Annotated in this window: 51 protein-coding genes, 1 pseudogene and 1 riboswitch (1 of these 53 running past the window's edge); of the genes and pseudogenes, 26 read left to right on the plus strand and 26 right to left on the minus strand. The window is 44.5% G+C overall.

Going from position 1 to position 57,671, the window contains the following annotated elements; all coding sequences use genetic code 11:
- Nucleotides 1-46 precede the first annotated feature (46 nt).
- The 4 genes from FPL27_RS19320 (at nucleotide 47) to FPL27_RS19335 (ending at nucleotide 3,386) form a co-directional block, all read left to right on the plus strand.
- Nucleotides 47-445: a transposase gene (locus FPL27_RS19320; protein WP_143962030.1), complete on the plus strand. Its 399-nt coding sequence runs from the start codon at nucleotides 47-49 to the stop codon at nucleotides 443-445.
- Complete coding sequence (locus tag FPL27_RS19325) at nucleotides 442-1,305, plus strand: IS3 family transposase (RefSeq protein ID WP_143962029.1); 864 nt, start codon at nucleotides 442-444, stop codon at nucleotides 1,303-1,305. Before FPL27_RS19320 ends, FPL27_RS19325 begins: the two co-directional genes overlap by 4 nt.
- A 59-nt stretch (nucleotides 1,306-1,364) precedes the next feature.
- Nucleotides 1,365-1,991 carry a DUF2459 domain-containing protein gene (locus FPL27_RS19330; RefSeq protein WP_143962882.1) on the plus strand — a complete coding sequence of 209 codons (627 nt, stop codon included), beginning with the start codon at nucleotides 1,365-1,367 and terminating at the stop codon, nucleotides 1,989-1,991.
- 189 nt (nucleotides 1,992-2,180) lie between these two features.
- Complete coding sequence (locus tag FPL27_RS19335) at nucleotides 2,181-3,386, plus strand: peroxiredoxin family protein (RefSeq protein ID WP_143962883.1); 1,206 nt, start codon at nucleotides 2,181-2,183, stop codon at nucleotides 3,384-3,386.
- 50 nt (nucleotides 3,387-3,436) lie between these two features.
- Here the strand turns inward: FPL27_RS19335 and FPL27_RS19340 are convergent, their stop codons facing one another.
- The 5 genes from FPL27_RS19340 to FPL27_RS19360 form a co-directional block, all read right to left on the minus strand.
- Complete coding sequence (locus tag FPL27_RS19340; protein ID WP_143962884.1) at nucleotides 3,437-3,766, minus strand: four-helix bundle copper-binding protein; 330 nt, start codon at nucleotides 3,764-3,766, stop codon at nucleotides 3,437-3,439.
- Between the two features lie 79 nt (nucleotides 3,767-3,845).
- Entirely contained in the window at nucleotides 3,846-4,430 is a 585-nt protein-coding gene (locus tag FPL27_RS19345; RefSeq protein ID WP_221936631.1) for an AraC family transcriptional regulator, read from the minus strand.
- On the minus strand, nucleotides 4,420-4,995 hold the full coding sequence (locus FPL27_RS19350; RefSeq protein ID WP_143962885.1) for a hypothetical protein: 576 nt from the start codon (nucleotides 4,993-4,995) through the stop codon (nucleotides 4,420-4,422). The genes FPL27_RS19345 and FPL27_RS19350 overlap by 11 nt, the downstream gene beginning before the upstream one ends.
- Nucleotides 4,996-5,638: 643 nt before the next feature.
- Complete coding sequence (gene nhaA / locus FPL27_RS19355) at nucleotides 5,639-6,940, minus strand: Na+/H+ antiporter NhaA (RefSeq protein WP_143962886.1); 1,302 nt, start codon at nucleotides 6,938-6,940, stop codon at nucleotides 5,639-5,641.
- A 102-nt stretch (nucleotides 6,941-7,042) separates the two neighbouring features.
- Nucleotides 7,043-7,501: an ankyrin repeat domain-containing protein gene (locus FPL27_RS19360; RefSeq protein ID WP_143962887.1), complete on the minus strand. Its 459-nt coding sequence runs from the start codon at nucleotides 7,499-7,501 to the stop codon at nucleotides 7,043-7,045.
- Nucleotides 7,502-7,738: 237 nt separating this feature from the next.
- Here FPL27_RS19360 and FPL27_RS19365 point away from each other — a divergent pair, with 237 nt between their 5' ends.
- The 5 genes and pseudogenes from FPL27_RS19365 to FPL27_RS19385 all read left to right on the plus strand — a co-directional run bounded on the left by FPL27_RS19365 (nucleotide 7,739) and on the right by FPL27_RS19385 (nucleotide 16,470).
- Nucleotides 7,739-8,137, plus strand: coding sequence for a hypothetical protein (locus tag FPL27_RS19365; RefSeq protein WP_143962888.1), 399 nt, complete (start codon nucleotides 7,739-7,741; stop codon nucleotides 8,135-8,137).
- Between the two features lie 61 nt (nucleotides 8,138-8,198).
- A pseudogene (locus FPL27_RS19370) lies at nucleotides 8,199-12,530 on the plus strand (CusA/CzcA family heavy metal efflux RND transporter).
- Nucleotides 12,527-13,699, plus strand: coding sequence for an efflux RND transporter periplasmic adaptor subunit (locus FPL27_RS19375; RefSeq protein ID WP_143962889.1), 1,173 nt, complete (start codon nucleotides 12,527-12,529; stop codon nucleotides 13,697-13,699). Before FPL27_RS19370 ends, FPL27_RS19375 begins: the two are co-directional and overlap by 4 nt.
- A gap of 235 nt (nucleotides 13,700-13,934) precedes the next feature.
- Entirely contained in the window at nucleotides 13,935-14,942 is a 1,008-nt protein-coding gene (gap, locus tag FPL27_RS19380; protein ID WP_143962890.1) for a type I glyceraldehyde-3-phosphate dehydrogenase, read from the plus strand.
- Between the two features lie 131 nt (nucleotides 14,943-15,073).
- A riboswitch (Fluoride riboswitch) is annotated at nucleotides 15,074-15,143 on the plus strand.
- 25 nt (nucleotides 15,144-15,168) lie between these two features.
- The gene (locus tag FPL27_RS19385; RefSeq protein ID WP_143962891.1) at nucleotides 15,169-16,470 is read left to right on the plus strand and encodes a voltage-gated chloride channel family protein; all 1,302 of its coding nucleotides are present in this window, start codon (nucleotides 15,169-15,171) and stop codon (nucleotides 16,468-16,470) included.
- Between the two features lie 25 nt (nucleotides 16,471-16,495).
- Here FPL27_RS19385 and FPL27_RS19390 read toward each other — a convergent pair whose 3' ends face one another.
- Nucleotides 16,496-17,302 carry an ion transporter gene (locus tag FPL27_RS19390; protein WP_143962892.1) on the minus strand — a complete coding sequence of 269 codons (807 nt, stop codon included), beginning with the start codon at nucleotides 17,300-17,302 and terminating at the stop codon, nucleotides 16,496-16,498.
- Nucleotides 17,303-17,346: 44 nt separating this feature from the next.
- Nucleotides 17,347-18,078, minus strand: coding sequence for a class I SAM-dependent methyltransferase (locus tag FPL27_RS19395; protein WP_143962893.1), 732 nt, complete (start codon nucleotides 18,076-18,078; stop codon nucleotides 17,347-17,349).
- A gap of 293 nt (nucleotides 18,079-18,371) precedes the next feature.
- On the opposite strand from FPL27_RS19395, the gene FPL27_RS19400 reads away from it, so the two are divergent.
- Complete coding sequence (locus FPL27_RS19400; protein WP_143962894.1) at nucleotides 18,372-19,931, plus strand: SulP family inorganic anion transporter; 1,560 nt, start codon at nucleotides 18,372-18,374, stop codon at nucleotides 19,929-19,931.
- A 154-nt stretch (nucleotides 19,932-20,085) separates the two neighbouring features.
- On the opposite strand, the gene FPL27_RS19405 is transcribed toward FPL27_RS19400, so the two are convergent.
- From FPL27_RS19405 to FPL27_RS19425, 5 genes are all read right to left on the minus strand, one after another.
- Nucleotides 20,086-20,772 carry a LytR/AlgR family response regulator transcription factor gene (locus FPL27_RS19405; protein WP_143962895.1) on the minus strand — a complete coding sequence of 229 codons (687 nt, stop codon included), beginning with the start codon at nucleotides 20,770-20,772 and terminating at the stop codon, nucleotides 20,086-20,088.
- 6 nt (nucleotides 20,773-20,778) lie between these two features.
- Entirely contained in the window at nucleotides 20,779-21,822 is a 1,044-nt protein-coding gene (locus tag FPL27_RS19410) for a sensor histidine kinase (protein ID WP_143962896.1), read from the minus strand.
- Complete coding sequence (locus FPL27_RS19415) at nucleotides 21,819-22,223, minus strand: DUF2846 domain-containing protein (RefSeq protein WP_143962897.1); 405 nt, start codon at nucleotides 22,221-22,223, stop codon at nucleotides 21,819-21,821. The genes FPL27_RS19410 and FPL27_RS19415 overlap by 4 nt, the downstream gene beginning before the upstream one ends.
- 5 nt (nucleotides 22,224-22,228) lie before the next feature.
- The gene (locus FPL27_RS19420; protein WP_143962898.1) at nucleotides 22,229-22,987 is read right to left on the minus strand and encodes a hypothetical protein; all 759 of its coding nucleotides are present in this window, start codon (nucleotides 22,985-22,987) and stop codon (nucleotides 22,229-22,231) included.
- Nucleotides 22,988-23,106: 119 nt separating this feature from the next.
- Nucleotides 23,107-23,802, minus strand: a complete 696-nt coding sequence (locus tag FPL27_RS19425) for a hypothetical protein (RefSeq protein WP_143962899.1) — start codon at nucleotides 23,800-23,802, stop codon at nucleotides 23,107-23,109.
- A 226-nt stretch (nucleotides 23,803-24,028) separates the two neighbouring features.
- Here FPL27_RS19425 and FPL27_RS19430 point away from each other — a divergent pair, with 226 nt between their 5' ends.
- The 4 genes from FPL27_RS19430 to arsB all read left to right on the plus strand — a co-directional run bounded on the left by FPL27_RS19430 (nucleotide 24,029) and on the right by arsB (nucleotide 26,885).
- On the plus strand, nucleotides 24,029-24,361 hold the full coding sequence (locus FPL27_RS19430; RefSeq protein WP_143962900.1) for an ArsR/SmtB family transcription factor: 333 nt from the start codon (nucleotides 24,029-24,031) through the stop codon (nucleotides 24,359-24,361).
- A 27-nt stretch (nucleotides 24,362-24,388) separates the two neighbouring features.
- Complete coding sequence (locus tag FPL27_RS19435) at nucleotides 24,389-24,922, plus strand: DUF6428 family protein (protein ID WP_143962901.1); 534 nt, start codon at nucleotides 24,389-24,391, stop codon at nucleotides 24,920-24,922.
- A gap of 299 nt (nucleotides 24,923-25,221) precedes the next feature.
- Nucleotides 25,222-25,833, plus strand: coding sequence for a low molecular weight phosphatase family protein (locus FPL27_RS19440; RefSeq protein ID WP_143962902.1), 612 nt, complete (start codon nucleotides 25,222-25,224; stop codon nucleotides 25,831-25,833).
- On the plus strand, nucleotides 25,833-26,885 hold the full coding sequence (gene arsB / locus FPL27_RS19445) for an ACR3 family arsenite efflux transporter (protein ID WP_143962903.1): 1,053 nt from the start codon (nucleotides 25,833-25,835) through the stop codon (nucleotides 26,883-26,885). Before FPL27_RS19440 ends, arsB begins: the two co-directional genes overlap by 1 nt.
- A 418-nt stretch (nucleotides 26,886-27,303) precedes the next feature.
- On the opposite strand, the gene FPL27_RS19450 is transcribed toward arsB, so the two are convergent.
- From FPL27_RS19450 to FPL27_RS19890, 6 genes are all read right to left on the minus strand, one after another.
- The gene (locus tag FPL27_RS19450) at nucleotides 27,304-27,873 is read right to left on the minus strand and encodes a hypothetical protein (RefSeq protein WP_235893503.1); all 570 of its coding nucleotides are present in this window, start codon (nucleotides 27,871-27,873) and stop codon (nucleotides 27,304-27,306) included.
- 65 nt (nucleotides 27,874-27,938) lie between these two features.
- Nucleotides 27,939-29,351, minus strand: a complete 1,413-nt coding sequence (locus FPL27_RS19455) for a hypothetical protein (protein ID WP_143962905.1) — start codon at nucleotides 29,349-29,351, stop codon at nucleotides 27,939-27,941.
- A gap of 31 nt (nucleotides 29,352-29,382) precedes the next feature.
- A complete protein-coding gene (locus FPL27_RS19460) occupies nucleotides 29,383-32,199 on the minus strand; it encodes a TonB-dependent receptor (protein ID WP_143962906.1) in 2,817 nt (938 codons plus the stop codon).
- A 173-nt stretch (nucleotides 32,200-32,372) separates the two neighbouring features.
- A complete protein-coding gene (locus FPL27_RS19465; RefSeq protein WP_143962907.1) occupies nucleotides 32,373-33,344 on the minus strand; it encodes an AAA family ATPase in 972 nt (323 codons plus the stop codon).
- A 162-nt stretch (nucleotides 33,345-33,506) separates the two neighbouring features.
- Nucleotides 33,507-34,154 carry a pseudouridine synthase gene (locus FPL27_RS19470; RefSeq protein WP_143962908.1) on the minus strand — a complete coding sequence of 216 codons (648 nt, stop codon included), beginning with the start codon at nucleotides 34,152-34,154 and terminating at the stop codon, nucleotides 33,507-33,509.
- A 218-nt stretch (nucleotides 34,155-34,372) separates the two neighbouring features.
- Nucleotides 34,373-34,549: a hypothetical protein gene (locus tag FPL27_RS19890; protein ID WP_185974426.1), complete on the minus strand. Its 177-nt coding sequence runs from the start codon at nucleotides 34,547-34,549 to the stop codon at nucleotides 34,373-34,375.
- Between the two features lie 215 nt (nucleotides 34,550-34,764).
- On the opposite strand from FPL27_RS19890, the gene FPL27_RS19475 reads away from it, so the two are divergent.
- Both FPL27_RS19475 and FPL27_RS19480 read left to right on the plus strand, forming a co-directional pair.
- Nucleotides 34,765-35,166 carry a hypothetical protein gene (locus FPL27_RS19475; RefSeq protein WP_143962909.1) on the plus strand — a complete coding sequence of 134 codons (402 nt, stop codon included), beginning with the start codon at nucleotides 34,765-34,767 and terminating at the stop codon, nucleotides 35,164-35,166.
- Between the two features lie 52 nt (nucleotides 35,167-35,218).
- Nucleotides 35,219-35,599: a hypothetical protein gene (locus tag FPL27_RS19480; protein WP_143962910.1), complete on the plus strand. Its 381-nt coding sequence runs from the start codon at nucleotides 35,219-35,221 to the stop codon at nucleotides 35,597-35,599.
- Between the two features lie 115 nt (nucleotides 35,600-35,714).
- On the opposite strand, the gene FPL27_RS19485 is transcribed toward FPL27_RS19480, so the two are convergent.
- A complete protein-coding gene (locus FPL27_RS19485; protein ID WP_143962911.1) occupies nucleotides 35,715-37,169 on the minus strand; it encodes a M14 family metallopeptidase in 1,455 nt (484 codons plus the stop codon).
- Nucleotides 37,170-37,292: 123 nt separating this feature from the next.
- On the opposite strand from FPL27_RS19485, the gene FPL27_RS19490 reads away from it, so the two are divergent.
- The 3 genes from FPL27_RS19490 to FPL27_RS19500 all read left to right on the plus strand — a co-directional run bounded on the left by FPL27_RS19490 (nucleotide 37,293) and on the right by FPL27_RS19500 (nucleotide 40,466).
- Entirely contained in the window at nucleotides 37,293-38,303 is a 1,011-nt protein-coding gene (locus FPL27_RS19490; RefSeq protein ID WP_143962912.1) for a dipeptide epimerase, read from the plus strand.
- Nucleotides 38,304-38,374: 71 nt separating this feature from the next.
- Nucleotides 38,375-39,427: an aminotransferase class I/II-fold pyridoxal phosphate-dependent enzyme gene (locus FPL27_RS19495; protein WP_143962913.1), complete on the plus strand. Its 1,053-nt coding sequence runs from the start codon at nucleotides 38,375-38,377 to the stop codon at nucleotides 39,425-39,427.
- Nucleotides 39,428-39,611: 184 nt separating this feature from the next.
- On the plus strand, nucleotides 39,612-40,466 hold the full coding sequence (locus FPL27_RS19500; RefSeq protein ID WP_185974427.1) for a DUF4412 domain-containing protein: 855 nt from the start codon (nucleotides 39,612-39,614) through the stop codon (nucleotides 40,464-40,466).
- Between the two features lie 144 nt (nucleotides 40,467-40,610).
- Here the strand turns inward: FPL27_RS19500 and FPL27_RS19505 are convergent, their stop codons facing one another.
- On the minus strand, nucleotides 40,611-41,084 hold the full coding sequence (locus tag FPL27_RS19505) for a hypothetical protein (RefSeq protein WP_143962915.1): 474 nt from the start codon (nucleotides 41,082-41,084) through the stop codon (nucleotides 40,611-40,613).
- Between the two features lie 39 nt (nucleotides 41,085-41,123).
- Nucleotides 41,124-41,507 (minus strand): RidA family protein, encoded by a 384-nt coding sequence (locus FPL27_RS19510; RefSeq protein WP_143962916.1) that lies wholly within the window; start codon nucleotides 41,505-41,507, stop codon nucleotides 41,124-41,126.
- Between the two features lie 328 nt (nucleotides 41,508-41,835).
- Between FPL27_RS19510 and FPL27_RS19515 the strand changes: the two genes are divergently transcribed.
- Nucleotides 41,836-43,224, plus strand: coding sequence for a dipeptidase (locus FPL27_RS19515; protein ID WP_143962917.1), 1,389 nt, complete (start codon nucleotides 41,836-41,838; stop codon nucleotides 43,222-43,224).
- Nucleotides 43,225-43,496: 272 nt separating this feature from the next.
- Here the strand turns inward: FPL27_RS19515 and FPL27_RS19520 are convergent, their stop codons facing one another.
- Nucleotides 43,497-44,060 carry an ATP-binding protein gene (locus tag FPL27_RS19520; protein WP_143962918.1) on the minus strand — a complete coding sequence of 188 codons (564 nt, stop codon included), beginning with the start codon at nucleotides 44,058-44,060 and terminating at the stop codon, nucleotides 43,497-43,499.
- 809 nt (nucleotides 44,061-44,869) lie between these two features.
- On the opposite strand from FPL27_RS19520, the gene FPL27_RS19525 reads away from it, so the two are divergent.
- Nucleotides 44,870-46,900, plus strand: a complete 2,031-nt coding sequence (locus tag FPL27_RS19525; RefSeq protein ID WP_143962919.1) for a protein-disulfide reductase DsbD family protein — start codon at nucleotides 44,870-44,872, stop codon at nucleotides 46,898-46,900.
- Nucleotides 46,901-47,772: 872 nt separating this feature from the next.
- On the opposite strand, the gene FPL27_RS19530 is transcribed toward FPL27_RS19525, so the two are convergent.
- Both FPL27_RS19530 and mazG read right to left on the minus strand, forming a co-directional pair.
- A complete protein-coding gene (locus FPL27_RS19530) occupies nucleotides 47,773-49,530 on the minus strand; it encodes a chloride channel protein (protein ID WP_143962920.1) in 1,758 nt (585 codons plus the stop codon).
- A 159-nt stretch (nucleotides 49,531-49,689) separates the two neighbouring features.
- Nucleotides 49,690-50,493, minus strand: a complete 804-nt coding sequence (mazG, locus tag FPL27_RS19535) for a nucleoside triphosphate pyrophosphohydrolase (protein ID WP_143962921.1) — start codon at nucleotides 50,491-50,493, stop codon at nucleotides 49,690-49,692.
- 73 nt (nucleotides 50,494-50,566) lie between these two features.
- On the opposite strand from mazG, the gene FPL27_RS19540 reads away from it, so the two are divergent.
- The 3 genes from FPL27_RS19540 to FPL27_RS19550 all read left to right on the plus strand — a co-directional run bounded on the left by FPL27_RS19540 (nucleotide 50,567) and on the right by FPL27_RS19550 (nucleotide 53,490).
- Complete coding sequence (locus tag FPL27_RS19540) at nucleotides 50,567-50,797, plus strand: hypothetical protein (RefSeq protein WP_143962922.1); 231 nt, start codon at nucleotides 50,567-50,569, stop codon at nucleotides 50,795-50,797.
- A gap of 68 nt (nucleotides 50,798-50,865) precedes the next feature.
- Nucleotides 50,866-52,254, plus strand: a complete 1,389-nt coding sequence (gene glmM / locus FPL27_RS19545) for a phosphoglucosamine mutase (RefSeq protein ID WP_143962923.1) — start codon at nucleotides 50,866-50,868, stop codon at nucleotides 52,252-52,254.
- Nucleotides 52,255-52,347: 93 nt separating this feature from the next.
- The gene (locus FPL27_RS19550) at nucleotides 52,348-53,490 is read left to right on the plus strand and encodes a cysteine desulfurase family protein (RefSeq protein WP_143962924.1); all 1,143 of its coding nucleotides are present in this window, start codon (nucleotides 52,348-52,350) and stop codon (nucleotides 53,488-53,490) included.
- Between the two features lie 811 nt (nucleotides 53,491-54,301).
- Here FPL27_RS19550 and FPL27_RS19555 read toward each other — a convergent pair.
- Nucleotides 54,302-55,387: an IS110 family RNA-guided transposase gene (locus FPL27_RS19555; RefSeq protein ID WP_143959643.1), complete on the minus strand. Its 1,086-nt coding sequence runs from the start codon at nucleotides 55,385-55,387 to the stop codon at nucleotides 54,302-54,304.
- Between the two features lie 433 nt (nucleotides 55,388-55,820).
- Between FPL27_RS19555 and FPL27_RS19560 the strand changes: the two genes are divergently transcribed.
- Nucleotides 55,821-56,045, plus strand: coding sequence for a hypothetical protein (locus tag FPL27_RS19560; protein ID WP_143962925.1), 225 nt, complete (start codon nucleotides 55,821-55,823; stop codon nucleotides 56,043-56,045).
- Between the two features lie 279 nt (nucleotides 56,046-56,324).
- Here FPL27_RS19560 and FPL27_RS19565 read toward each other — a convergent pair whose 3' ends face one another.
- The gene (locus tag FPL27_RS19565) at nucleotides 56,325-56,702 is read right to left on the minus strand and encodes a UDP-glucuronosyltransferase (RefSeq protein WP_143962926.1); all 378 of its coding nucleotides are present in this window, start codon (nucleotides 56,700-56,702) and stop codon (nucleotides 56,325-56,327) included.
- Between the two features lie 115 nt (nucleotides 56,703-56,817).
- On the opposite strand from FPL27_RS19565, the gene FPL27_RS19570 reads away from it, so the two are divergent.
- A protein-coding gene (locus FPL27_RS19570) for a TonB-dependent receptor (protein ID WP_143962927.1) crosses the window boundary here: on the plus strand, nucleotides 56,818-57,671 show its 5' end (the start). The gene runs 1,417 nt beyond the window's last position; the window shows 854 of its 2,271 coding nt (coding positions 1-854); it begins with the start codon at nucleotides 56,818-56,820; its stop codon lies beyond the right edge, outside the window.

Below are 57,671 nucleotides of genomic sequence, written 5' to 3' on the forward strand. Positions count from 1 at the left end.
TGTATGTCCCTGATATAGGTTGACCACTTTTACTCAATTCTATATCATGAAAGCAAACTTAAAATCCATCAACAAGACAAGGCAATTCAGTGTGGAGTTCAAGAAATCAATTGTTGCCGAATTTGAAAAAGGTAACTTTAGCGTTCTGCAACTGAGTCGCCTCCATTCAGTACATTTTCAGACCATTTACAATTGGATCTATAAATTCTCTACCTTTAACGAAAAGGGGTATAGAATCATTGAAATGGAGGATAGCACAAGTAAAAAGCTAAAGGACCAAGAATCAAGAATAAAAGAACTGGAGCGGGCGGTAGGCCAAAAGCAGCTTAAGATTGAATATCTTGAAAAGCTTATAGAAGTGGCGGGTGAAGATCTAGGCATGGACTTAAAAAAAAATTCCGGCACAGAACGCTCGAATGGTACACCCAAAACAAGGCAAAAGTGAAGTATTCACTTAACAAATTCTACGCTGTGTCAGGGATTACCAAGCAGGGTTTTCGGCAATACAGAGAGAGACAAGAGGTTTTTGAAGCTAATATTCAAATACTTATATCAGAGGTTGAACTGCTCAGAGAGGAACATCCCGGATGTGGGGTAGAGAAAATGTATGACACCCTCAAACCAGGATTTCTGGGGCGGGATCGGTTTGTGGAACTGTTTATGGAGCTGGGATATCGAGTAAGGAGGTACAAGAACTACCACCGCACCACCTATTCGACCAGCAGATACTTTCCAAATTTGATAAAAGGCTTTGAGGTCAATAGTCCTTCCATCATCTGGCAGTCCGATATTACTTATATAAAGCTTGGGGATAGATTTTATTACGCTGTTTTTATCCTGGACGTTTATACAAGAAAGATCGTTGGATATCAGGTATCGGACCACATGCGAGCAACAGCCAACATGGCGGCTTTGAAAATGGCATTCAAGGAAAATAAGCCTCCTCAGATACACCACTCGGACAGAGGCAGCCAATATGTTTATGAGTTGTACATCAATATGTTGATGGAGAAAAGTTGTCAGATAAGTATGGGGCTTTCCGCCCAGGACAATGCCTATGCGGAAAGAATCAACCAGACCATAAAGGACGAATATCTAAGGCATTGGAACCCCACAACATCGAGTCAACTTATCAAAGATGTCAAAAGGGCCGTCAATCATTACAATACCAAAAGGATCCATAAAAACCTGAATAAGCAGACCCCATTACAGTTTGAACAAAAGTGGTCAACTTACAGCAGGGAAAACAGACCGGTATTGACTATATTTAACAACGAAATTCAATTACAAAACGGTCAACACTAATCAGGGATCGACATAATGTAAAGCCCCCAACCAAACCGCACTTTCCTGGTTAATTACCTATGCCCAAACGCTTAACTTTACTTTTTCTGTTTATCCTCTCATTTTCCAGCCTCCAGGCCGAGGCGGAAAAGCATATCATCTATGTCAGCAGCATCAGCTGGCATACTGGGTTGGTAATTCCCGGCGATGTCCTGCCTGACAGTATCTGGAGTGAGGGGCATGACTATGGAGATGCGCCATACCTGGAGATCGGCTGGGGGGATGCGGACTTTTATCCTCATGAGCGGTTCAACCTTTGGTATGCCTTTAAGGCGGTTTTTTGGCCGACTTCCTCAGTGTTGCATTTTAAGCCCATCCGAAGAAATGTCGAAGACCACTATTTTGACACCAATGTGGTGAAAATTGAACTCACCGATGAACAGTTGCACCAGCTTGTCCTTTACCTAATCGAGCAACTAGAACTAGATGATAATGGGAAGATCATCCCCGCCACAGAAGGACTTTATTCCAATAGCCATTTTTACGAAGGAAGCAGTTCCTATTACTTCCCCAACAATTCCAATGTCTGGGTGGCTCGGGCAATCAGAGAAGCCGGTTTCTCCCTTAGGCCTATTTGGCTGCAGACTACCGGAATGGTACTTAATAAAGTCGAAGACTTCGGCATTAGGGTGGTAGAAAAAAACTGATTAGAACCAGAAAAAAACCAACCGCAAAGAAACATCAGTTGCGCAAAGAAAATGGGAACATAAATTTCACGAATAAATAGGTGATTTATACAACTTTGCGATTCTTCGCGCCCTTTGCGGTTAATTTAGATTACATACCCCTTTCCTAAATTTTCTTACCTTTGCTACCGCAAATCACCCAATTAGATTATGATCAAAAAGTATATTCCCTTATTCATCCTTAGCATCTTATTTACCTCCTGCGGGCAAGAACAAGAACAGGAAAGTTCGGCAACTTCTCCACAAGGAACCTACCGTGCGGCCATCGAACTTCAAGGTCGGGAAGTACCCTTCTTCATTGAATTTGAAGGGGAAGGCCAAAACCTTCAGGCCTTCATCTTGAACAGCGATGAAAGACTAGAGGCCGACGCTTCTGTGAAGGGCGATTCTGTTATATTGGAAATGAATGTGTTTGACGCCAGCCTTAGAGGAAAGTTTGCGGACGGCCAACTCTCCGGCGAATGGGTGAAGCACTACGTGGATAATTACCGCGCCCCTTTCCAAGCCAGTCAAGCTGATGATAAAAACAGATTTGAAACAGATGCCGAGCCAGGACATGATTTTGGAGGCCGATGGGAAACCTACTTTGACTTGGGCAACGGCGATCCAAGACCGGCAGTGGGTAAGTTTACCCAAGACGGCAGCCGCATCAAAGGCAGCTTTGCCCTGCCATCGGGTGACTTCCGCTACCTGGAAGGCAATGTGAGTGGCAGCACTTTCTACCTTAGTACCTTCAACGGGGAAGAAGCCAAGCTATTTATCGGTGAGCTAGATGAAAACGGCAAGGTTACTGGCAAGTACTTCAATGGCCTGACAGGCAACTATTCTTTTACTGCTACCAGGAATGAAGGTTTCGAACTGCCCGATAAGGCCCGGGAGGTTGCAAGTGAAACGATCGATTTCACCTATCCTGACCTCGATGGCAACGAAGTTTCCTTGAGTGAATATAGAGGCAAGCCAGTATTGGTGCAGATCTTCGGCAGCTGGTGCCCCAACTGTATGGATGAAACCAAGTATATGGGAGAGTGGTATGAGAAGAATAAGGACAGAGTGGAAATTGTAGCCTTGGCTTTTGAGAAAAAAGATGATTTTGACTACGCTAAAAACCGTGTGCAGCGCTCCAAAGATAGACTAGGTGCCAACTACCCTTTTCTAATTGCTGGACAGGAAAAAGACCTAAAAGCAGCCTTCCCTCAAGTGGAGGGACCACTTTATTTCCCCTCCATGCTCTATATTGACCGTGATGGCAAATTAGTTGACGTCCACACCGGCTTCAACGGCCCCAGTACCGGAGAGCTGTTTGAGCAATGGAAAGAAGAGCATAACAACAAAGTGGAGAAATTGGTAAAGGAATAATAGGTGAAACCTTCCAGGTTTTTTTCCAAACCTGGAAGGTTTAATCATATTTACACCTGTGCCGTCTGATAGCTTTTGCAAGCTTCCGCACATTCACGACAGGCTTTGGCGCATTGCTGACAATGGTCATGGTCATGCTTTTCACATTCCGAAGCACATTCGTTGCAGATCTCAATACATTCTTTAATTAAGTGCTGGGCATGCCTAGATCCAGAAGCAACAAAACTTGCCGTTACTTGGCAGATTTTGGCACAATCCCTATCGGTTTTGATGCACGTTACCATATGCTGCACATTGTCCTCGCTCAGGCAACTGTCCATACAGTGTTCACATGCAGCAGCACAGGCGGCTAGTTTTTGGATTAAATCTTGGTGGTTCATGGTAAAGTTTATTAAGGGTTAAACATACTTTACAAACCTATCTAACAACAATAAGTTTTTATGACTTTTTGGTGTAAATTTATAAATCCTGATAGCCCTTGCGATAGGCCGAACTTCCACTTCTATAAGCACTTGGACTCAAGCCTGTCAGTTTCTTAAACTGTGTTGAGAAATACTGCACACTACTATATTGCAACCGGTCTGATATCTCCGATAGCGTTAATTCCTTATTTTCAAGTAACTCTTTTACTTTTTCAATTTTCAAAGCCAAGAAATAAGACTCTATCGACCGTCCCTCAATTTGACTGAATAACTTACTCAGCTGGAAGTAATTTTTATGCAGTTTATAGGCGATATACTCAGAAAGATTTACGGTAACCACTTGCTGCTCCACGATGGAATCAAAATATTGCAAGACAGTATGCTTAATGGTTTCAACCGTATTACCATCTTGGTCAGGAATAAGCTCAAACCCCTCCTCTTCCAGCAATCTACTGATTTCTCCGAGATTTATGTCTGGTGAGGAAATTTTAGCATAACCTAACTCAACCTCCTGCACTTCTAGACCATCCTGCTCCAATTTCTGCCGCACTACCTTTATACATCTAGGGCAAACCATATTTTTGATTTTTATCTGAAAGGACTTCATAAGTTTAATGTTCATGCTTTTCCAAGAACTCACCTTTGGGACCGACTCCTTCAATGTGTACCAAGTGGGCACCATAATGCCCCGCCATACTTACTGCATAAGAGGTAAGCAGCAACACTAGGGCCACGGCTGTCATAGCAATCCTATTTCTTCTAAATAGAAATAAATTGCCAATCATTAGCACGGCACCTATTGTACCGATAGTGAGGGTATTATACGCCCAAAAATCATGCAAATACATGATTTCTTGAGCTGCCTCGGTCAACCCAGCCGTGTGAGGGTGCAGCGGGTAACTGGCTAAATAAGCCGCGCCAAGCCCAAAAATATACATAACCAAGGCCGTCCAATATAAGGATAGCTTTCTAAAATAAATATTGATACCATAGAGGATCGCACCGACAATTAATAAAACAATCACGAAATGCACGATGAGCGGATGGCTGGAAGGGAAGGCATCCAGATCCCTCCAAGGAAAATCGAAATAGGACGCCTTAGGCGAATTGTGCTCTACTGGGTCGTGAGCAAAGGCTACTCCTGTGGATACTATAAATAATGGCAATATAAATTTAGGTACTTTCATTTTTAGCAATAGTTTTTAAGCCCCAGTCTATGGGGTTTTCAAATTTTAAAATAGATCAGATTACAGTTACGTCTTCTATTCTATTGCTAAATGATAAATACTTGATGTAGTAGATGAAGATCTCGAATTGATAAATTCGGATGAAAGTAGTAGTCAGCAAAGGATTCCGTGAAAATCCCAACACCCACAGGTTCAAAGGGTGTTGGCAGAGCAAAATCCAAGCTCTTTTCTAAAGAAAGTTGGGGTAAAAAATCATCCTCCAAATAGGATAGTTCCGCGACACTTGTACAACAATGGTCGTGGTCTCCTTCTGAAGAATGGGATTGGACTTCACTTTTTGCATCACCATGACAGAGCTGAAGGCCGCACACCAGTTCCATAGTGCCCAAAAGAGCAATCCACAGAACAACACATAAGTTTAGTGACCTAAATTTCTCCATTAACTTGAAACTGTCCACAAAGTTAATCACATTTTATTACAAGGCAAGCAACTGATAACTAAGGGAATGCTCAAGCCTACTTCATCACCACCCCGCAATTCCTCTTTGCGCCTTCGCGCCTTCGTGGCTACTATTACTCTTAAGCCTTCTTCATCACAATCAACCTACAATTTACCTTTGCGCCTTCGTGGCTAATACCGCCCTTAAGCCTTCTTCAACAACACCACACCCACTGTACCAGAAACTACAGAAGCCAACAGGATCCCGTATTTGGACTGATCGACGATTTCGGTGCTGTCAAAGGCAAGTGCGGTAATGAACAGGGACATTGTAAAACCAACCCCGGCCAATCCCGCGATTCCGGCGATATGCATCCAGTTCATATTCTTGGGTAACTGGGCTATCTTGGCTTTTACCAGTATCCAAGAGAAGGATAGTACTCCCACCAGTTTGCCTAAAGTCAAACCGAAAAACACGCCTATACTCACAGGATTAATCAGTTCGGCAAAGAAGTTCTCCCCGATCTCCACACCTGCATTGGAAAGAGCAAACAAGGGAATTACTACAAAGGTAACAATGGGGTGCAGTGCATTTTCGATTTTCTGTAGGGGCGTCTGGGCATCTCTGGAGATGACCTTGATCTTTTCTATGATCCTGTGCTGCCTGGGCGTCATCAGTGGCCCACGGATCGGTATCTGCTTGTCAAATTTGTACAGCAGGTAATTGATACTTCTGGAATACAAGGATTCGTTAACCCGGGTTCTTGCCGGAATGGCAAAGGCTACCAATACCCCAGCAATCGTGGCATGTACACCTGAAAGCAAGAATGCCAACCAAACCCCACCGATACCTATTACTGCATAGAAAATGGTATTCCTCACTCCCAATAAATTTGCTCCCACAAGGAGGGAAAGTAAGCCCAAGCCACTGAAAAGGCTTAAGAAAGACAGTTCGGAGCTATAAAAGAAAGCGATTACCAACACTGCACCGATATCATCCACGGTGGCCAAGGCTACCAAGAAGACTTTCGCAGTCAAAGGAACACTTTTGCCAGCCAGAGACATCAACGCCAAGGCAAATACAATATCAGTAGCCATGGGTATACCCCAACCGTTGACAGTGGGTTCTCCCTGGTTGATAAAAACATAGATCAAAGCCGGAAACACCATCCCGCCTGCTGCTGCAGCCATGGGCATGAGGGCTTTTTTCATGGTGGAAAGCTCCCCGGCGATGATTTCCCGCTTGAGCTCCAATCCGACCACAAAAAAGAACATGGCCATCAGGCCGTCGTTTACCCAGTGGTGGAGGGAATAAGAAAGGATATTATCGGCAAACCCAATGCTAAAATAGGTATGCCAGATATGATGATAAGAATCCCTCCAAGGTGAATTGGCCCATATCAGAGCTACTATAACCGCCAAAAAGAGGGCAATCCCTCCGGAGTTATCGTAGTGGATAAATTTATTGATGGGCCTGATGGTCTTGTCGAGTAGGGTCTTCTTCATAGCGCTTCCTTATTTTCTCACAGGCAAAAATATAAAAATAAGGACGGTTTCAAGGGAAACCAAAAATATAATGAAACATGATTTAAATCATAGGACAGCACATTACTTCACCATTTCCGCCAAATCCTCTGAACCTTGCATCAAAGCATGTGTATAAGCGGTATTCCCACGGGCATCTATAACGTGCTTGTCGGCCCCATTGTCAATCAGCCACTGAGCAATGTCCTTATGATTAAAAGTCGCCGCATAGATCAACGCCGTCGCGCCGTTGTAATTTCTGGCGTTCACATCGGCCCCTTTGGCAAGTAGCATCTTGCCCATCTCGAGATAGCCTTTGAAGCAAATTCCCATCAAGGCTGTATTGCCCGCCATGTCCCGGGAGTCCACATCGGCGCCATGATCAAGCAGGATTTTGGCAATCTCGGGCTGATCGTTGTAGGTAGCCAAAATAAGAGGAGGAAAACCTTTTTCGTTTTTCTTTTCCACCAAAGAATGGTCCGCTGCTATTCTTTCCTTCAGTTCCTCGGTTTTGCCCCAACGTATCAAATCAAAGAAGTCCATAAGTCATTTAAAATTTTGCAAAGTAAAAGGGGTAACCAGGGCCACCCCTTTACTACCAATAAACATTTACTTATCTAACACACTATGTTAACAGTATTAATCTTTTGTCCAAAAAATAGGATAAGATTGTATCTTATTAACCTTGATAGAAGCAAATTGTTGAAAACCATCCAAGAAAAACTTGTAATTTTTACCAGCAGCTAAAATTCAGGAAAAAATCCCTATTTTTACTCCCTCATGAGATCGTTTGCCTACGTCATATTGCTGAGCATCATTTCGGTAAAAGCTTTTCTACCGAACATGGACCTTTGCTGTGACCTGCACCGGATCCCTGCATTTTTTGACCATTACCAGGTTCACAAAGTGGAATATGGCGACACTTTCTGGGAATTTGTGGAAGGACACTACCTCTACAATGACGGCGACTATGAATTTGTTGCCGAAGACCCAGACCATGCTAACCTCCCCTTCCGAGAAAGTCACAACACGATAAACCAGTGGGTGTTTTACCCAAACACCACCGCTTTTGAACTGGATAAGCCAATCGAACTGAATGCCGCCATGCTGGGCCGCTACCATGAGCATTTGCCTGTCATAGAAGCACCCTCCCCTTTTCAACCTCCTCGAGTAAGCTGATTTGAACACCAAAGGATAGCTATGTGCTGTCCCCAATCTTCTTATCAGTAAATCAATTATCATGATTAACAGAATCATTGCTTTTTCTATTCAGAATAAGCTGATCATTGGCCTGTTGACCCTTGCCTTAATTGTCGGCGGCATTTACAGTCTTACACAAGTCCCAATGGATGCGGTACCGGATGTGACCAACAACCAGGTTCAAATCATTACCCAAGCACCAAATTTGGGAACCCAGGACATTGAACAGTTTATATCCTACCCCGTCGAGGTGGCCATGTCCAACTTGCCAGGAGTAATCGAGATCCGCTCCATTTCCAGATTTGGCCTATCGGTAGTCACCATCGTATTTGAGGACGGAATGGGAATTTACCTGCCCCGCCAACTCATAGGCGAAAAACTCGAGGAGGTGCGAAAGGAAATCCCCGAGGGAATGGGGGAAATATCCATGGGTCCGATTTCCACAGGTTTGGGGGAGATCTACCAATATTCCCTGGAAGTGGACCCTGCCTTCAAAGACAAATATGATGTAATGGAACTGCGTACTCTGCAGGACTGGATTGTCAAGAGGCAGATGGCAATGGTCCCAGGCGTTATCGAGGTCAATTCATTCGGCGGCTTGGTCAAACAATTCGAAGTAGCGATCAACCCACACGAATTGCGGTCTCATGAGCTCAGTATTAGAGATGTGTTCTTAGCGCTGGAAGAAAACAACCAAAATACCGGAGGGGCCTACATCGAGAAAAACCATATGGCCAATTTCATCCGTGGAGAAGGTCTTGCCAGAAGCCTCGAGGACATAGAAAATACTCCCATTCATACCGAAAGAGGCATTCCCTTGAGGATAAAAGATGTGGCAACGGTGCAATATGGCTCGGCGGTAAGGTATGGGGCCTTTACCAAAAATGGGGAAGGGGAAGCCGTTGGGGGCATCATTTTCATGCTCAAAGGGGCCAACTCCAACAAGGTGATCGGAAGCGTGAAGGAGAGGATGGAGCAGATACAGCTTAGCCTACCCGAAGGTGTAAGCATAATCCCTTTTCTGGACCGCAGCCAGCTCATTTCCGAAACCACCAGCACCATCAAAACCAACCTTACCGAAGGGGCGCTGATCGTCATCTTTGTCTTGGTCTTCTTGCTTGGCAACTGGAGGGGAGGGCTCATTGTGGCCTCCACCATCCCCCTTTCTCTACTTTTCGCCTTCGTGATGATGCATATCTTCGATGTGTGGGCTAACCTGATGAGTCTAGGCGCGATTGATTTCGGGATTATTGTGGATGGGGCAGTGATCATCGTGGAAGGCACCGTCTTCCATTTACATCAGCGTGTCCAAAAGGGAAAAAGCATAGACCGTGCGGCTAGAGATAAAGTTACCTTAAAAGCCTCCAGCAAGATGATGAATGCCGCCTTTTTTGGCCAACTGATTATATTGATCGTGTTTCTACCCATTCTTTTCCTGGAAGGCATTGAGGGAAAAATGTTCCAACCCATGGCCCTTACCTTCATGTTTGCTATGATGGGCGCCATGATTCTTTGCCTGACTTATGTCCCAATGGCTTCCGCTCTATTTGTCAAGGTTTCTGTCAAGGAAAAAGCCTCCTTCGGGGACAAAATTGTTTTCTGGGTAGAAAACAAATATGAAAAGACACTCAAGGATGCCCTTCAAAAGTCCTCTTTTGTGATCATAAGTGCAGTGGCCCTGCTGGCCATTTCTGTCTTCACCTTCACCCGGCTGGGAGGGGAGTTCATTCCGCAACTGGATGAAGGGGACATTGCCTTCCACATCATTCTCAAACAAGCAGCACCTTGGAGGAAGGCATACGCACCTCCACCCAGATTGAACAAATACTATTGGACAAGTTTCCGGAAATCGAGCAGGTTTTATCACGCTTTGGAGTCGCAGAAGTCCCTACTGATCCCATGCCTATGGATATGGCAGACTGTTTCATTATCCTCAAACCCAAATCCGAATGGGTTTCGGCCGACAGCAAAGAGGAATTAATTGAAAGAATTGAGGACGAGTTAGCCGTGGTGACGGGAATCAACCTTGAGTTTTCTCAACCCATTGAAATGCGTTTCAACGAACTCATCTCGGGTGTGCGGGAAGATGTTGCCATAAAGGTTTTTGGGGAAGACCTAGAAGTGCTAGCCCAAAAAGCAGAGGAAATCGGTAGACTGGTGAGCAATATTGAGGGTGTGGCTGACTTGAAGGTCGAGGCAACATCAGGGCTTCCCCAAATGACAGTGACCTACCACCGTGCTTTGCTGGCCCAATATGGCGTATCTATAAAAGAGGTCAATAGTTTGATAGAAACCGCCTTTGCTGGCGGCAAAGCAGGGTTAATCTTGGAAGAGGATCGCAGGTTTGATCTGGTGGTGAGGCTAGACAAAGCGTTTAGGGAAGATATATCGGATGTTCAAAACTTGTTCGTCACCACTCGGACAGGAGAACAGATTCCCTTACAGGTTTTGGCTGATGTTCATTTTGAGGAAGGCCCCATGCAGATCAGTCGAGACGACACCCAGCGGCGAACCTATGTGGGAATCAATGTGCGAGGACGGGACATCAAATCTTTGGTAGATGAAATCGAGTCCACCCTACAGGCCAATTTACAATTACCTCCAGGCTACTACATCCGCTACGGAGGTGCATTCGAAAACCTGGAACGTGCCACAGCAAGGCTACAAATCGTAGTACCTATAGCTTTGGCGCTAATTTTCTTCCTGATTTTCCTTGCCCTTGGTTCCTTCAAGCAGACATTTATGATTTATATGGCCATTCCCATGGCAGCGATCGGTGGGGTATTCAGCCTCTGGCTTAGGGGAATGCCATTCAGTATATCAGCAGGGGTAGGCTTCATCGTGCTTTTTGGCGTGGCAGTACTCAACGGGTTGGTATTGATAAGCTCTTGGAACGAATTGAAATCAGAAGGCGTGGATGACCTGGGCGAAAGAATCCGCTTGGGCTCTCGCCGAAGAATTAGACCTATTATGTTAACAGCTTTGACAGATATTTTAGGCTTCATGCCCATGGCCCTCTCCCGATCAGCTGGAGCAGAAGTCCAGCAGCCATTGGCCACGGTGGTGATTGGTGGGATGGTCACCTCCACCCTACTAACCCTCTTCTTACTGCCCATTCTTTATTGTTGGACAGAGTCGAGAACCTTCCGGTTTGGTAAACTGGGGCTGACTTCCATGGTTGTCTTCGTTTGCCTGATAGGTCAAGTCAATGCCCAGCAGATGCAGCAACCTCTTCCGATTTCCATGGAGAAGGCCGTAAAAAGAGCATTGGAAAATTACCCTCAGTTAATGCAGGCCCAACTGCAAATCGACCAGGAAGAAAGTTTAAAAAAAACAGCCTGGGACCTTGGCAGCACCAATTTATTCACGGCTGGGGATGAGATTGCAAGAGAAGGCCAGCAGGGTGTGGTTACCCCTATAGGGTTTTACCAATCCGATATTGACCTATTTGGGATAGGCCCCAAACTCACCGCCCAACGCCAAAGAGTGGCACTGTCCGAAATCAACATGAACCTCAACCAACTGGAAATCCGCCAAGAGGTGCAGCTTGCCTTTGCAAGGGTTTATGTGCAACTCAGAAACGTGGAGTTGTTTAAGGAGCTGGATTCGTTATATCAAAATTTTGAAAGGGCAGCAGAAGTCCGTTTTGAAGTCCAGGAAATATCAAGGCTGGCACTTTTGGCCGCAAAAAACCAGTCCAAGCAGATGAGTTTGAATCTGGAGCAGTCGGAATTTGATCTTGCAGATGCATTGATCAGATTTAATCTCTGGATGGCAAGCGATTCGGTCTTTACCGCGGATCAAAACGATACCTATTGGAGAATGCCTTTACCAATAGAGTCTGGCTCTCACAATCACCCAATCCTTCGGCAGGCCAATCAAAATGTAGAAATCGCCCAAGCCGACAGCAGAGTGGCAAAGGCTGGGCTTTTGCCTAAATTCCAAGCCCAATACGGTCCGCAAAGGGTTGACCGACAACCTAATTTCATGCAATACCAGTTTGGACTATCCATACCGCTTTTTTTCCCCACAAAAAGGCAGAATCCAGGCGGCCAGGATACAACAGGAGATTGCTCATCGTAGTTTTGAGCAAACTCAATTTGAATATGACACCCAAGTCCGCTCACTTGAGCAACAATATAGAAAATGGCTTTCCTCTAGGGTGTTTTATGAGGAGGAAGCTTTGCCTTTGGCCAAAGAACAGCGTGAAGGAGCAATGTTGGCCTTCCGGGAGGGGGAAATTGACTATGTCACGCTAATCCAAAACCTCAACGAATCCCTGCAACTGGAAAAAAGTGCTTTGGAAGTATTGGGAAATTACCTTCAAACCCGTTTCCAACTTGAATTTTACCTAAACCCCGATCTACCATGAAAACTATATATAAATATTTTGCCATCATCCTTACTCCCATTGTGCTCTCTTGTGGCAATAATGAAGGAGGTCATAGCCAAAATGATGAGAATCTAAGTGGATTTGAGGAAGGCAATTTTGCAAGCTTCACCAGTCGGCAGTATGAAACCCTTGCCATCGAGGTAGGCCCTTTAAGCAAACGCAACCTGTCCAATCCTATCCAGTTAAGCGGAATCCTCGAAGTTCCGCCGCAACACGAAGCTATCGTGACCACGGTGGTCGGTGCAAATATCACCCAAATCCAGGTCATCGAGGGGGACCCAGTCAAGAAAGGACAGGTCTTGGCCTATCTATCCCATCCAAACCTAATTAAACTTCAAAGCGACTACCTGGAAAGCATCAACCGCTTTGAAATGGCAGAATTGGAGTTCAACCGCCAGCAAAGACTTCTGGATGAAGAGGTTGGCGCAGGTAAGACTTTCCAACAAGCCCAATCGGAATTTCGCAGCGCCAGAAGTCTGATGAAAGGTTATGAATCACAGCTGAGTCTTTTAGGGATAAATGGTGAAAGGCTAAAAGCCGGGGAATTTTACGACAGGGTACCCATACTCAGCCCTATCACTGGCTCCATTGTGGATGTGTGGGTCAAAAACGGCCAATTTGTTCAACCAGAAACCGAACTGTTTGAACTCATAAATACTGACCATATTCATGTGAAACTGTTGGTATATGAAAAGGACATTAACCATGTAAAGATTGGCCAGGAAGTGAGGTTCCGTCTTAATCATGGAGATGGAGTTGAATTTCAGGGCAGCATCTTCTCTGTTTCCCAAAAATTCGATGCAAAAACCAAAGCAATTCAGGTCCATGCAGAAATAGATTCTGAAACCAATAATCTTGTGCCCGGCATGTATGTGAAAGCTGATATCCTGACGGATACTCAGGTGGGTCTGGCCATCCCCGAGAAGGCCATTTTTAATGAGGCAGGCAGGAGCTATGCCTTTCAATTGGCAGATTCGCAGGGTGATTATGTTTTCATCCCTCGGGAGTTGGTAATAGGTAAAAGGCAAAATGGATGGGTGGAGGTTTCATTTTTGGAGGAAATCTCAGAGGACGCCCATTTCGCATTAAACAACGCGTACTATATCCATGCTGAAATGAAAAAGGGAGAGGTCGTCAATGACCATTAAGCTGATATAGCTCGGGCTTACCCTTATTTTATAGAGACTATCTAGAACTGGTTCTCCAATAAAAAATAGAGCTAAAATTCAGTTTAAGCCTGAAAAGGCACCCAAATGAAGACAATGTTCTGCCAAACTTTGCTATTTCGCTGTAAATTTTGATAGGTTGAAAAATATGTGGTAATTTTAAACAATCGCTTTACAATTATCATTTAAAACCTATTCGATAAAACGAAATCATAATATGGAAAAAGTAAAAGTTGGTATAAACGGATTCGGAAGAATCGGAAGACTAGTTTTCAGAGCTGCACAAGAAAGAGACGATATTCAGATTGTCGGCATTAATGACTTGGTAGACCCTGATTACTTGGCCTACATGCTTAAATATGACTCCACTCATGGCCAGTTCAAGGGTGAGGTATCAGTAAAAGACGGTAACTTGATCGTCAACGGCAACACTATCCGTGTGACATCAGAGAAAAACCCTGCAGACCTTAAGTGGGGTGATATAGGTGCGGAATACGTTGTGGAATCCACAGGACTTTTCCTTACCAAAGATTCAGCTAAAGGCCATATTGAGGCCGGCGCAAAAAAAGTAATCATGTCTGCTCCTTCTAAGGACGACACTCCTATGTTTGTAATGGGCGTAAACGAGGAATCTTACACTTCTGACATGCAGTTTGTATCCAATGCTTCTTGTACCACCAACTGTCTTGCACCTATCGCTAAAGTGTTGCACGACACCTGGGGTATCGAAGAAGGCTTGATGACTACAGTGCACGCTACTACTGCCACACAGAAAACCGTTGACGGACCGTCTGCCAAAGACTGGAGAGGCGGAAGAGGTGCTGGACAAAACATCATCCCATCCTCTACAGGTGCTGCTAAAGCAGTGGGTAAAGTTATCCCTGACTTGAACGGCAAACTTACAGGAATGGCTTTCCGTGTACCAACCCCTAACGTATCAGTGGTTGACCTTACAGTAAGACTTCAGAAGCCAGCTAGCTATGAAGAAATCTGCGCTAAAATGAAGGAAATGTCTGAAGGTGAACTTAAGGGTATCCTTGGTTATACGGAAGACCAGGTTGTATCAAACGACTTCATCGGAGATGCGAGAACTTCCATCTTTGACGCTGGTGCCGGGATTCAACTTTCCGACAAATTTGTCAAAGTAGTGAGCTGGTATGACAACGAGTGGGGCTATTCCTCCAAAGTTGTAGACCTGGTAAGCTACATTTCCAAGAAGAAATAATTAGGCTCAGGGTAGGTTGACCTCGCTCAACCTACCTTCCTTATTTTACCTCCCTTATCAGTTTGAAGCGAAGTAGTCTTTGTGTTACTTCTTTTAAACTTCGTGTCCTTCGTGACCAATTGGTCCGTCGTACTTCCAAAGGTGATGGGGTACCACCTACAACCGCCCAATTTTTTTGGTGCTGATGACTCCTACTTCAACTTAATTTAACTTAAGCATTTTCTCCATGTTGAAGAGGATCAATGAACAACTGCGTCTGAAGCAGTTCATGCAGCTTGAATTTCTGCCTAATTTATTGTTTACTTCCAAGTGGCTCATCATTGCCACAGCCGTCGGACTATTGGCCGGCGCCGCATCTGCACTCTTTCTAATTTCCTTAAAGTGGGCCACCAATTATAGGGAGGCCAACATCTGGTTGATAGCTTTATTGCCATTGGGGGGCTTTATTATCGGCTGGGTTTACCATAAGTTTGGAGAGTCGGTCGTCAAGGGCAACAACCAGCTATTGGAGGAATTCTACAATCCTTTGAAAGTAATCCCCCTACGGATGGCTCCCTTGGTTCTCTTTGGAACTGTAGCCACCCACCTTTTTGGAGGTTCCGCCGGACGTGAGGGAACCGCGGTGCAAATGGGGGGGGCTATTGCTGACCAATTTACCAAATGGTTTAAGCTCACAACTCAAGACCGGAAAACATTAATTACGATTGGTGTGGCAGCAGGCTTTGCTTCTGTTTTTGGAACACCATTGGCTGGAGCGATTTTCGCCCTAGAGTGGTTGGTTATTGGCCGCATCAGATATGAATCCATACTGCCCGCTTTTTTGGGAGCTTATGTGGCTGACTATACTTGTGCCCAACTTTTTGAGGTGCATCATACCCCTTATATCATCCCTTACATTCCTGAAATAAATTTAATCAACACGCTTTGGATAATTCCGGCGGGAATCTGCTTTGGACTAGCTGGAAGGCTTTTTGCCAAAGCCACCCATTTTTGGAGCCAGCTTTTCCGCAAGTTTATAGACTATCCTCCTTTGCGCCCTGTGATTGGCGGGGTGTTGGTAGCGGCGGCAGTTTTTGCCATCGGCACCACCAAATACATCGGGCTGGGTATTCCAACAATTGTGGATGCGTTTAACGAACAACTTCCCTGGTATGACTTTCTGGCCAAGATTGGTTTTACATCCCTGACCTTAGGTGCCGGGTTTAAAGGCGGAGAAGTTACTCCCCTATTCTACACTGGTGCCACCTTGGGCAATGCCCTTTCGGGGGTGATTCCTTTGCCGATGGCTTTGCTGGCCGGGATGGGCTTTGTAGGCGTCTTCAGTGGAGCCACCAATACTCCACTAGCCTGTACCCTGATGGGGATCGAACTGTTTGGTGCAGAGTCAGGTGTTTACGTTGGCCTCGCATGTGTAGTAGCCTACATCTTCTCCGGTCACGCCGGCATCTACAACAGCCAGATCATCGGCTCACCGAAACATAGTTCATTTTTAAGCTTCAAAGGAAAAAACCTGGGAAAAATTAGGTAAGAAATACGAGGTACGAAGTAAGAAACTACAATTTCGTCCCACAGTATTTACAGTGATACGCATCCCTATCATGGAATTCGGCATGGCAGGAAGGGCAGTCGACAAGTTCCTCCCCCCTCCTCTTGTACATTTGGGCGGACATCTCAGCGGTCACAATACCAGTAGGCACAGCAATGATCCCGTAACCCAGCAACATGATGAAGGACGACATGAATTTCCCCACTGGTGTTATCGGAATAATATCCCCATAACCCACTGTGGTCAAGGTCACAATAGCCCAATACATAGAAGTAGGTATACTCGTGAAACCTGCCTCTGGACCCTCCACAATATACATTATGGTACCCATCACCAATACAATGGTCACCACCGATCCTATAAATATCTGTATCTTTCTTCTACTGGCCCATAATGCCTCCCTCAACTGGGTAGCCTCCATCATGTACCTGCCCAGCTTCAAAATCCTCAAAACCCGCAGCAACCTGAGGGCCCTAACCACCACTAAAAACTGGGTATCCACAATTATCAAACTTAAGAAGGCCGGTAGAATCGCCAAAAAGTCCACGATTCCATAAAAACTGAAAACATACCCAGCCACCCGGCGAGTGAGCCAGAGGCGAAGCAGATATTCAATCGTAAACAATATGGTAAAAACCCATTCCAGGATATAGAACAGATCCCCATAGACCAAGCGGTATCCCGCCACAGAGTCCAACATAGCCACTACCACACTTCCCAATATCAAGATAAGCAACACTACATCAAAAGCCTTGGAGGCGGCATCATCAGATTCAAATACGATATGGGCTAAGCGGGCTTTTGTCAGTTTCATTAAAAAGATGTTATTGAAACTGAAAGATAAAAAATTATGCGGTTTTATTTTTCCATCTTCAGACAGAAATAGCTTTTAGTGAAATATGCACCGAGTTTGTTTGTCATCAAAATTTTTCCAGTCTTACCTAAGCGGTTGACGGAAGACCAGCGGATCACGGGATTTTTAAAGCCAGCGAACCCGAGCAACTGGGACCATATATTAGGAGATTGATGTTTATGCCACTCTATTTTGGGCACAAAGGGATTTTTGACCCCCAACAGGTGGAAAAAATTGTGGCTGGAGCAATCACAGGCGATGACTTTACCTCCCGGGTTGGTCAAGGCATATATCTGTTCAAAGATCTTCAGGTATTCTTTCTGGCTGATCTCATTTTCAAGCAAATCCACACAGGAAGGCTCATCGAGGTGATTGATGGAATTGTGCATCAATATGATGTCAAAGCTTTCTTTGTCATCCAGCTCCTGTAGCAATACCTGCCTCAATTCCACATTTTTAAAACCCAACTGCTTTTTAAGCTCATTGAATTTTTCGACGACATTGGAGGAACTCCCATCGCTTTCCGGCTCTAGGCAAACCACTTTTGATGCCCCTTTATAAGCAGCGTAAAAACTAAAAAGCCCCTTACCCCCTCCAATATCCAAAACGGACTTTCCATCAAAATCCACGTCTTCGAACACAAAATCCAGATGAAATTGCAGTCTGGATTTAGTTGAGAACAGCTTTTCAGCAATCATTAAATCATAAAATTCCTTTTTCTCCACAACCTTTTCCATAATGTTCAAAATTTTAAAATCCCCTATCAACTCCTATAAAGTTAGCAGTTCTAAATTGGTTATCAGTACATTATCAATGTTTTGATTTAAAACCAAACCCCAGCCACAAGCTTGTATAACAAAAAATTATTCTTACTTTTGCGCCCTTATTATGAAAAAAACTATTCTTTTCAAATCAACTCCTACCCCACCCTGAATCTCACTCGGTGTAAATTTTTCCCCTTTGGATATTAATTCAAAGGCAGGTATTCTTTTGCAATTCACATTACTTTATATAAAAAAATATTTCTGTTATGACGCAGATGTTTTATCGTCTATTTCGTCCAAAAGAGGCGAATCTAAAGGATGAGGTATTATCTGGGCTTACTGTAGCCTTGGCCCTGGTACCAGAAGCGGTTGCATTTTCCCTGATCGCAGGGGTAAGCCCACTGATCGGTCTATATACTGCATTTATCATTGGCTTGATCACGTCCATTCTTGGTGGACGACCGGGTATGATTTCCGGGGCCACAGGTGCTATCGCCGTTGTAGTTGTCGCATTGGTAGCAACCCACGGAGTGGAATACCTTTTCGCAGCCGTGGTTTTGATGGGCCTGATACAGATTTTGGTAGGTGTTCTAAAACTTGGAAAGTTAATCCGCCTTGTTCCCCACCCTGTAATGTTCGGATTTGTCAACGGCCTGGCAATCGTGATATTCATGGCACAGTTTACCCAGTTCAAGGTAGAGGTGGCACCAGGAGTAGTGGAATGGATGAGCGGAACTCAGCTATACATTACCTTGGGGTTAGTAATATTGACAATGGCTATTATTAAGTTTTTGCCATTGGTAACAAAGGCTGTCCCTTCTGCCTTGGCTGCTATCCTTACGGTTTCCTTGATCGTAATCTTCGGAGGTATCAATGTTAGGACAGTTGGGGACCTTGCCTCCATTTCCGGAGGACTTCCTGAATTCCACCTTCCGATGGTTCCTTTCAATATGGAGACATTCATGATAGTCTTGCCTTACGCAGTAATCATGGCCGGTGTCGGGCTGATCGAAAGCTTATTGACCTTGTCACTGATCGATGAAATCACCGAAACCCGCGGATCGGGAAACAGGGAATGTGTAGCCCAAGGGGTTGCCAACCTTACTACAGGTTTCTTTGGCGGAATGGGCGGTTGCGCCATGATCGGCCAATCCCTAATCAACGTGAATGCTGGGGGTAGAAACAGGATTTCGGGAATCGTCGCAGCAGTAGGGCTCTTGGTGTTTATCCTTTTCCTTTCCACCTACATTGAGATGGTTCCGATGCCAGCATTGGTAGGTCTGATGTTCATGGTGGCCATAGGAACTTTCGAGTGGGCTTCCTTGAAGGTCTTCAGAAAAGTGCCTTTCCATGATGTATTGGTGATGGTGATCGTAACCTTGGTAACCGTATTCCTTCACAACCTTGCGTTGGCCGTGTTGATCGGTGTGATCATTTCTGCATTGGTATTTGCTTGGCAAAATGCCAAAATGATTCGTGCACGAAAGCGTGTGGATGAGAACGGTGTGAAACACTATGAAATTTTTGGCCCTCTATTCTTTGGTTCTGCCTTAAAATTTGGTGAGAAATTCGACCCAATCAACGACCCAGATGAAATCTATCTTGACTTTCAGGAAAGCAGAATTGTGGACCATTCAGGAATAGATGCCATAAATAAGGTGACTGAGCGCTACGAAAAACTTGGCAAGACGGTTTTTATCCGACATCTAGACACCAGCAGCCGAACCCTTTTGGCCAAAGCAGACAAAATCATCAATGTAAACTTTACCGATGATGATCCCAGCTACAAAATTGTAGAAAGGGAAAGAGAGAAAATTGAGGATTAATAGCTTCACAAAAATCCATTGGCAAACGGTCAGTGGATTTTCTTTTACTCCTAAAATCTCATGCCCCAAACTCTTCGAATAATCCTTAGTGATCAGCTCAACCACAAGCATACTTGGTTCATGACTCTTAGTGAGACAAGTTGTAACCAAATCCTCATTTCTTCAAAAGCCTACTCTCCATCATTTCCCGGTAAGTTGAGGCTACAGGCACGCAATCTTTTCCTATCCAAACCTGATGCCTTTCGATTTTAACAATGGCCGATAGATTTGCAATGTAGGACTTATGAACCCTCATGTACTGATCTTTGGGTAAGATTTCGAGGATTTCAGTGATGGTCATCCTGGTGCTAAAAACTTCATTTTCCAAATGGATAAACAGTAAATTGCTGTCTGATTTTATAAACCGAATCTCATGCAGCTTTACCCGCACCCAGTCATAACTGTCTTTAATGAAGACACTCGTTTCCTCTCCATTTTTCTGTATGATCTCTTGATAGGCCCGGTTAAGGGCAGTAAGGAATCTCTCAAAGGAGAATGGCTTCAATAGGTAGTCCAAGGCCTGAAGCTCATATCCTTCCAAGGCATACTCTCTATAGGCCGTGGTGAAAATAAATGTCTTGCCCAATGGCTGAATAATCTTGGCCAGTTCCACTCCACTCATTTGGGGCATGTGGATGTCCAAAAAGATCAAATCCGGCTGGTACTCAAAAATGTACTCGAGACCTTCCTTAGGATTGGTAAAGGTTTTTTCCAAATGAATAAAAGGCACCTTGCTTGCAAAACTCTTCACAACCTCCAGTCCAGGAGCCTCATCATCTATGGCAATGGCTTTAATAAGCATTTTTTGTCAGTTTAAATTAATTTGTAAAAAAACCTTGAAAAAACCTCCCTCTTCCTCAATCTCCAATCTATGTCTACCCGGATAGAGGTTTGCCAGTCTTTGCCGAACAAGGTTTAGGCCCTTACCGGTACCTTTGTTCCGTAGCACATGTTCAGCCTTACACGCATTCTCACAGGTAAATTGGAAGGTGTTCCCCTCCACCGTTAGGTTCATCTTGATAAGTGGATCTATAGAAATAATTGAGAAATCAGAAAACTTAAATCCATTTTCAATCATGGGCTGCACCAGCATTGGACAAATTTCAGCCGACTCTTCATCCCAATTCACACTCCATTCTATCAACGGGCGTTGCTCATCCGAAAGCCGGTCTAGATGAACTTGAACATACCGGTTCAAAAATTCAAGTTCCTCGGATAAGCTTACCTTTTGGAGGTTAGATTTTTCAATTGCAAAACGCATCAATACTGAAAGTCCTTGGATCTGTTCTGCGGTTTTCCCACTGCCATCCATTATAGCATTGCTGTAAATACTGTTTAAGGCATTAAACAGAAAATGGGGATTAAGCTGCGACTGCAGCAACATCAACTCGGCACGTTCCTTTTGTTGCAAAAGCTGTTTCTCTCTCCGCCTCACTCTCAGTCCCTCTGCTATCCAGATAAAGACGATAAAATAAATAGCCAGGAACATAACAACCAACAAATTTTCCCTCATTAAGCTGGCATCATGCCCTGTTCTCCATTGCAACAGCTCAAAAAAAGCAGCAAACACCAATAATTCCAGTGTCCAAAACTGGAAACTTGTCAAATCACCTTTCCTCCAAATAAAAAACAAAAGCCTAAAATTTAGCCAGGCCAATACACTTGCCAAACCGAAAATCAGAGTCCAACTTAATAGAAAAAGACCCAAGCTTCCCATGTATGCCTCCTCCCCATCAAAGCTTAGCAAGGTAGAAAACCTAAAAATCCAGTATAGAACAACTGCTGCAAATACAAAAACAAAAAGCAGCTGATAAATACGGTTATTATATGATTTTAGTCTGAATTCCATCATTCAAGCTGTTCTCTGCTCATTTTTCGAATAGCCTGCTTGGCCACTTGTTCACTCCTTCTCATGAGGTGCAAGGTCATTAGGTAAAGCTGATATTCCAATACGGCCTCCAGGTAGTAAATTTCCCCAGCCTCTAAAGTTAAACTATATTGCTTGTGTTCTGTAAAAATATTTCCTCTAGTCTCCATCAACACCTCCCCAGGTTTTAATCGGATCTCATAATAAGTGTTACCCTCGAGACTGGGAATAACCTGTTTCCCATCTATGCTCATAGCAAATTTAGCGAATGTACCGCTTGGTTTGCGATAAACTACCACAGTAGCCTCCTGCTCAGATTGGCCCAAAGCCAACTCGGGACCTCCGAACCATAATAGAAATAGCAGTAAAGTTGTGCAAAATTTCATAGTCCCTACCTTTCTCTACTAATCACTATTAAACCTCTCAAATAGAATAAAGAAACCCTATCCCGGATGGGATTGACCAAATTTGCCTCAGCCGAACGCCATCGTGGGCTACCTATGCCATGTTTATACCCCAATTGAAAGCTTTGCAGCATGGCCACCTCCCTCATGGCTTTGGGAAGCATCTCAAAAGCTACATCTAAAGTAAGATTGCGGTGGTCCAGTTGAGGCCAAGCGGTTCCTTCCGGAGTACTGAAATCCCTAAAATCATAAGGTACATTACTGATCTCCTTTACGGACATTTCTCGGAAATATAACCCGATGCCGGCCCGGAGTATCCAGTAAAACTGATCACTGGGAATGATGGCATAACCTACCGAAAGATCAAAATTGCTGTCTCGTGATTCCATAATCCGAGTCATACTAACTAAGGAAACCTCATCTCTCTGGGTAAACAGAGGTAGACTCGCATTGATGTTATAAAAAAGATTTTTCTTTCTCCACCCCACTCCAAAACCTATATTTTCGAAGAATCGGGGATTTTCCAGCCCGCCAAAACTTTTTAGGTGGTTTCCCATATTTTCGTAACCCGTGTGGTATAAATATGAGGACAAGGGAAAAGCCATAAGCATAAAGCTCTTATCAAAAGGAGCGGAAATCTCATCCTCCGGTGCCTCATCAAGTGAAATAACCTGTGCAGACAGAGAAAGTGGAGACAAAAACAAAATTGCTAGAAAAGCGAGCAAATAAATGGATGTATTTTTCATAGGAAGAATTAAAAGTTTCTTCCCAAATAAACACCGATGAAAAAATCTATCCAAAAAGTTGTGCCCTACTCCCTTAAATATATGCCGAAAGGGCAAAATTACAATCTATAGCAAAGTGATTAGTTCTTGATTTTATAGATCAACCCAAATGACCAATGTCGGGCAGATCCATCTGAAATGACGGTGGAAAAGTTTGCTTCATTATTAAAATCTTCATATTCAACCTCCCTGAAGGAAAAATCCCGGAAACCTTTTACAAAACTGTAATTGAACATCAAATCAAAATTGTGGAAAAGGGGATAATAGGCCCTGATCCCGCCTTCAAGGTAAAGGTTCCAAGATTTGTTAACCTCCATACTTTGCTGATAATTGCCAGATTCAGCCTTAGACCACCTATCCTTCCCATTCATTGTCAATGCCGTACCGAGTATGGGACTGAAAGATAACTTTCTTAAAAATTTCCAATCACTATCAAGCGCAAACCGATACCCAAACCTTACTGGGATAGTCGCAAACCGGTTGGGACTTTTAACGGAACTTAAAAATGGAATACTATAATTTGGACCGTAGAGCTCTATGTTGTTGGTGTATGTCCAACTGTAAATACCAGTTTCGACAAACATATCTCTTCCCAATCCTACGTTCACCAAAGCTCCAAAAGAAAATGAGCTCAATGGATCGGGTATAATCCTATTGCCTGGGTCATTGTATTTTAAAAATTCTTTTCTTGACATCAAATCCACACCGACCGACACCTGCGCGGTTACTTCCTGGCAGAAGGCGATCAAAACCACAACAATCAATATTTTTTTCATACTGAAAAGTTAAAAGGTTGCCCCTCCCGCCACTTCACACAACAATAAACTAAACATATTTGAAAAAAACTAAACAACAAGACTCAATGATATCAGTTTCACTAAATCTCCCCATGTATGAATACCTCCAGAGAAACTCCGTAAAACTCATTTCAAACTATTGGTCCCCTAAATTTTGGACATACCCAAAATACATCGTAATATTGCAATATAAACATACTTAGCCATGGGAATCACCAAAACGGATCTCTTCACAACCGATCAAAATGAACTGGCAGCAGTTGCCAAAGTCTTCGCACACCCGGCAAGAATAGCCATCATCCAGCACCTGCTCAAGGCCAATTCCTGCATCAATGGGGATTTGGTGCAGGAACTCGGACTCGCACAGGCCACCATCAGCCAGCATCTGAGAGAATTGAAGAACTGCGGAATCATCCAGGGAACCATCGAGGGGGTATCTGTCAGCTACTGCATCAACCCAATCCGATGGACCGAAATCCAAAACCTGTTCAACGGGTTATTCGATCAATTTGAAAATAAAAAAAATCAATGTTGTTAAACAAAGGGACACTCAACTCATAAATCCATGAAAACTTCCGAATTCACACAACTACTCGAGTCCAATCCAGAGACTCCCCTTTACTTCGAATACCTGCCCGGGCAATACGCCAGGCCAGATTTTCACATCACTGAGATTAAAAACGTGTCCTTCGACACGGTCGACTGCGGTGGCAAGCGCAACCAGTGGGAAGAAACGCACGTGCAGCTTTGGGAAAATGAAATTCCAGAACCTGGACACAGCGTGGACACTACCAAGGCCTTAAAGATTTTCCAATTGGTGGACAAAGTAAGACCTACCTTCCAAGACACGGAAATCAAAATCGAATACGGCAACAGCCAGTTCCCGGCCACCACTCTTCCTATCAGTGACGTTTTGGTACTGAAGGACAAAATCATCATACAGCTCACCACCCAAAACACCACCTGCAAAGCCAAGGACCGAGCCACCACCCCTGAGGAGAAAGCCGCTGCCTGCTGCGGTCCTGTAAACGTGAAACCCAAGATCAGGCTCTCGCAACTGGAGGGCAGTTCCTGCCAACCAGATAGCGGCTGCTGCTAACCAAACGCTCGTTATTTCGACCCTGCCTTGCGTCAGCAGGCAGGGTCGGGGTGACGACTTATCAACATCCGACACTCCGACACTCCGACACTCTGACATCTGACATCCGACATCCGACATCTGACATCCGACATCCGACATCTGACATCCGACATCCGACATCCGACATCTGACATCCGACATCCGACATCTGACATCCGACATCCGACATCTGACATCCGACATCCGACATCTGACATCCGACATCCGACATCTGACATCCGACATCCGACATCCGACATCCGACATCCAACATTCTAATGACCCTATATCCAAAACTCCAATCCTTCCTAAACCTCCTCCCCTCCCAGGAAATTGCTGCCGAGCGGAAGGAGTACCTTCAGGCCCTGATTGATTACGTCCAATCCAAACTTGATTCGGGAATGTCACTAAGGCTTAACTTTATCTGTACCCACAACTCCAGAAGAAGCCAGTTTTCCCAGATTTGGGCACAACTTGCCGCTGACATGCATGGCATCGAGGCTGACTGCTTTTCCGGTGGAGTGGAAGTGACAGCTTTCAATGAGAGAGCGGTGGAATCCATGAAAAGAGCTGGATTTAAGGTTACTAAAAACGGTGAAGAGAATCCAAAATATTACCTCTTCTATTCCGATGATGCCAGCCCCATCGTAACTTACTCCAAACTCTATGATGAAATGGGAAGCGACCCCTATGCTGCAGTGATGACCTGTTCACACGCTGATGAGAACTGCCCTTTCATCCCGGCGGCGGAAATCAGAATTCCGGTGAGGTATGAAGACCCAAAAGCTTTCGACGACAGTCCTCAAGAGGCTGAAAAATACGACGAGCGTTCCTTACAGATAGCTTCAGAGATGTTTTATGTTTTTTCTAAAATCAAAATAAAAGCCTAATGTCAAGTACCAAGAAAATAGCTTTTTTCGAGAAATACCTAACCCTCTGGGTTGCCCTTTGCATCATCGGAGGAATCGCCATCGGCCATTTTGCGGGTGAAAGTATGGAGGTCATGAGCGGCTGGGAGATTTATAATGTAAACATCCCTATAGCCATTCTGATTTGGATGATGATTTATCCCATGATGCTTCAGGTGGACTTTAGGAGCATTAAAAAAGTTGGCAAAGCTCCAAAAGGATTAATTTGGACCGTGGTGATCAACTGGCTCATCAAGCCCTTCACCATGGCATTTTTCGCCTGGTTGTTTTTCACCAACCTTTACGAAGCGTACATACAGCCCGAGGTGGCCAGCGAATACATTGCCGGAGCAATTCTTTTGGGCGCCGCACCCTGTACCGCAATGGTATTTGTGTGGTCCTATTTGAGCGATGGTGACCCCAACTATACATTGGTCCAAGTATCGGTCAATGACCTGATCTTGTTAGTTGCCTTTATACCTTTGGTAGGTTTGCTTTTGGGTATCACCGACGTGGAAATCCCTTACGGTACCTTAGCCACCTCGGTGGTGGTGTTTGTTGTCATTCCTTTGATTGCAGGGGTTTTGACTCAAAAAACAATCGTAGAAAGCAAAGGGGAGGCATGGTTCAAAACTGAATTCATGCCCAAACTTAGACCAGTAAGTATTGCTGCACTGCTTTTGACCTTGTTGCTGATTTTTGCCTTCCAAGGACCAAACATTCTGGACAATCCTTTGGTAATTTTATTGATTGCCATCCCATTGACCATACAGACTTATTTTATCTTCTTCCTGGCCTGGTATGGGGGCAAATGGCTCAAACTGCCTTACGCAGTTTGTTCCCCATCCGCACTAATCGGAGCCTCAAACTTCTTCGAACTAGCCGTAGCCGTCGCCATAGCCCTCTTCGGCCTCAACAGCCCCGCAGCTTTGGTTACCGTAGTAGGCGTCCTTGTAGAAGTCCCCGTAATGCTCTCCCTAGTGGCCTTTGCAAACAGCAATCGCTTCGGTATTCAAGAAGGACAAAAAGTTTAAATGTTTAGAGCCTGCGGCTTTTAGTTTAAAGGTTTAAATTGGACCCACTTAATCCTTAATCGTTTTGCACAGCAAAACTTTAAACCTTTAAACAAAGAAGCAGGCTCGCATACCTGCGAGCCTGCCAAACCTTATACAAAAAGTAAACTGCAATTATCAAAAAAATATCTTTGATACCGTTTACAATGCCTATTCCTCTAATTATTTGTAGCCGTTAAACCATCGGGAACAAAACAGTACAATTCTGAGAAAGAGTTGTTAATACAGATGAAAGTTAGAAAAAAAATTAAAGAACCAAAAATATAGATGAACTTTTACGGAACCGAAACCACCTCCATAGTATAAAAAAAAGCCCCTAATAACTTTTTTATCGGGGCTAAATACAAAATCTTGTTTAGATAAATTTTTTAACTTTTTTTTATTTTTTAGCACTAAGGGCTGAGGCAGCTTTCCATAACCTATCTTCCACATCATAAGCAACATACGAATCAGGAAACTCTATGAATTCCTCACTGCCGGAGTTTTGAGGATAATACGGGCTCAAATCCTTTTCCCTAATCAGCATCGAAAAGAGCATCAGGCCTTTTTCCTTCAATTCTTCCTCCTCAAACTTCCAGGTACGGAACACTTCTTCGTAATACTCAAGCTCTCCGATTTCATTTCTTTTCATCTTCACTCCCGTAGCCACCTTCTTTTTCTTAAGGGATGGAGCTATCCTGCTGACTAAAAAATACTCATACCCACCAGCATCCTTGTGGTAAGCTTCCAGGGAGAAATCCTTTGCCAACTGGGAATAATAGTGGTCAAACTTTTCTTCAAATTTATTCTCATGGGTTCCTTTTTTGGGGAGATGCCCTAAATACCTGATCGTGGTCAGAATTATTTCATCCTGCTCCTTGGGAGTCAATTGATACTTTGCCTCATAACGGGAGGATTTTGCACAACCTACAAGCATTAAAATCAAGATGATAAATACAGAAGCTCTCATGTAAATAAAGTTTGAATATGAAGAAAACCATGCCCCGGTTAACCCAGAGGCATGGTTTAAGTTGGTTATTTATTAAGATAATCGATGTTCAATGGGTTAAATTCAGCCCAGCCATCTGTCCAGTCAGTTGAGTCAAACGCTCCGATAAACTCAACAGCATCGAAGAATGTAGACCTGTTGGCTTCATTGAACTTCGCGTTAGAGAAGTCAGCTCCGCTGGCAAGACTACCGCCTGAAAGCAAGGAGAAATCTGGGTTGTTAGGATAAGTCTGGAATGTATATCTGGCAAAGAAGTTTTCAGGTCTCAAACCATATCCTCTGTAGAAGTCCTCTTCAGCTCCAGCCTCAGGAAGGGTCACCGTAGTGTTAGCAGCTTCCCAAATTCTCTGCACGTCGGCCACATCAGCACCACCACCAGCTGCATAGTTAGCGTTAGGGTTAATAAGGATATTGTTAGCCAATACACCTCTTCCAGCATCATACTGCTCAGTTACAGAGGCAGTGTTGAATCTAAGGCCAGTTGGAAAACCTGTCAATACCGTATTGAAAATGCTTAGAGCAGTTCTTCTTCTCAAATCCATTGCGTGGAAGTTGTTGCCGGAAATTGATCTACCCACTCTGTCTCTTGGTCCGTAAACCGTCACGTTTGAGAATGTACCAGTTGTATAAGGTTGCACATCGTTGTCATTAGGACCGTTGTCAGTTTCGAATGCATTGGACTGAGATTGGTCAGCAAAGAATGGATTTCTCACCACCAAAGCATACTGTACGTTGCCGGAATAACCGTAATCCACGTCCAAATCATCATCCCAAGTGGAGTGAGAAATCAGGTAACGGCCATTTACGGTACCGCCAAACCACTCAAAACCATCGTCACCACCAAAGGAAACCATCAAGTGCTCCATGAATGTTCCGCGACCTACACCACCCATGGTGATGGAGTTGGTTTCATTGTTTGGAGTAAGCTCGATACCGGCATATTCTACTCGTAGATATTCGTACTCGCCAGAATTGTCATCGTCGTTATCTCCTCCAAAAACTACTGCAGGATCAATTCCTTCAATCTCTGGATCCACCTGATTGGTACTGGCATGGCCAAGTATAACCAAACCACCCCAGTCACCTCTATCACGCTCTCCCATCTCTTGAGCGGATGTCATGATGATAGGCGCTTGAGCAGTACCTCGGGCGATCAATTTACCACCACGGTCCACGATCAAAGTTGCTCTCGATCTCTTTTCACCATAAATAATGGTTCCCGGCTCTACTGTTACGGTCTGACCGTCCCTGATAAAAACTTGGCCTTTTAACAAGTACTGCTGATCTGCAGTCAAGGTCCTGGTACTAAGATCTCCCTCTAAAGAAATCAAGGAGTCTTCAGTATCGACAACTGGGTTGACTGGGTCAACGTCCTCAGAACAAGCAGCGGCGAATCCCAATAGGGCGGCCATTGCGGCAATTCTAAAATTTGCTTTCATTTTTGATAGTTAATTAATAAAGGTGTATTTGTTATTTTAATTTATAATTAAAGGAAGCGGTCAGCATTCGGCCTCGTCTCCATCGGTACATGGGCTCATCCACATCAAAAGTGATCTGCCCGTCATAATTGGTATCCTGGTAAAATCTATACTGGAAATTCAAAAGGTCTTGCACCCCCATTTTCAAAGTAGTTCTCTCGCTTACCATTTTGGAAATAGTCAGGTCGATTGCGTGACGGGGCATTTCATAGATGTCAGGGAAGTTCACATTACCTGCTATGAATATCCTCGGACCTGATACATTGTAAGCGGCATTTACAGATATGTTCCTTTTCTCATTATGGTAGGAAAGGGAAGTGTTGACCACATACGGGGACTGGCCTTGAAGTGCTCTTCTGTTTTCTTGGAAAGCCACATCGTCACCCAAGAATACCTCACTCCAAATCAAGGAGGCATTTGCATTGATGGATAGGTCACGAAGGAAAGGTAGATTGGTCACTGTAGAAAGGGCTTTTCTGGCCTCCACTTCCACCCCATACACATAGGCATCCACGGCGTTGCGGTAGCTGAATTGCATTTCTTCGTTCACATTTCTGCCCACTGCCTCTATAGGGCTGTCAAAGCGTTTGTAAAAACCTCCTAAACTGAAGGTTTCACCCTCATTTGGATAGAATTCATAGCGAAGGTCGAAGTTGTCAATTTTGGCCATTTGAAGTTCCGGGTTACCAGAGAAGCCAGCCAAATATTCAAAGCTGTAATAAAGGAACGGGGCAAACTCCCTGAATTCTGGACGGTTTACAGTCCTACCATACCCGGCCCTTACCAAGGCTCTAGGGCTAAAATTATAATCCACATTTACAGCCGGCAATGGCACCAACTCACGATTGTCCACATTCACTGGGCCTCCAAAAGTGGCACTGCTAAGCTGCTGAATGGAATATTCTGCTCTTAGTCCACCCGAAAGATTGAACTTCCCGATAGGATACACAGCCCCCATATATGCAGCTCCCACAAATGTCGACGCATCATACTGGTCAGTAGGTCTCGTACCTTCTTGCACTAACCAACCATCCTGTAAGTTGAAGTTTTCAGGAGCAAAAGCTTGATCTATAGGCTGTCTGATCAAATCCTCCTTACCGGCACCACTTGAAGAACCCGGATAATAATACGTTATGTACCGAGCCTCAAAATTTCTCTGCTTGTAGTCTGCCAAATAACCAGCCCTGAAAATTCTCGGACTGTCTTTCTCCACACCCTTAAACTTCTTCTCAAAATTCAGTCCTTGACTCAATCCCCATTCGTTCATGTACCCGAAGTACCTGCCCAAATCCTGTGGGCTACTTGCAGGTGGATCGATGATTACATACTGACCTTCCCCTACTCCATTTTGGTAAAAGCTTCTAAACCTGCGGAAATCTGGTTCTTCATGGCCCATATAATTACCACCCACTACCCAGTTGATTTTGGTCTGTTCATCATTCCAAAAGTGGTTCCCTTCAATCTGGCCGGTATAAATCGTCTTTGACTCATATCTGAAAGCATAATCTCTCGCGCCGTCAGGTCGCTGGATAAAATCTCTGCCCTCTCTTAAAATAGTCTCGTTGATACCCGTTTGGTTGAAAAGGTTTCTAAAAGCAATAGTATTATCTTTATTCAACCTCAGCAGCCAGTTGGACATGATGCCCACATTGTTCTCCTTGGCATAATAGCTGTCAAAGTACTCATCCCGCTTAGCAGTAGGCTGGCCAGGATTGAAGAAAAAGTAGCGGTTTCGCTCAGCGGTGAAAGCTTGAAAACTCTGACCCATTGAAAAGTTAGTATGAGTAGAAAGCCTCATTCCCCCTAAATTCCAGTTTTTGCCAAAGGAGAACCCTCCACCCATATCAGGCATAGCTTTTTTGGTTTTGATGCCATAATTATTATTAAGCATCCTACCTGCCTCGGCTCTCAAAGGATTGGCACCACTTACATCTATCAGCCTGTCGCTACTGGGGAAGCTTGCAGGCAAATCGCGGAAGCCATTATCAAAACCTAAAAAGTCGGTTTTTGACCCCTCCGTCTGTTTATAGTCTTGAAAGGTAGTCCCTTGACGAAAACCTATCCCCATCCCAAAGTTGACGAAATCTTCATCGGGTGCATTTCTGGTGAACACCTTCACCAATCCTCCAGCAAAGTCACCTGGAACTTCCGGTGAAAATGATTTGTAAATCATCATCCTGTCCAGATTTTCACTTGGGATAAGGTCAAATGAAAAAGTTCTTTTATCCACTTGGGTGCTCGGAGCCACAGCATTATTAATCATGACCACATTATAGCGGTCATCCACTCCCCTCACCCTTACAAATTTATTGTCGGTAATTGTCACCCCAGAAACCCTTTTCATCACCTGGGCAGCGTTGCCATCTTGGGAGAGGCGGATTTGCTCGGATGAAATTCCAGAAACGACCTGCAGAGATTTCCTAATTTCTGATACAATAGCCATGTTGGTGCCCGTTTCGCGGCTTGCCATTACGGTCACCTCACCAAGTTCGCCTAGGTCTTCCTCAAGATTGACCTCCAGCCTTGTGGCTTTTTCGGCTACCACCTGTACTTCTTGAAGTTTTAGGGTTTTGTAAGAAATAAAAGAAACTACTAAAGTGTGTTTTCCGGGGTCCACCCGGTTGATTTCAAAAGAACCGTCGATATCAGTGGCCACCCCTTGGCCAGTACCCTCAATTCTAACATTGGCCCCGATGATGGTTTCCCCTGATTGGGCATCGGCGACCACCCCTTTTATAGTCCCAGTTTGAGACATTGCTGTTCCTATAAGAGTGAAATAGGCAGCGAGGATTAGTAAAACATTTTTCATTTGTAGCATACGTTGAACGAACACTACAAAGGTCAATAAGCAATTTAAACTGGGTGGGTAGTAAAAGTTAAGTAATATTTAAATAGAAGGGGGTAAAAAGTAAAAGGCCACCATTGGAATTAACACAACGATGGCTTTTCTCACCTTCTTCAAGGTTTGGGGAAGCTGGGAGCTTATTTGAATGTTACGCTTTTATTAAGCGGGATTTTTTCCAAAATTATGTTGACCAAATCGCGAGGACTCACATTGTCTGCCTCCGCTTCATAGTTGAGGATGATTCTGTGATTGAGTACATCCTCTGCCACGGCTTTGATGTCTTCAGGCAACACATAATCGCGGCCTTGCATCATAGCATTGGCCTTTGAAGCAAGGTTAAGGTTGATACTTGCCCGTGGTGAAACCCCAAACTGAATGTACTTGGCCTCCTCATGAAGGTTGTATTTCTGTGGGAACCTTGTAGCAAATACCAATTCAATAATGTATTCTTCCAAAGGCTCGGCTATTTTCACATCGTTGATTTTAGCCCGGATGTCAAAAATATCCTGTTTGGTCAAAACTGCATTAACTTCAGAAAGGTAATGCATGTTGGACATTCTTCTCATCACCTCCAACTCGTCGGTTTTGGAAGGATAGTCGATATGAATCTTCATCATAAATCTATCCACTTGCGCTTCAGGCAGTGGATAAGTACCTTCTTGATCAACCGGGTTTTGAGTGGCCAGTACCAAGAATGGTCTGTCCAAGCCATAAGTAGTATCCCCGATGGTCACCTGCTTTTCCTGCATGGCCTCCAAAAGGGCCGATTGAACCTTGGCTGGAGATCGGTTGACCTCATCAGCAAGGATGATATTGGAGAAAATTGGTCCTTTTTTTACTTCAAAATCCCCAGCGTGCTGGTTATAGATCATGGTACCAATCAAATCCGAAGGCAAAAGATCAGGAGTAAATTGAATTCGCTTGAAATCCAAGTGCAACACTTTGGCCAGCGTGTTTACGGTAAGAGTCTTTGCCAATCCAGGCACCCCCTCAAGTAAAATGTGACCGTTGGTAAAAAGCCCGATGAGCAGCCTGTTGACCATCTTTTCCTGGCCCACAACCACTTTTTTGACCTCATTGATTACTTCCTGTATTTTTTCCTGATGCATGTTTTATGTGTGTATAGAAGATTGAAGACCGAAGACGGGAGACGGAGGACCGAAAAAGGATGTCCGACTCTATTTTCCTCTGCGCCCTCTGCGACTCTGCGGTTATTTTTTTGTTTTCGAAATTAAAACATTTACTTCTTTATCCCAATTTAACGCTGATTCTTATTTCTTCTTATTTCTAATGTGGGGTTTATTGAATTTGGGGCCTCTCTCAGCCAGCATCGCCGGCTTGATTTTTAACAACCTGTACAATTCCTCCTGATCAAATTCTCTGACCTCCCCAACTTCGAAACCTTCAATGGTGAGGTTTTCCATAGACCATCTCACTAGCCTCAGGGTTGGAAAACCCACCGCTGCAGTCATTTTTCTGACTTGCCTGTTTTTCCCTTCTATCAAGGTCAGCTTTACCCAGGAGTCAGGCACGTTTTTGCGATAACGGATAGGTGGATCTCGCTCGGGAAGGGTTGGAGCAATGTCTAGAAGACTCGCACTCGCTTTTTTAGTGAAGTATGTCTTGCCTTCCACCTTTATTCCCACCCCAGACTGCAGTTCGCTTATAGCTTCGGGCGTTGGTATCCCCTCCACTTGAGCAAGGTAGGTTCTATTGTGTTCAAATTTTGGATTAAGCAGATAGTGGTTGAGCGGCTTGTCATCGGTAATGAGCAACAAACCCTCACTATCCTTATCCAACCTCCCCACCGGATACACATCCGCCGGAAAATCCCACACCCCCTTCAACGTACTCTCCTCCTCCCCCGAAAACTGGCTCAACACCCCAAAAGGCTTATAAATCACAAAATATCTAGGCATAAAACGGTTTAATTTCCAAATGACCTTAACCCACAAAATGGTCACTAAGTCGCGGAAGTCCTAAAGAAGTTTCACAAAGTTAAAAAAATCCCTCCGTGCGAACATGCATAAAACTTTGTGTTCCTTTAGTAACCAATTTCGCCGCGAAGAAGCCTTGGTGCGACTTCTTTTTAAACTTTGTGCCCTTCGTGACCCATTTCTCACTTTTTCTTAACCTTCTAAGACCCGCAACCAATACAATCAAAGTGGCTATCCATCGGTTTGGTGCCTTTGAGCTGCATTTCTAGGTTATGGATTTTGTCACGGGTATCCATGTCCTCAAACATGTTACCTGTCAAAGATTTGTTCAATTCTTCGATTTCCTGCTCAATGGCAGCTTTTTGCTCTGCGTTCATCTCAGTTATGGTTAATTAATGATCTTTGAATATAGAGAATTGTACCCCATTTTACCAAAAATTACTTTTCCACACCCGTCACAACCCTTCTCGAAACCAAATTACATTTTTATACTTATTTTCTACAAAAATAAAATTAATTGTCCTCAGACTTTCATTTTATAATTTTATTCATTTTATTTATAAATAATTACAGCACCCTAACCACTACAGTTATGAAACATTTTTGCACACTTATACTGGGACTATTTCTATTTTCCGGTGCACCCCTTATCGGACATGCCCAAACCGAGACCAATCCTAAGGTAGAATCCATGGTGAGTGAAAACCGCTATGACAAGCGCTATGAAAAAGCCCTGAAAAAAGAGGAAAAGGAACGAAAGATACATCAAAAAAACCTCAAGAAGCTTGATAAAGCTAACGCCAAACTTGACCGCTATCGCCATAAATTCGAAAGCGATAACCAAAAAGGCAAGCTTTCCCCTATTGATATTAGCAAAAGAGAATCCAACATCAAAAAACAGGAAAAGCACATCCAAAGGCTAGAAAAAAAGGTAGCGCAGTACAACAAAAGAATAGAAAAAAGTAAAAAAGATGATAGCCACGCCTCCCTTTGAGGCAACTTTCATAGACTTTGCTCGTTACAACCACAAGCTAAAAAACTAGTCTATGAAAAACATCTTTACATTGGCCATGCTGGTTTTCTTACTGGGAAGCTTGCCTACCTTTGCGCAGAATGTCAGCAAAAAGGAAGCTCGGGCAATAGAAAAATCCGAAAAACAGCTGGATAAGGAAATCCAAAAAGAACATAAAGCCACCACCCGATACCTGGCCAACAAGAAAAAATTCAAGAAATACAACCGAGAGCTCACCAAAAGTTCACGCAAATTTGAGCGTCAAAAGAAAAGGGAAGTACTCTCCCCACGTGACATTAAATCTTGGGAAGCTGATATCCAGAAGCAGGAAAAACGCATCCAAAAAGTAGAAGGCGAGATAGAGACCTATCATAGGCACTACGGTAGAAATGTGAATACCGGAGACCGTAGATAAAAAGTAAAAGGTAAGAAGTAAGAAGTCTGGAAAACTTTTTACTTCTAACTTTTCACCTCTAACTTCTTACTTAAAAAAACTCTGCGCTCTTCGCGCCCTCTGCGGTTAATATTTTTTAGTAAACCTTCATCCTAATCCCCTCTGTATCCGGATTGCGCAAGTCCACCAGATACCCATTTACCACAGCATAATGCCTCTCACCGTCTTTTTCCAAAAAGAAATTGGTGGTACTGCCCACCGTATGGCCTGACTTCATTTCGGCCCCCTTGGTTAGGATGTTTAGAGGCAAATCATGAAGCTTGTCGGGATAGACATCATAGGAAACTCCCAAAAAACCTTTTTCAAGCATTTCTACCGCTTCAGTTTGCGTGAGTTTCATATCCATGGCAGGCGTCCAAACTTTTCCCTCTACCATCACATATCCATCCGCGTCAAGTTCCTCATATCCATAATACACCGATAGGTCGCCCAAATCCAATATAGAGCTTTCTGTATAATACGCCGAATCGGCCTCCACTTCCCTTCTCCTGATTCCCAAATCAACCTGATACTCCAGCCCATCACGCTTGATGGTCACGTTGCGTAACATCAAGTCTACCAATTTGGTATCGTTGTCTGGAATCTCAAAATAATCCTCCACGGCATATTGATCATACTGATCAGTTGCAATTTCATATAGGGCATTCAAGATTATAATAAAATTGAGCTCACGTATATATTGCTTGTCTGGATCATCAGGATAGCCTCCCGACTCAATTAATATGGTGCTTGTTCCCCATTTCTGGAAATTGTCTCCAAAAGCTCTTGGCTCAAACCCATCATCATACTTGCCAACATGACCTGGAATTAAATCTTGAAGGACCTCATTCATCCCTACAATTACTTTCAAGGCTCGTTCCCTTACCTCATTGATGTCTTTCTCATAATTGAATGCCGGAGCCAAAACCGAAATAGTGGCGGGCTTTGGAGTATTACTGGCATTATAATATATCTGCTGATCGTGCAGGTTGAAGCCAAACTCAGGCTCAAAGTCATCCCTGGCACCTTTCAGGATCTTGGCTTCCGGACTAGTTAAATGTATGGCATCTCTGTTGAGGTCGATGTCATAGGCATTTCTCCTTTTGAAAGCCTCGGCACCATCAGGATTTACCATGGGGATAAAGCGAAGGTTCAGATTTTCTTTTATTGTATTACGGATGGATTCAAAACCGTCATTTTCCCCTTCCAAAAAATTAAAAATATCCATCAAAGACATAGTGGCGGTACTTTCGTTGCCATGCATTTGGGACCATAGCATCACCTTCCTATCACCGTTCCCATAGGCTATCTGGTAAATCTCCCGGCCTTCAACACTTTTCCCCAACTCTTCTACTTGAAAGTCATTATTCGCACGCCTTTTGATCACCAAAGGCATAATATCTACATGTTTGAATCTACGGTGGGTGATGCTGCTTTCCTTGTACCTATCGGAGGCTTCTTTAAGCTTCTGATGGTCAAGTTTGGAATCCTGGGCATGACCTTGGCTGAAAAATAAAACTAGGAGAATGAGGGCGGTTAATCTTTTCTTCATGAATTGTGGGCGTTTGTCCTGACAATAGTTACTTCGTCAAATTTTACCTTTTTATTTCGCCTCAAATTACTAAACTTCACTTTAAATTCAGGTTACTTTTATATAAAGAAACAAAAATCCCCCATGAAATTACAGGTAATAGTTGCAGATCTGCCCCTTAAACACACTTTTACAATCGCCCACCAAAGCCGCGATGTGCAAGAAACTGTCATTGTCAAGCTTGAGGATGACGGACTTGTCGGTTTAGGAGAAGCTACCACCAACCCATTCTATGGCATCACAGTAGAAAACATGAAAGCCGCCTTAGATGTGGCCAGGCCGATCATCGAAAGCTCCCTCTGGGAATCGCCCGAACAGCTTTGGAGCATGACCAAGTCCATGTTTACCACCAACCCATTTGCCCAATGTGCCCTCGACATGGCTGCTTGGGACCTTTATACCAAAAAACAAGGGGTGAAACTCTACGAATACCTAAAACTTAACCCCGCTGAAATCCCTACCACCAACTTCACAATCGGCATTGACACCGTGGAAAAAATGGTAGCCAAGATGAAAGAGGTGGATTGGCCTTTATACAAAATCAAACTGGGCACTGAAGACGACATGGCCATCATCCGTGAACTTAGAAAACATACCGATTCTGTTTTCCGCATAGATGCCAACTGCGCCTGGACAGCCGATCAGGCCATCGAATTCTCACGTGAATTGGCAGACCTGAATGTTGAATTCATGGAACAGCCCTTAGACAAGGATGACATGGAAGGTATGAAAAAGGTTTTCAAGCATAGTCGACTCCCAGTGATCGCTGATGAAAGCTGCATCATTGAAAGCGACGTGCAAAAGTGCAGCGGCCTCTTCCACGGCATCAACGTCAAACTTGTAAAAGCTGGCGGCATCACCCCAGGCTTGAGAATGATCTATGAAGCCAAATCTCTCGGAATGAAAACCATGGTAGGCTGTATGACCGAGAGTTCTGTCGGCATCAGTGCCATTGCCCATATCGCACCATTGTTGGATTATGTGGACATGGACGGGGCAATGCTGCTTTCAAAAGACATTGCCGAAGGTGTTACCATCACCCCGGAAAAAGTAACCTTCCCGGACCGCCCAGGAATCGGTGCACTACTGCTCTAAATTCGGTCTCCGGTCCTGCCTCTGCCTAGTCAGGCAGGCTTCCGTCTTCCGACCCCTAACCCCCGAAATCAATGAAACACTATCCCATAGACTCCAAACCGGACAGAAGCATCACTTCCCAAACAGAGGAGTACCTTTACTTTAGCGGAACTAACTACCTCGGTATCGGCTCGGTCAAAGAATTTGAAGACTTAGTGGTGAAAGCCATCCGCAAATATGGCCTCAACCACGGTTCCAGCAGAAGTAGCAACGTTCAGTTAGAAGTCTATGGGAAATTTGAACAGCTCTTTGCTCAAGAAGCAGGTGCTGAGGCAGGCTTGCTCTTTAGCAGCGGTTTTCTGGCGGGTTCTGTAGCTGTACAAACTCTAAAAAAGACAGCGGACTTAGTAATTGTCTCGCCAGATGCCCACCCGGCAATTCAGCCAAATGATGCAGGTTTTATTTCCACTATGAGTATGGAGGAGTGGGAAAAAGATTGCCTCACCATTTCGCAAGGCTACAAAAACAAACACATCGCATTTGTAAGCAATGCCGTTGATCCACTCAAACTTAAGGTCCATTCTTTTGATTGGATGAAGAAGCTTTCACCTAAAAATAGGTACACCCTGCTAATCGACGATAGCCATGCTTTCGGAGTTTTGGGTCAAGGAATTTATGGAACCTACAGTCAATTCAACCACCCAAACGTAGCAGTTATTACCTGCGGCTCGCTGGGGAAAGGGCTAGGATTACCAGGCGGAATCGTCTTGGGCCCGAAATACTTTATCGAAAAACTTCAATCTGAGATTAAATTCAGGACAGCCTCCCCTCCACCCCCAGCCTTTTTTGAGGCGTTTTTAAATGGCACCCATCATTTTGAAAGGCAACGGATTAAGCTACAGGACAACGTTTCCTACTTCCATCACCTTACCACTGATAACCCTGACATACATTATGCAGACGGCTACCCCGTATTTACTTTTGACAATGAGGAATGGGTCAGCCTACTATCAGAAAACGGCATCATCATCAGCTCGTTTCCTTACCCATTTCTGGAAGACCCCGCGGTAAACAGGATTGTGGTATCAGGCTATCATCAAAAGTCCGATTTGGAAAAAGTCGCTGCAATACTCAACAGTCTATAAGAAATTATCAATGAGCCTTGCCTTACGCTCATTCAACCCATTAATTACTAGACTTTTACGTAGTTTTTTGGTAAGTTAGTGGATATATCCACTACAAAAACACAATGCCATGAAAATACGTATTATATCCCCCCTAATTTTAGCGTTATTATTTTGTACTATAGATGTTTGCCAAGCCCAGTTGATGAACCGAATCAAACGAGGTGCCGAGCGGGCAGCTTCACGTGTAGTCGAGCGGAAGGTTGAAAAAGAAGTTGAAAAGGCCATGGAAAGACAGGTGGAAAAGACCTGGGTGGCCATATTCGGCGAGCAAACAGATGCACAGGGCCGCCCTGTGGACTGGAGCAAAGTAATTAACAGCATGAACATGGACGTGTCCGTCGAGGACATGTACCAATTTGACGGCAGAGCTGTAGTTGAGATCACAGGAAAGGACAACAAAGGCCGCGACATGGACCCCATGGTCATGGAGTCTTACCTCAGCAAAGATAACGAATACACCGCTGTGCAGATGCAGAGCAAAGAAGCCGAAAAGATGCTTATGATTTTTGACATGAAAAACGATGCCACGGTAGTACTAATGGAAAACGACGGTGAGCGCCAAAGCATGGCTTACTCCATCAATTGGCAGGAACTTGCCGAGGCTATGCCCGAGGATGCCGAAAACCCTGAAGAAGAGGTAGATTTGGAAAGCTTAGACTGGAGAAAAACAGGCAACACCAAAACACTTTTAGGTCACCTTTGTGAGGAATATGAGGTCGAAGATGAGGAATACCGCAGCACCTACTGGGTGACTCAAGAGCCAATCGAGGGTGCCGCAGCTTTTTGGGGCAACAGCAGCCCCTATTTCAATCAAAAATTCAAAGGCCAACAATCCGAAGCTTTTTCCAACCTTCCTGACGGAAACATCCTCGAGATGAACTACATCAGCAAGACCGATAAGACTGATATGAAATTCCTCATCACCGAACTTGACGACAACCACTCCCTGACCATCCACATGGCAGAATACCCCAATATGCTCACGGCAGAGAAATAGGTGTAGAGGTTTAATTTCCCTGCGGGAAGGTTTAGGGGTTTAGAAATGAAGGCAGTCACGTATACCGCCTTCATCTCTAAACCTCTAACCCTCCCGCTGCGCGTCAGCGCCGGGAATAAACCTCTACACCTACTTGCATAGTGTTTACCCTTTATTCTGAAGGTCAAGCATCTTGTGGAATATCTGTTGGGAGGTTTTGACTTTGCGGTTGAAATGATGCCAGGCGAAGGCCATATTGGCCAAGCCAATCAGGAGACTGACAGTGCCGAAGAGAAGGTTATCCTCCAAAAAAGTAAAATACATTCCCATTATCATGGCTATGGCTAGCCAAAAATACAAGAAAAAGATAGCCCCCGGGAAAAGGGTATAGCTGATAAAAAGTATGCTGCCCTGATTGGTGGATTCGATTTTTCCGGTAATTAAGGGTAAAAAAGTGTCCGCACGATCCATTTTCAAGGAAAGGTGAAACGAGTCCGGCTTCACCCTTCCGTTGAATTTTTGCTTGTGGCTATATTCCTCGTAATCCAGATAGTTCACCTCCCTAGTCATCAGGTCCAGTCTCTTCACCACTTCAGTGCGTGAAAGACTGGAAACTAGGATCTCGGTATGTACAGGCATGAAGTTCACACCAAAAAAACAATCTGAATGGCTAAAAGTTTACCCTTTTACCGCAATACAGGAAATTTCCACGTTCACATTTTTCGGAAGCTTGCTCACTTCCACCGTTTCCCTTGCTGGAGGGTTTTGTTTGAAGTATTGCCCATAGGCCTCATTAATGGTTGCAAAGTCATCCATGCTTTTGATAAAAATGCTGCACTTCACCACATCGGCAAAGCTATACCCCGCCTCGCTCAATACAGCATCCAGGTTTTTCATCACCATGTGAGTCTCCTCGGTAATGTTTTCGTTCACCAGTTCCCCCGTTTCTGCATCTAAAGGAATCTGTCCAGAGATGTAAAGTGTACCATTGACTTCCACCGCCTGGCTATAAGGCCCGATCGGTGCCGGAGCAGCTTTTGAGTTGATTATTCTTTTTGACATGTGCTTATTTTATATTTTTCCTAAAAATAGCCCTTCCTCATTTGAAAACATACCATCGTCTTAAATTTAGGGAACTAAGTACCATGCTTGCTTCATCCCTCCCGAGAATAAACCCCTGCTGGGCGCCAAAATAGAACCCCGACAACTCGACAACTGCCAGGGGAGGCGAAGCCGACCCACGGGCGGACAACGGCGAAGCGGACAACATCCGACATCCAACATCTGACATCTGACATCCGACATCCAACACCCGACATCCGCCACCCCCATTTTTTCTCTCCACATAAAACCGTAATTTTGCAAAACATTTACACGAAAAACCCATAAAATGGCAGTAAAACAATATATCCACGACAATCAAGACAGATTTCTCAACGAACTTTTAGACCTCCTTCGAATTCCCTCAGTGAGCGCCGACCCCAAATTCAAGGGTGATGTGATGGCAGCGGCGGAATTTGTGAAGGAAAGCCTTGAAAAAGCAGGCGCCGACACGGTAGAAGTTTGCCAGACCGCCGGCTACCCTATCGTATACGGTGAAAAAATTATTGACCCATCTGCTCCCACCGTGTTGGTGTACGGCCACTACGACGTGCAGCCTGCCGATCCATACGAACTATGGGATTCCCCTCCTTTTGAGCCGGTGATCAAGAAAACCGAAATGCACCCGGAAGGCGCCATCTTTGCCCGTGGCTCTGCCGATGACAAAGGCCAGTTTTACATGCACGTCAAGGCCTTCGAAGCCATGATGCAGACAAACGAACTTACCTGCAACATCAAGTTTATGATCGAGGGTGAAGAGGAAGTAGGTTCCAGCAACCTGGACATCTTCGTAAAGGAAAACAAGGAAAAACTTGCGGCCGATGTGATCTTAATCTCTGACACAAGCATGCTTTCCCTTGAAAATCCTTCCATCACGGTTGGATTACGAGGATTAGCCTATATGGAAGTGGAAGTTACCGGACCTAACCGCGACTTGCACAGCGGTACCTATGGCGGAGCGGTTGCCAATCCGATCAACATCCTTTGTAAAATGATTGCCTCTTTGCAAGATGAAAACAACCACATCACAATCCCTGGCTTCTACGACAAAGTGGAAGAACTTTCCGCTGCCTACCGTGAGCAGTTAAATAAAGCTCCCTTTGATGAAGAAGATTATAAGAAAAAGCTGAACATAGATTCTGTGCACGGCGAAAACGGCTTTACTACCATTGAAAGAACCGGTATCCGTCCTACTTTGGATGTGAACGGAATTTGGGGGGGCTATACTGGAGAAGGTGCCAAAACAGTACTTCCTTCCAAGGCCTACGCCAAGATTTCAATGAGATTGGTGCCTAATCAGGACCACAAAGAGATCTCCGACTTGTTCCAAAAACATTTTGAATCAATCGCTCCGGAATCAGTAAAGGTAAAAGTGACCCCACACCATGGTGGCCACCCTGCTGTAGTACCAACGGATTCTGCCGGGTACAAAGCCGCTGAATCAGCCATCTTGGAAGCCTTTGGCAAAAAAGCCATCCCAACTCGTGAAGGTGGATCAATTCCTATCACCTCCCTTTTCCAGAAGGAACTAGGGCTCGACCCAATTCTTCTTGGATTTGGCTTGGATACCGACGCCATCCACTCACCAAACGAGCACTACGGCGTGAAGAACTACTTCATGGGCATAGAAACCATCGCGATGTTCTTCAAATATTTCAGACAATCTTCGAATAAATAACTTACAAAAGGCGGCCACATCTATGGCCGCCTTTTTTGATTTCTCTAAGCAATTACATTTTTTCTAGTCTGGATTGGGGCAGCTTTATTAAAGCTGTTAAAATATGTATTTAGCAGCGCGGTGCTGATATTTTCGGGTTCCTTTAAATCAATTTCTATAATAGGAACTTTATTTTTAAAAAATTCGACGCAGGCATTTAAAAGATTCTGGTATTTGAGATTTTCCCCTCTCAATTTTTCCAATTCATTGCCATCTGCCGGCCGTCCTATTTTCTACTTTTCCCTTCTCCTTATTATCCTTTCCGAAGCTATTGATAGGTCATGTTTGAAAATAATCAAGCCTTTTGGTGGGGAAATGGATGCAAGGCAGGTACTGAATTCCTTCTCCAAGCCCAGATTGACATAGAAAAGGATCAGTTTGTGTAAAAGCGACTCATCAAAAATGACAAAATCCTGATCAGGCTGCTTGTTGGAGTAATCCTCCAAAATCTCAACCTCGGTAAACCTTTTCATCAGCCAAGCCAGCCTCTTGTAGAACAACACATAATCCTTCCTTACATGGAGCTGGTCTTTTTGGATGTTTTGATAAAATTGCAGGCGATTTTTTTCTATCTGTAGATCAATATCATATCCATTGACAAAGTCGGTGAAAAGTGACTTTAAATAAGACCTGTTCTGTTTTGGGGGTAGTAATTGAAGCAGCAGTTTCGCTTTCAATGTGGTAACCACTGCTTTCTCTCGAAGGTAATTTTCTGTCTTTACATTTTCAATCACAAGGTTTTTCAAAAATGTAGTCTTTCCGGCCCCCGGCAATCCAACAACGTCTATTCTTACCATGACTACAACTATTTAAGTAAAACAATATTATTATATGCAAATTCTACATAATTATATCCCAATAATACCCAGTATCACCATATAAATATGATGTTTTTATATCTTAAATAATAATTTATTAACATTTAATTAACATTAATTTTTTCCATTTTGACCACTTAGTTATGACCCCTCTCCCGACTTCAGTCTTCGGTCTCCCATCTTCCGTCTCCGGTCTTCGGTCTTCCATCCCCTCGACTTCTTTTAAACTAATCGTGACTCTCCCGATCCGCAAAAAGTTCCTCGGGACAAGCTGTGACCCTTTTTACCTTCGTGCCCTTTGTGCCCCCTCTCCCGTGACTTCGTGACCTATTTAATCCGCGTAGGAGCCGTTGCGCTCGTTGCGCCTTCTTCGCTGCGCCGCCGCGTGAACCCTTTCTATTTCCGCGTTGGAGCCCTATCCTGCGACTTCTTTTTAACTTATTGCGACTTCGTGACCTACTTAATCCGCCTTGAGACCTTCGTGCCCTTATTTTCCTCTGTGCCCTTTGTGCCCCTTTTCTTTATTACTACTTGACCAATTTAATCCGCGTAGGAGCCGTTGCGCTCGTTGCGCCTTCTTCGCTGCGCCGCCGCGTGAACCCTTTCTATTTCCGCGTTGGAGCCCTATCCTGCGACTTCTTTTAAACTTATTCCGACTTCGTGACCAATTTCTATTTATGAAGCCACCGTCATGCCCTCTTTATGTGACCTCAAGCACTTACTTATGTGGAACTAATTTCCGTTATTTGCCCTTGTTTATTGAGTTTAGCTAACATCATCCCAAAACAATGTTGAATTACCATAAGCTTGCCTTAGGTTTTACCTTCTTTTTTTTATTATCCTTCAGCAGTATTGCCCAAATGATCGCCCCTCCCACCTGGAGCGTGGAACTGCAAAACCAGAACCCCAAGGCGGGGGAGGAAACCCAAATTATCTTCAAAGCTGAAATCCCCGAAAATTGGTACATCTATTCCAACGAATTCGAGGACTTTGGCCCCATCCAAATTGAACTTGACTTGGACGGCTCCTCAGGCATCGAGCGCATAGGTGACTTAAAGGCCGTAGAGCCAAAAACCAAATACGACGATGTATGGGAAGGTGAGGTAAAATATTTTGACAAAACGGGGGAATTCCGCCAAGAAATAAAAATCACAGATGACAATGCCCTCATCAAAGGCATGCTGGAATACCAGATGTGCTCTGAAGTTACCGGCCAATGCATCCTTTTCGACGAAGAATTTGAAATCAACCTAGGTTCAGCTCCAACAACTTCCACAGCGGAACCTGCCGGTACCGGGGAAGTGGATACCAAAGAGGCCGATGACCTCCCCTCAAAAGCCCGCCCTTCTCATATAGAAACAGGTGAGGACAAAGGCAGCATGATCACTTTTATGGTGGTAGCCTTCTTAGCCGGACTTGCCGCTTTGCTTACGCCTTGCGTGTTCCCGATGATCCCCATGACCGTAACCTTCTTTACCGGAAGGTCCAAAAGCAGATCGCAAGGCATCCGAAACGCATTTATATATGGGTTTTCCATCATTGCCATTTATACCATAGCAGGAACCTTGGTGGCCGCCATCCAGGGACCTGAGTTTGCCAACTGGCTTTCGACGCATTGGGTGCCCAATGTGTTTTTCTTTTTAATATTCATCTTCTTCGGATTAGCTTTCTTAGGGATGTTTGAATTAACTCTCCCAAGCGGATTAGTCAACGCTGTTGACTCCAAAGCTGATAAAGGCGGTCTTACCGGATTATTCTTCATGGCCTTCACCTTGGTGCTAGTATCATTTTCTTGTACCGGGCCTATCGTAGGCTCCATCCTGATCGAATCTGCTGGTGGACAGTTGGCTAAGCCAATCTTGGGCATGTTTGCCTTCTCTTTGGCTTTCGCCATTCCCTTTACCCTATTTGCAATCTTCCCCGAGTGGCTCAACACTCTTCCAAAATCAGGTGGCTGGCTCAACTCAGTGAAAGTGGTATTAGGCTTTTTGGAACTTGCACTTGCATTCAAATTCCTCAGTATTGCCGACCAGGTTTACCATTGGGGACTTTTGGACAGAGACATCTATATTGGAATCTGGATCGTGATCTTCACCCTTCTGGGACTTTATCTGCTTGGCAAGATCCGTCTGCCACACGACAGCCCGGTAGAAGTAGTCAGCGTTCCTAGGCTTTTAATGGCCATGACGACATTCATCTTTGTAGTGTACATGATTCCAGGACTTTGGGGAGCGCCTTTGAAAACGCTCAGTGGCTACCTACCTCCAATGTCTACCCATGATTTCAACCTGATCAAAGTCATCCGAGAAGATGGCGGGGGAACAGGAAGAGTTTCCACTCTGGATGACACCCCTAAATTCTCCGATTTCCTCCACTTACCGCATGGTTTAGAAGGTTACTTTGATTATGAGCAAGCTTTAGCGGCAGCCAAGAGAGCCGACAAACCTTTGTTTATCGACTTTACCGGCCACGGCTGTGTCAATTGCCGTGAAATGGAAGCCAAAGTGTGGGTTGAATCTCCTGTATTGAAAAGGCTTAAGGAAGATTTTGTTGTAGTGGCACTTTATATCGATGAGCGCTATGAGTTGCCGGAAAATGACTGGTACACTTCCGATTACGACGGTAAAGTGAAAAAAACCATCGGCAAGCAAAACGCCGATTTCCAGATCACTCGTTTCAACAACAACGCGCAGCCTTATTACGTCATCCTTGACCACAACGAGGAGCTCCTCGCCACCCCAAAAGGCTACGACAGCAATGTGGCCAGGTTTGTCCAATTCCTCGATGACGCCAAAGAGGAATTCGAGAGAAGGCGGTAATAAGATTTCACGCCACGGCGCAGCGATACAACGCCACGACCCCAGCGAGAATTAATTCTCGTTGTGCGAACGTCTCCGACTTTGCACCCCCAATTAATCCTGCACTAAAACCTTCGAGGTCTCATAAAAAAACACGAGGCCTAGAAGGTTTTTTTTATCATTTAAGCTTTGCAATTTCTCGCGAAATAGCCGTTGCACCAGTAGCGTGAACTCACTCCGCTAAACTTTGTGCCCCATTTTCTCCGCGAAGAAGCCGCTGCGTCCGTTGCGTTTCTACCGCTGCGCCCGTTGCGTGAACCCCATGCCCTTATTTTTAACTTTGCGCGACTTCGTGACTTATTTAACCTTGTGCAATCTGTGGTGATAAATTCTAAGAAGCCGCTGCGCCCGTTGCGTTTTTTTCCGTTGCGCCCGTAGCGTGGAACTCTTTCCACTAAACTTCGTGAACCATTTTATCACTTAACCCATAATTAATTTACCTCTTACCCATCCAACATTAGCATAATTCCAATAAAAAATTCAACCTGGGTAATACTGGTAAAAATTAACCAAATTTTATTTCCAAAAACCTCCAAAACACCCCTTTCACCTAAGCAATTTTCACCAGCTCCACACCTATCAGAATTATACAAAAAACGTTTATATCAACACATTACGAATTCCTGAATTTTCCTAGCAATACTTTTCCACATTTATCCACACTTATCCACACACCCTATCAAACACCTCATAACACCCTGTTATTTAGCATTTTAAAGCCTCTAAGTTAACATGATTTTTTGTGGATAAACTGAAGCCTGAGCGATTATGACTATTTGGCTTTAGCAAAAGGAAGGTGGATAAGTACCCAATCAGAATAAAATTTTATGGGCTTAATCTTGGTTTTGTCTAATTAATCTTTTCCTGTATGCATTGAAAATACGCGACTTGGATATAAAACCTAAATACCGTCCATTATCTACCACTGGCAGGTTCCAAGCACCAGTCTTCTCAAACCTGTTCATGGCTTCCTGCATACTTTCATTCGGACCTATATGATCCGGCGGACTGTGCATGAGTTGGCGGATGGCCAAATCCTGTTTTTCACTATCAAACATGATCTCCCGAATGTCATCCAAAGTGACAATCCCGCTCAAATTTCCATCCTCATCCACCACGGGGAAAATATTCCTCTTCGATAGTTTTACCAAATTGCATAAGTCCGCTAGGGTAGAATCTGGATGTATAGGCAATAAATCCCTCTCCATTATCCTCCTGATGTCTATCAAACCCAACACTTCCTCATCCTTAGTCTCCGGCAAATGCCTCCCTTGATCATGTAACTGCTTGATGTAAATGGAATATTTGTCAAAATATGTCGTGGTCAAAAAGGAAATTGCCGACACCAACATCAGCGGCACAAACAACTCATACCCCCCAGTAATTTCTGCAATAAGAAATATCGCCGAAAGCGGCGCATGCTGCACCCCACTCATCACCCCACACATGGCAACCAAAGTAAAATGAGCCACAGGTAAAGGAATCTGTCCTAGCAGATTGTTGCTATAGGCAAAAAGAAAACCTGTGATGCCTCCTACAAACAAGGAAGGAGCAAAAATCCCCCCACTGCCTCCACTACTAATAGTCAAAGCAGCAGCAACAGGCTTGAGCACGATAATCATGATCAAAAATGCTAATATGAAATAGGGATTGTTAATCTCGGAAAAGAAAGGACTGTTGTTGAGCAACTGCTGCGGGTCCCCTTCTATCAGTGTATTGAGAACATTGTACCCCTCCCCGTAGATCGGCGGAAAGAAGAAAATGATGAAACCCAGTAAAGCACCGCCATATAAAACCTTCATCCAGGGATCCTCAAACTTCCCAATCAGGTTTTCCACTTTCAAAACCGATCGACTAAAATAAAGGGATACCACCCCAGTCAAAACGCCCAATAGCAAATAGTAAGGCGTATGTCCAGCAGTAAACTTCTCTGTAATATTAAAGGAGAAAATCGCATCTTCACCGAGCAACACCATGGAGGTAAGCGAACCAGCCACCGATGCTATCAACAGAGGAATGAAACTCCCCACGCTAATTTCCACCAAAATTACCTCAATGGCAAAAATCACCCCGCCGATAGGAGCCCCGAAAATCGCAGAAATCGCCCCTGCTGCCCCGCAACCAATAAGCAAGGTTCTCTTTTTTGCCGTCAGGTGCATCCATTGTCCGGCGTTGGAACCGATGGCCGAACCGGTTACAACGATCGGGGCTTCCAGACCTACCGAACCACCAAACCCAACTGTGATAGCAGAAGAAACCACCCGGCTAAAGGTCTTGATTCTTGGAATGATACTGTTGTTTTTAGAAATGGCATACAGCAGGTCAGGAATTCCATGTCCCCCATAATCTTTCAATATATATTTGGCCACCAAAAAAGTCAGGGCAATCCCGAGAACGGGGTAAAGAATGTAAAAGAAATTAGCATCCTGAATAGCAAAGCCCTGAGTAAGGAAATCCTGGATCGTATGAACCAGAGTTTTCAATATTACCGCTGCCAGCCCCGCCAACACCCCAATGATCCCACTGAGGATAAGTACAAAATTCTTGGTGCTGAGATTCTTCAGCCTCCAGATGAGGAATCGGTTTAGCATTTTTTCATTGTACAATGCACCAGGTACCAGGTACCAAGTTCATCCACATTTTTAGCCTCTTCATTATTCATCATTCATCATTCGACATTCATCATTTTAAAATGTATATCGCCTTCATTATTATTTTCGATTGATATTTCCACCACGATTTAAGCCACTTCACTCCCCTTCCTTCGCCCTGTTCCAATACACATCCATCTCCGCCAAGCTCATTTCCCCTATCGACTTCCCGTCTCGCTTAGCTGCTTCTTCCAAGAATTGAAACCTCTTTATAAACTTCAAGTTTGTTCTTTCCAGGGCTTCCTCAGGATTGATATCGATAAACCTGGCGTAATTGATCAAAGAAAACAGCAAATCCCCAAACTCAGCAGTAGCTTTTTCCTTGTTGATTTCCTCGGGGGCAGCGGCGTTAAATTCAGATTTAAACTCCTGCATTTCTTCCTCTACCTTTTCCCAGACCTGCTCTTTTTCCTCCCAGTCGAAACCAACTCCACGGGCCTTCTCTTGTATCCGCATGGCTTTTATCAAGGCCGGCAAACTGCGGGGCACACCACCTAGCACACTGGTATTGCCTTTTTCCTTCAGTTTGATTTTTTCCCAGTTGGCCTTTACCCCGTCCTCATCATTGGCCACGGTGTCGCTATAAATGTGGGGGTGGCGGCGGATGAGCTTTTCGTTAAGAGAAGTGATCACACTGCCCATGTCAAAAGCCTCTTTTTCGGAGCCGATTTTGGCATAAAAAACAATGTGCAATAAAATATCCCCAAGTTCCTTCTTGATCTCCTGCAGGTCATTATCCAAAATGGCATCGCTGAGCTCAAAAGTTTCCTCAATAGTCAAGTGTCGCAAACTTTCCAAAGTTTGTTTTCTGTCCCAAGGACACTGCTCCCTGAGCTCCTCCATGATGGTCAGGAGTTTATCAAAAGCTTCCAGTTGAGATTTTCGATTGGATAGTTGTGACATATTGGAGGGGAAACTATTAGGATCGTGTGGACGTTTTGAAAGTATTCCGTAAATTTGTGCAAATTAATTTGATATGGCAACTCTGTATTTGACTTTAGGTTTCTTGGCTCTGTTTTTCCTGTTGATGTCCGTAAGGCTTCTGTTTTTGAAGAACGGGCAGTTTAAGGGCACCTGCGCCTCCCAAAACCCCTACTTGAACAAGTCCGGCGAATCCTGCGGGTATTGTGGCAAGAAAATGGATGAAGGAGAAAGCTGTGGCAATCCCGACAACGAGGTTGATAAGGTTTTGGCCAAATTCAAATAAATGCCAATCCCTGGTGGCTCCTTAAGTCCAGGGACTTTTTTTATCTTACACATATAAACTATTTCTAAGTGGCATTAATTAAATCGATTTCCGGTATAAGAGGGACAATCGGGGGCAAAGTGGGCGAAGGCCTGACCCCGGTGGATGTAGTGAAATTTACCGCGGCCTATGGGGCCTGGGTGCTGGAAAAAACCAATAATCCAACCATCGTCATCGGCAGGGACGCAAGGATCTCTGGTGAAATGGTCAGCAAACTGGTTACCGCCACTTTGCAGGGACTGGGTATCGATGTGATAGACCTTGGTCTTAGCACCACCCCAACTGTGGAACTTGCCGTTCCCCTAGAAAAAGCCGGCGGGGGAATTATCCTTACCGCTAGCCATAACCCAGTACAGTGGAACGCGCTCAAGCTTTTAAACGACAAGGGCGAATTCATAAATGATGAAGAAGGTAAGACCGTTTTGGATAAAGCCGAAAATGATGACTTCACCTTCGCCGAAGTAAGAAAGCTTGGAAGCTATACATTAATTGAAGATTATCTTGACAGACATGTGCAGCATGTGCTGGACCTCAAACTTGTGGACCGAGAAGCCATTGCCGCCAAGAACTTCAAGGTGATTATCGACTGCGTAAATTCTACAGGAGGCCTAGCCCTTCCCAAACTGCTTAGAGCATTAGGCGTTGAAGTGATTGAGGAGCTTTACTGCGAACCAAACGGGGACTTCCCACACAATCCGGAACCCCTGCCTGAGCACTTGAGGGATATTTCCAACAAGATTAAAAATGGGCAGTTTGACCTCGGCATAGTGGTGGATCCAGATGTGGACCGCTTGGCCTTCCTAAGTGAAGACGGGGTACCTTTCGGTGAAGAATACACTTTGGTAGCTGTGGCCGATTATGTGCTTTCCAACACTCCAGGAAACACTGTTTCCAACCTTAGCTCAACCCGTGCTCTCCGCGACGTGACTGAAAAACACAACGGAGAATACCATGCTGCAGCTGTGGGCGAGGTAAACGTGGTAAACAAAATGAAGGAAACCAACGCCATCATCGGCGGTGAGGGCAACGGTGGCGTGATCTACCCAGAATCTCACTATGGCCGTGACGCCTTGGTTGGAATTGGGCTTTTCTTAACCCATTTGGCCAAATTCGATAAGCCGATGACACGTTTAAGAGCCAGCTACCCAAATTATCACATCTCCAAAAACAAGATTGAACTTACTAACGAGATCAATGTGGACGAAGTGCTGGAGCAAATCAAAAGCAAATACCAAAAGCAGCCTATCAATACTATTGATGGGGTGAAAGTGGAGTTTGAAAAAGAGTGGGTTCACCTTAGAAAATCCAACACCGAGCCCATCATCAGAATCTACGCCGAGTCCGAGACCCAATCTACGGCCGAGCACCTGGCGCATAAGATTATGTATGATATTAAGGAAGTGATAACTTCTAAATAAATTAGAAATTATGAATGGGGAATTAATAATTGGGATGGAAATATCATTCTTAATTCTCAATTCATAATTTTTTTTAATTCAAAAATTTATAAGATGCGAGTATATTTAGACAATGCGGCGACCACCGCGATGGATGACAGAGTAATTGAGGCCATGATCCCTTTTATGAAGGAGCACTATGGCAACCCATCCTCTGTGCATTCACACGGCAGAGAGGTAAGAACAGCCATCGAAAGATCGAGGAAAAAAGTCGCCGAATTGCTAAATGCTACACCTGCTGAAATATTCTTCACCTCAGGGGGTACCGAGGCGGATAACACCGCACTTGTATGTGGCCTACAATCGCACGGCATCAAACACGCCATCTCCTCTCCAATTGAGCATCACGCCGTGCTTTCTACTTTACAGAACTGTGCGAAAAAAGGCATGACCGAATTGAGCCTTTTGAATGTGAGCGGAAAGGGAGAACTTGATTTGGATCAATTGAAGCAGCTTTTGGAAAAGCATCCAAATTCCCTAGTTTCAGTAATGCATGCCAATAACGAAATCGGTAACCTTAACGACATCGAAACCATAGGAGCTTTGGCTAAAGAATATGGGGCATTTTTCCATTCCGACACCGTGCAGACCATGGGGCATTATGTTCATGATGTCAAGAAGATGGATATTGATGCTTTGGTGGGTTCTGCCCATAAATTCCATGGCCCAAAAGGATCCGGTTTTGCTTTTGTGAGAAAGGATAAAAAGATTTCTCCGTTCATCTATGGTGGCGGACAGGAAAGAAACATGCGTGGTGGCACAGAGAATGTCTGTGGCATTGTTGGCATCGCCAAAGCCTTGGAATTGGCCTATGAAGACATGTCAGGACATCAAAGACATATCGAGCTCCTGAAATCCCGCATGATCGGGCAGCTTAAGCAGGCTATCCCTGGAGTTGAGTTCAACGGCCTTTCCGCCGACTTGGACCAAAGCCTTTATACCGTATTAAATGTGAGTTTGCCACCTTCCGAGGAAAACAGCGGCATGCTACTCTTCAACCTTGACCTCCACGGAATTTCCGCATCCGGCGGCAGTGCCTGCAGCAGCGGCGCCACAGTCGGCTCCCACGTCCTCCGAGCCCTCAACGCCCAACCCGGCCGCGACTCAGTCCGCTTTTCCTTTAGCCGCTACAACACCGCCGAAGAAATTGATTACACAGTAGAGAAATTGAAAGAGATGTATGCAGTGGGAGTCTAAGGCGATTAGTTCTGAATTAGGCGCCCACTTCATTATTCATCATTCATCATTCTACATTCATTATTTATTAAGGTACAAAGTACCTCACTAGGACGACGGTTATTCCTTGCCATTTCTACGATTAATTTAGACAAAACCCCACTTCTCTCTTCGTGCCCTTATTTTTTTTTCTTTGTGCCCATCGTGCTCATTTCATCCGCGTCGAGGTAAACTTCGTGCGACTTCTTTTTTTAACTTCCTCGACTTCGTGACCCTTTTTCTTCGTGCCCTTATTTTTTTTCTTTGTGCCCATCGTGCTCATTTCATCCGCGTCGAGGAAAACTTAGTGCGACTTCTTTTTTGAACTTAGTGCGACTTAGTGATTTATTTTCCTTCGTGTCCTTCCTTTTCCTTGGTGCCCTCCTATGTTGAAAATCAAGGAATAAGCTATTTTTTTGCATACTTTTCCTGTATTTATCTTTTTCCTCTTAAATGCGGTTCTCAGTTCTGGACGGGTTCCTGTCAAGGCCGGCGCCCCAGCGCCGTTCATTTCAGCCTTTACAGGAATTCGGGAAGAACTATCTTTGTATTTAGGGGGAAAAGATAAATCCCGTATTCCTCATATACATATAATTTGACCTTTTGTAACCTCTTCAATTAATCTCCTATCAGCAGTCCGTTTCGGCCGCAATGTATTTTTCATTTTAAAGAGGAAGGGGACGTAACCTTTGTGTAACGGTCCTCCCTTACGGGTGCCGCAGGCACACACTACCGTTTATTCCCCGTCCAATTTTCCAAGATTACTCGGTCATTATTGGTTTTTTAAAATTCCTTAACCCGTTACACCGGTCACATACTCTGTCTTATGGCGGAGCATGTGGCGGATTCTGTTGAGCAGGCTTTTGGCGATCCTGATGATTGCCTTGTTTTTATTCATCCTTTTGCTCAGTTCGTTAAACTTTGCCATCAGGGCAGGATCCTTTCTTACGGCTACCCAAGAGGCCTCAATGAGCAAGATCTTAATTTTCTTCCTGCCTCTTCTGGTTATCTTGCCGGTGGCAGTTTTTTCACCGGAACTCCTGGTGTTCGGCACAATACCGATATAATGGCAAAGCTCATCCAGTGTTTTGAACCGCTCTATATCGCCCAGCTGGGTCAGCAGGTTCATAGCCGTAACCAGCCCCACACCGGGTATGGTTATTAATCTATCGCAATTATCCCGATACCTGTCACTTTCGGCAAGTTCGCGTATCTGACGGGTTATATTCAGAATATTTTTTTTCAGCGCCATGCCGCTCTCCACCAAGGCGGCTATAGTCTGCCTAATACTCGGATGTAGTTCTTCAAGCCCCAGAACCCATTCCATATAAACCTTTGACCATGACCTAGTCTGCACTGCCGAAAAGCGGGCAGGGATCTCTACCCCAAACTGCATGAGGATAGATTTTACCCTGCTTTTGTTCCGGGTCATATCCTTGACAAGAGTATCCCGGACCCGACACAGCGTACGGTCAGCCTCTAGAATGGTATCTGGGACATGGATGCCCTCAAGCTCACCGCCACGGAGCATTCTGGCCAGCTTCCTGGCATCGACCGAATCGTTTTTCTGAAGCCTTTCTTTTTGGCTCGTCGGCACATCGGCCGCATTGAGGACCATACATTCAATACCAAGTTCGTTGAGCCTCCTACAGGTGCCGAATCCGCTGAAACCCGCTTCATAAACAGCTTTGTATGTCCCTCCCGGAAAGCTCGCATTCATGTAATCGGCCAACTGGTCGGGATTTCTGTCCCTGCTCATGGTCTTGTGTTCATAAAGCTCCCCGAAGATGGAGACCAGCCAGTTTCTTAAGTGGTCATCGATTCCGATATAGAAGCATTGTCCTTCAAAGGATTTCTGGTTAACTTTAGTGCGTGGCATAAGCTATGTTCTTTTAAAGTGATAAGTAGGATTATACCTTTAATTTAAGAATTTTAGCTTATGCTTTACTTTTCAAACATAATACCTTTGTGGTCTTTTTACTTTCCCGATCCGCGAAAAGCTCCTCGGGACAAGCGTGCAACTTTGTGACCCATTTCCTTCGTGCCCTTCTTTTTCCTTCGTGTCCTATGTGCCCCTTTGATTTAGTGCTACTTAGTACCCTATTTAATAAGCGAAGAAGCCGCAGCGCCCGTTGCGTATTTTTTCCGTTGCGTCGTTGCGTGAACTCTTACTCACTTAAGGCCTTAGTGCGACTTCGTGACCCATTGTTTTCTCTAGTAACCTGACCCACGACTAAATTTAACATTTCCCTAATTTGTTCTTAAATATATTTTAGATAGTTTAGGGCAACTTTGTAGCCAAACCGCTAGCGATGAACAGATTGATACCCATGTGGATAGACGGAGAAAAATTCATCCAACTGTCCCAGCTTACCCTCGAACAGGCCGAAAAGCTCAGGAAACTCCTGCCCGCCGGGAGCATCAAAAAATTATTTTTTCAAGGAATCGAGCTCCCCGATTGCATCCTCTACGAAACCTACGAATACTGGTTCAACCACTACTCCCCCGGCCCCGCAGAAACTTTCAATGAATTTTAATGTAACAATTCCCCCTTTGAAGGGGGTTAGGGGGATGTTCACACCCGTTGTACCAAGGCTCTGCCTTGCGTACCCCGAAAATTGAGGCTGTGCCTCCCACATTATTTTCAAGAATCTTTCCATAAATCAGGATTATCAGACTCGCTAAAAACAGAAAGAACAAAAATAATCCGCACCAACCTATAGGAAACCTGCCAGGTTTCATTCACGCCTCTTCCCGCTCACCACCTTCATCTCTAAACCCCTAAACCTACCGATACGCGAAGCGTCAATCGGGAATTAACCCTCTAAACCAAAGGTCCCCCTTTTCTCCTCAAAATACTCCTCCAACTGCGGATAAATATTGCTCTGCACCTGCGGAATCCCCGACAAGGTCAACTGTACATTTCCCTCCTGCGATTGAGACGTATTCTCCATCGTTTCAATCAAAAAGATGAATTCCTGCAAATTTAGAGGCTGCCTCGACTTTTTAGGCGTCACCTTAAAATCATTCCCATAAAAATCCACCACTTCATAATATATTTCCCCATCCAAAGGGGCCGCATATATACTGATCTCCTCGCCCCACTGACTCTCAGGATAGCTTAATTTGGCCAATAGGGCCGATGGACCTGTGCCATCAAAATAGGTATTCGGTCTAAATTCAAAATCAATCATACCGCAAATTAATTAGAATTATCTATTATTTTAAATTAGGCAAGCCTAATATTTTTTTAAGGTTTACAATTAAATTATTTTTGTACTGTCGATAAATAATATTCGACCAATCTGTATGAAGCATTTACTATTAATTTTCAACCTCTTACTGATTTTCAACTGTAGCTGGGCCTCGGATTTAGGCAAGCTTACAGGCTCAGTGACCGATGAGGAAACTTCCTCACCCCTGCCCGGCGTGACCGTTTACCTTCCTGAACTGAACAGAGGAACAGTCACAGATATGAATGGTCACTTCGAAATAGATGATATTCCAGCCAAAACCCTCACACTTCAGCTTTCCTTCATGGGCTACCAAACCAAAATCCTCAAAGTAGACACCAGACAGAACAAAGAGTTTAACTTTTCACTTGCCCAATCCGCCACCACCATTGATGAAGTAGTAGTTTCCGGTGCACATATCATGAGCAGGGAAAAATCTCCCGTGGTTATCTCCAAAATGGACCGGACTGACCTCCTCAAAAACCCTTCCCCTAGCCTAATGAGCTCCCTGACCCGGACACCAGGCGTAAGTGAGGTCAGCATGGGACCCGGAATTAGCAAACCCGTAATCCGCGGCATGTCATTCAGCAGAGTGCTTACCCTATATCAAGGCGGCCGATTCGAAAACCAGCAATGGGGTGCAGACCACGGCCTCGGCCTTACCGAAACAGGCATTGAAAGCGTGGAACTTGTCAAAGGACCAGCTTCCCTCATTTACGGTTCGGGTGCCATGGCCGGTGTGGTCAACATCATTGAGGAACGTGACGCTGATCGCGGTTCAGTCACCGGTGACGTCAACCTTCGGGGATACAGCAACTCCCTAGGTGGCAGACTGGATGCCGGAGTGAAAGGTACAACCCAAAACGGTTTCGTCTGGTCCATGCGAGCAGCGGAGGAATCACATGCCGACTACCTGGCCGGAAATGGAGA

The sequence above is a fragment of the Litoribacter populi genome (assembly GCF_007483685.1).
Lineage (GTDB): Bacteria > Bacteroidota > Bacteroidia > Cytophagales > Cyclobacteriaceae > Litoribacter > Litoribacter populi.

Coding starts and splice junctions, on each gene's coding strand:
- FPL27_RS19320 (WP_143962030.1), top strand. CDS start 47: ATGAAAGCAAACTTAAAATCCATCAACAAGACAAGGCAATTCAGTGTG.
- FPL27_RS19330 (WP_143962882.1), top strand. CDS start 1,365: ATGCCCAAACGCTTAACTTTACTTTTTCTGTTTATCCTCTCATTTTCC.
- FPL27_RS19335 (WP_143962883.1), top strand. CDS start 2,181: ATGATCAAAAAGTATATTCCCTTATTCATCCTTAGCATCTTATTTACC.
- FPL27_RS19340 (WP_143962884.1), bottom strand. CDS start 3,766: ATGAACCACCAAGATTTAATCCAAAAACTAGCCGCCTGTGCTGCTGCA.
- FPL27_RS19345 (WP_221936631.1), bottom strand. CDS start 4,430: ATGAACATTAAACTTATGAAGTCCTTTCAGATAAAAATCAAAAATATG.
- FPL27_RS19350 (WP_143962885.1), bottom strand. CDS start 4,995: ATGAAAGTACCTAAATTTATATTGCCATTATTTATAGTATCCACAGGA.
- nhaA (WP_143962886.1), bottom strand. CDS start 6,940: ATGAAGAAGACCCTACTCGACAAGACCATCAGGCCCATCAATAAATTT.
- FPL27_RS19360 (WP_143962887.1), bottom strand. CDS start 7,501: ATGGACTTCTTTGATTTGATACGTTGGGGCAAAACCGAGGAACTGAAG.
- FPL27_RS19365 (WP_143962888.1), top strand. CDS start 7,739: ATGAGATCGTTTGCCTACGTCATATTGCTGAGCATCATTTCGGTAAAA.
- FPL27_RS19375 (WP_143962889.1), top strand. CDS start 12,527: ATGAAAACTATATATAAATATTTTGCCATCATCCTTACTCCCATTGTG.
- gap (WP_143962890.1), top strand. CDS start 13,935: ATGGAAAAAGTAAAAGTTGGTATAAACGGATTCGGAAGAATCGGAAGA.
- FPL27_RS19385 (WP_143962891.1), top strand. CDS start 15,169: ATGTTGAAGAGGATCAATGAACAACTGCGTCTGAAGCAGTTCATGCAG.
- FPL27_RS19390 (WP_143962892.1), bottom strand. CDS start 17,302: ATGAAACTGACAAAAGCCCGCTTAGCCCATATCGTATTTGAATCTGAT.
- FPL27_RS19395 (WP_143962893.1), bottom strand. CDS start 18,078: ATGGAAAAGGTTGTGGAGAAAAAGGAATTTTATGATTTAATGATTGCT.
- FPL27_RS19400 (WP_143962894.1), top strand. CDS start 18,372: ATGACGCAGATGTTTTATCGTCTATTTCGTCCAAAAGAGGCGAATCTA.
- FPL27_RS19405 (WP_143962895.1), bottom strand. CDS start 20,772: ATGCTTATTAAAGCCATTGCCATAGATGATGAGGCTCCTGGACTGGAG.
- FPL27_RS19410 (WP_143962896.1), bottom strand. CDS start 21,822: ATGATGGAATTCAGACTAAAATCATATAATAACCGTATTTATCAGCTG.
- FPL27_RS19415 (WP_143962897.1), bottom strand. CDS start 22,223: ATGAAATTTTGCACAACTTTACTGCTATTTCTATTATGGTTCGGAGGT.
- FPL27_RS19420 (WP_143962898.1), bottom strand. CDS start 22,987: ATGAAAAATACATCCATTTATTTGCTCGCTTTTCTAGCAATTTTGTTT.
- FPL27_RS19425 (WP_143962899.1), bottom strand. CDS start 23,802: ATGAAAAAAATATTGATTGTTGTGGTTTTGATCGCCTTCTGCCAGGAA.
- FPL27_RS19430 (WP_143962900.1), top strand. CDS start 24,029: ATGGGAATCACCAAAACGGATCTCTTCACAACCGATCAAAATGAACTG.
- FPL27_RS19435 (WP_143962901.1), top strand. CDS start 24,389: ATGAAAACTTCCGAATTCACACAACTACTCGAGTCCAATCCAGAGACT.
- FPL27_RS19440 (WP_143962902.1), top strand. CDS start 25,222: ATGACCCTATATCCAAAACTCCAATCCTTCCTAAACCTCCTCCCCTCC.
- arsB (WP_143962903.1), top strand. CDS start 25,833: ATGTCAAGTACCAAGAAAATAGCTTTTTTCGAGAAATACCTAACCCTC.
- FPL27_RS19450 (WP_235893503.1), bottom strand. CDS start 27,873: ATGAGAGCTTCTGTATTTATCATCTTGATTTTAATGCTTGTAGGTTGT.
- FPL27_RS19455 (WP_143962905.1), bottom strand. CDS start 29,351: ATGAAAGCAAATTTTAGAATTGCCGCAATGGCCGCCCTATTGGGATTC.
- FPL27_RS19460 (WP_143962906.1), bottom strand. CDS start 32,199: ATGAAAAATGTTTTACTAATCCTCGCTGCCTATTTCACTCTTATAGGA.
- FPL27_RS19465 (WP_143962907.1), bottom strand. CDS start 33,344: ATGCATCAGGAAAAAATACAGGAAGTAATCAATGAGGTCAAAAAAGTG.
- FPL27_RS19470 (WP_143962908.1), bottom strand. CDS start 34,154: ATGCCTAGATATTTTGTGATTTATAAGCCTTTTGGGGTGTTGAGCCAG.
- FPL27_RS19890 (WP_185974426.1), bottom strand. CDS start 34,549: ATGAACGCAGAGCAAAAAGCTGCCATTGAGCAGGAAATCGAAGAATTG.
- FPL27_RS19475 (WP_143962909.1), top strand. CDS start 34,765: ATGAAACATTTTTGCACACTTATACTGGGACTATTTCTATTTTCCGGT.
- FPL27_RS19480 (WP_143962910.1), top strand. CDS start 35,219: ATGAAAAACATCTTTACATTGGCCATGCTGGTTTTCTTACTGGGAAGC.
- FPL27_RS19485 (WP_143962911.1), bottom strand. CDS start 37,169: ATGAAGAAAAGATTAACCGCCCTCATTCTCCTAGTTTTATTTTTCAGC.
- FPL27_RS19490 (WP_143962912.1), top strand. CDS start 37,293: ATGAAATTACAGGTAATAGTTGCAGATCTGCCCCTTAAACACACTTTT.
- FPL27_RS19495 (WP_143962913.1), top strand. CDS start 38,375: ATGAAACACTATCCCATAGACTCCAAACCGGACAGAAGCATCACTTCC.
- FPL27_RS19500 (WP_185974427.1), top strand. CDS start 39,612: ATGAACCGAATCAAACGAGGTGCCGAGCGGGCAGCTTCACGTGTAGTC.
- FPL27_RS19505 (WP_143962915.1), bottom strand. CDS start 41,084: ATGCCTGTACATACCGAGATCCTAGTTTCCAGTCTTTCACGCACTGAA.
- FPL27_RS19510 (WP_143962916.1), bottom strand. CDS start 41,507: ATGTCAAAAAGAATAATCAACTCAAAAGCTGCTCCGGCACCGATCGGG.
- FPL27_RS19515 (WP_143962917.1), top strand. CDS start 41,836: ATGGCAGTAAAACAATATATCCACGACAATCAAGACAGATTTCTCAAC.
- FPL27_RS19520 (WP_143962918.1), bottom strand. CDS start 44,060: ATGGTAAGAATAGACGTTGTTGGATTGCCGGGGGCCGGAAAGACTACA.
- FPL27_RS19525 (WP_143962919.1), top strand. CDS start 44,870: ATGTTGAATTACCATAAGCTTGCCTTAGGTTTTACCTTCTTTTTTTTA.
- FPL27_RS19530 (WP_143962920.1), bottom strand. CDS start 49,530: ATGCTAAACCGATTCCTCATCTGGAGGCTGAAGAATCTCAGCACCAAG.
- mazG (WP_143962921.1), bottom strand. CDS start 50,493: ATGTCACAACTATCCAATCGAAAATCTCAACTGGAAGCTTTTGATAAA.
- FPL27_RS19540 (WP_143962922.1), top strand. CDS start 50,567: ATGGCAACTCTGTATTTGACTTTAGGTTTCTTGGCTCTGTTTTTCCTG.
- FPL27_RS19550 (WP_143962924.1), top strand. CDS start 52,348: ATGCGAGTATATTTAGACAATGCGGCGACCACCGCGATGGATGACAGA.
- FPL27_RS19555 (WP_143959643.1), bottom strand. CDS start 55,387: ATGCCACGCACTAAAGTTAACCAGAAATCCTTTGAAGGACAATGCTTC.
- FPL27_RS19560 (WP_143962925.1), top strand. CDS start 55,821: ATGAACAGATTGATACCCATGTGGATAGACGGAGAAAAATTCATCCAA.
- FPL27_RS19565 (WP_143962926.1), bottom strand. CDS start 56,702: ATGATTGATTTTGAATTTAGACCGAATACCTATTTTGATGGCACAGGT.